Source organism: Acinetobacter entericus (assembly GCF_026168575.1).
Taxonomy (GTDB): Bacteria; Pseudomonadota; Gammaproteobacteria; order Pseudomonadales; family Moraxellaceae; genus Acinetobacter; species Acinetobacter bouvetii.
Window position 1 is genome coordinate 55948 of record NZ_JAPEQW010000002.1, and the last position, 57671, is coordinate 113618.

Genomic DNA, 57671 nt, shown 5'->3' on the forward strand with positions numbered 1-57671 from the left:
TAGGCCTAAGCCACTTGCTGATGCGACATTGAAGCGAATAGCCCGCGGCTTGAAAAAGTATGTTTTGGAGTGTGAAAAGCCTTATTTTGTTAACCAAACAACACCATTCATCAGCAGGGATTTTGGCACTTCCACCGGTCATGAAATTACAGATCCGCTTGCAACTACAACTTCAACATTTGGCGGGCATAGCTCGTTAGTTTGCCCAATACTGGCGCCGTATTTGACGGAGTTTGCAAATGCATCACAGCAGCGCAATTGGTCCATTGAACAACCATTATCAACGATCTGTGCGCAAGTAAAAGGCGGGCATCACGGATTAGTAGTGCCAATGCTGATTCATGCAGGACATGGAGAAGGAACTCCTGATAAACCACGCTGGAGCAGCGGCTGTGACAACATCAATGACCCGCTGGGAACAATCACGACAGCCGGCGGACGAAGCCTAGTTTCAGCAGTGCTGAGTAAAGAAAATTTAGATGGTGCATTACGGGTTGCTTCGTTCCTGATTAATTTTTATGGAAACGGCGATGCTCGTGATATTACTGCGCCGCTCGATACTGTCACAACAAAGGACCGGCTTGCATTGGTCACAGTTTGGATCAAGGGAGAGCCGTGGGTCATTGTTGATATTTGCATGCGTATGCTTCACCCAAAAGAGCTTTATAAAGCGCAAGGTTTTCCTGAGGGATATGTCATTTCACATGGGCATGATGGAACCCCTTTATCCAAAAAGGACCAGGTGCATATGGTTGGTAATTCAGTATCTCCGATGCCGATGGCTGCTATTGCCGAGGCGAATAATCCATTTGCAGATGAAAAGATCCAGAAATACAGAGGTGCTGTATGAGCCAATTAACATCAAATAGCTTTCAAGTGCCGAATGCGTTTGTAGACCAAGTGTTGTGTCAAATTAGTGATGTAGGTGCAAAATTATATTTAATTATCTGCAGAAAGACCCGCGGCTGGTTCAAAGAAGAAGATTCTATTTCTTTGAGTCAATTTCAAAAGCTTTCAGGAAAGAGCCGTCCAACGATTGTTAAAGCGCTTGATGAACTCATCCAAGTTGGTTTGGTCATTGAGTGTAAATCTACAATTCATGGCAACTCATTTAAGTTGAATGATGAGTGCGTTGTCGGCTGGATGGTGTCATTCCCTAGTAAAAAATCTTTACTAGGTAAAAAAGCAGGTGCAGCTAGTAAAAAATCTTTACCACTGCTAGTAAAGAATTTTAACTACACTAGTAAAGAATCTTTACCGCTACTAGTAAAAATTCTTTACACACAAAAGACACTATCAAAAGACACTATACAAAATAAAAAAATAAATAAAAAAAGTAAGAGTGTTCCTGAACAACCTAAGGCTGAAAAACCGAAAGCGGAAAAGCAAAATTCTTACGATGCTAAATCGATTGAATTACCTGTGAGCGTAAATCGTGACCTCTGGATTCAGTTTGTTGATATGCGCAACGGAAGTAAAAAACCGCTGACTGAAAACGCCGTGAAACTAATTCTTAAAAAATTGGAAAGCTACGGCGCTCAAGCAAACGAATCGCTGGAATATTCAATCATCGGAAATTACCAAGGCGTTTTCCCACCTAAGCAGCCTGTTCAACAACAGCAATACCAAGGCGAATACAAGCAGTCTGCTGAACCGAGTTACTTTGCACAAGCTTTCGATCAATGCAGCAAATCAAATGTAATCGATGTGACGCCTGAGAGCGCCGTAGCGGAGGGATTGATACATGCATGAAATCTTGCACCAGAATGACCTTAGAGATCTGATTACAGCGCTAAGAACTAAATATGCGGGTCAGTTCAATAAGAACTTTGAAGGAAAAAATGCCGTACCGATGGCGACAGTTGAAGCTGAAGCGGCCAAAAATTTAATTGGGGTTACCCCAGCGCAATTTAGACGCGGTTTAGCTTTGCTGTACACAAGCATCAATCGTTTCATGCCGAGTTTTGCTGAATTCCGTGAAATGTGTATCGGCGAAGATTGGTGGAATCCTGAAAAGGCTTGGGTAAAGGCGTGTGAATACACAAAATTGACTAAGCCAAAGCCTATTCAACTTGAAGATGGCACCAAGCAATACAGAGATATTACGACACTTGCAAAATTTGCGCTGGATCAAGTCAAGTCAACGATACAAGACGGTGAGATGTATCGTGCCAAAGATGAATTTATTCGGTTATATCAAGCCTATGTTGCAGAAGCGCAGATCAAAGGCCGAAAGCAGGATTGGTATCAGGAATCCCCAGCATTAGAAACCAAAGCGGACTCAAGAATCCATACACCGGTCAGCAATAGCATTGCACAAAAGCAGCTGGAAAATTTAAAAGCAAAGCTGAATGTGCGCAATCGCGCCGTGGTTAAACCGCAAAAGCTGGAGTCTAAAAAACAGCCTAAGCAGCTGGAAAATTTTTGGCCTGATCCTTTCGAGAACCCCAAGGAATATTTGAAAGCTTGTGACCATGACGGCGTGAAGGTGCCAGGTGTGATCCGCAGACAGATGGGGGATGAAGCGTGAAAATGAATCATCCTTTAATCAGGTACCACGGCGGCAAATTCCGCTTAGCGCATTGGATTATTTCTCAAATGCCAAACCACACTTGCTACACAGAAGTATTTGGCGGCGCTGCTGGCGTTTTACTGCAGAAACCACGAGCTTACTCAGAAGTCTATAACGACCTTGATGGTGAAATTGTCAATTTGTTTGAGGTGCTTCGGGATTCTAGCTCGAGAGGTGAATTAATTGAGCAATTGGTATTAACCCCATACAGCCGCGCTGATTTCGAAAAAGCATGGGAACCGGCAGAAAACAAAATTGAACGGGCGCGCCGCGTATGTGTACGAGCACAGATGGGCTTTGGATCCGCTGGTGCAACCAAAGGGATTACTGGCTTTCGCATTGATACTAAGCGGCAATATGGTACGGCTCAATCGTTATGGTCCACATATCCTGAACATTTGGGAATGATTGGCCAGCGTTTAAGTGGTGTGCTTATTGAGAACCGTCCAGCAACTCAAGTTCTTAAAGATCATGATGCAACGACTACATTGCACTATGTAGATCCGCCGTATGTGATGGATACACGATATGACGGTGCTAAATCAGGCCGTATTTATAGGCATGAAATGGATGATGTAGATCATCAAGATTTGCTTAAGACCTTACTCGATTTAAAAGGCATGGTGATGCTTTCGGGTTATCCGTGTGAATTATATGACGACATGTTGAAAGGCTGGAAGAGAGTGGAAACCAATGCTCGAATTTCATCTGGTCGTGGTACAGATACAAGAACTGAATGCCTTTGGATGAATCCAGCTGCCGCTCAACCTGATTTGTTCGGCGGTGCAGCATGAAAAACAAATTAATTGTAAACACTGCTCAAGCGAGAAAGATTAAAGACAACGCCGTATGTGAAATTGCTGTGAACATGCGCCTTAAAAAAGGGTATAGCCGAAAGTTTTTGGCTGAGAAGAAATTTCAAGACGAAACGTTTTGGGTGGCTGAACCGCTTTGCAGCATTAAAAGTGGTCCTGAGCGATATTGTAAGCATTTTGCCTGTGAACCAGTGCCTGAGGGCTGGCAGCGATACACACTTAATAGATCGGGGAATAACGTGCGCTATGGTGAGCACCGGCATTTAGTCAAATGTACCAGCATACGTGTATCAGATTATTTGGCGGGGCAAATGTTTACCGTGTTTATCACTTTGGAGCGGTTGTGATGAGTGAATTTGATAAAGACGCTTACTTAGAGCATATAAGACTTCATCGCAATGAGTCATTGATCGATATGGCGCGCTGGGGATGGAAATCAAGACAGGATGAGGTTGATGAAATAAAAAAGCGGGTTGATGAAGCATTGCGAATGCTTAGAGATTGGGATGATCAAACTTATCGTGATGATGCTGAGCAATTGATTGGTGAATTGGGTGATGTCCTAAGAGGTGAGCATGAATCTAAATAAGAAGCAACGTGCAGATCTTAAAATGAAATTTGGTGGCCATTGTGCTTATTGCGGTTGCCAATTGGGAGATAAGTGGCATGCCGATCATATTGAGGCGGTAAAGCGCGACATTATTCATGTGGGTGGTGGGAAGTTGATCTCAGGTGAAATGACACGGCCACATTTGGACACCATTGAAAATATGAATCCAGCATGTGTGCCTTGCAATTCTAATAAATCTTCAATGTCGCTTAAAGCATGGCGGAGCCTTTTAGTTCACTATCGAGACGTTCAATTACTGCGAGATAGCACCCATGCGCGGCATCTGCATCGATTTGGCTTAATTGAAATTAAGCCAGACCCAGTGGTGTTTTTCTTCGAAACGTGGCGAGGTGAGGAATGAAACCTAATGACAGTGTAGAAGTAGATTTCATCTCTGAATCACGTACTGAATTTTCAGGTAATCGTTTCACTGGTATGGGCGTTATTGATCGCTGTGAAGATGGCTATGTGTACGGGCGTTTAGACAATGGGCTGCCGTTTATGTGCAATGAAAATGATGTTTCAGTCATGGAGCATGCGCCATGTTTTGAAACATGGATTAAAGCTCAGGAGGATGATTTCAAAATCTTGCTGAACCAACACGGCAAAAGGGTATTTATCAAACGGAATGGTGAATATGAAATCCTATCTGTACGTTTAGCGCACAAAGTATGGCGTATGAATCAAAATGAAGGTGCGATTACGCCACAGCCCATTATGCTAGATATATCAAGTGAGCACTGAGATATAGATGGAATATAGCGCTGCAGAATTGCGCCGTATGGGTTTGGGCCATCTTGCTGCTGAAATGGATAGCAGCAGCAAGCGAACGTCCAAATACAACAACACCAAAACAGAAGAAGATGGAATCAAATTTGATTCTCAGAAAGAATACCGGCGCTATAAAGCGCTCAAGGTTCTTGAACGCGCAGGCCAGATCAGTGACTTAAAGCACCACGTTGCATTTGAGCTGGCGCCGCAAGTGAAATACAGCACAGCAAAAAAAGCAAAGCCGGCATTGCGCTATGAAGCTGATTTTACATACATGGAAAACGGCAAACTGATTGTAGAAGATGTAAAGTCAAAAGACGTCACTGCGAAAGACAAGGTTTATATCATTAAAAAGCACCTGATGATGTGGGTGCATGGCATAGAAATACGGGAGAGTTAAAAGCATGAATGAAAAAGATTTAGAGGAAAAAAGCTCAACTCAAATTATTCTTGAAGCTGTGCATGATCTGCATGACCAGGAACAAGTAGTCACCCGTGAGACTTTGGCTGCCATCCTTCCACAGCTCACCATCGGCAAGATTGATGACCGTCTAAGCTATTTAATCGATACAAATCAAATTAGCCGTGTGCAGCGCGGTGTTTACGTTCCAGTGTTTAAGCACCCGCCAAGTCGTGAGATGTGTAAATACATCCTCAATGACGGCACAGTAAAGATTGAGATAGGTACACAGGTTATTACGCTCACACCTAAAGAGGCCCGCAGTCTTGGGAACTTAATGGTCGCTGAAGCAATGCAATTCTCTAATATTGAAATGGGCCACAACATGGCGCTGATTCAGCAAGAAGTGATTGGGGAGGTGCGTAATATCAAGCGCGAGGTGAAGAAACTAGCACAGATCGAGAAGCAGGGGAATTTGAGTTTATGAGTGCACAAATATTGAAATACGAATTAACGGATGCGTGGGAACAGCAAGTTGAGCTTTATGAAGGCGCTCAAATACTTGATCTGGAATATAAGCAAGACAAAGTGTATTTGTGGGCCGCTGTGGAAGCCAATAAGCCCAAGTGTTCATTCACAATACGCACTGTTGAAACTGGCGGTAGCATAGATTTAATTAAGCATATTCATATAAAAACGCTTCATCTTATTTCTCCTTGGGGGCAGCCATTGGTTTTGCATTATTTCAGGGCTATATAATGGTGGTTGTCATGATTATTTTGGGAAGTAAATTAATGGAAAAATAAATTCGAATGAATCCTCATTTGAAATCCTTTAAGAAAATAAATATTAAGACGGAATTGACTTAAGTTTAGTAAATCACGTGCGCTATTGGATTTTAGATCTACAATTTCAATATGTGTAATAGTGCAATTATTTTTAATTTTAAATTCTTTTATGTACTGATTAATGGGTATATGAATTGATCGTGTGTAATTCATCATACGAAGCATATGAGTTGCTGCCAAAGTTGAGTTACGACCTTTTTCCCCCTTCATCTTTTGTTCTGTCATAACGGTGACTTGTCCAAAAGTTGCAGGCATGTACACTGATCCATCATCTAACGTAACGCCAAATGAATAACCTTTTTTTCGCAAATTCAAGATTTCATCTTCATTAGAAATTTGTGGTGAAACGTCTTTTAGTAAAGACACTTTCTGGTTAAATATTAAATTCGGTTTTTCATTGTGTAAAACCTCTAGAACACTTTTATTAGTCCAAGTATTCGCAAAACCTTTGCCATGCATTTTAGTTTCTATAAAAAACACTTCTTTACTTGTGACGAATGCTAATGCAACTGGCCCTGTACGTTTAATGAAACCATCATTATCAATTACATCACCTAGGTGAAAATGAAAACAACCATAGTCATCAAAAAATCTATCGGAAAAAAGAGGGTTTAAAGTAAATTTACTTAGATATGGATTTAAGTCATCACCTTTAAGAATTTTGCTTTTAAGAATTTGGAAGCCTTGTTTAAATTCATTAGGGACATTGAATTGGCTGGATTCAGTTACTACCCTTGGTTGAATATCAATACGTTTACTCAGGTAATTGCTTAGTTGCATATAAGCAGGAGTAATATTGTCTGACTTAATATTTAGATCAGTTAGATGCTTGGAAGCTAAGGAGTTAATTGCTTTGCTGACAGCTTCGTAAGAAAGTTCTTTAATCATTTTTCTGTTTCATGAAGTATGCTTCAATGTATGTTACAGGTTTGGAATTTTTTGTAAATCGTGCCGTGGAACATTAAACCTAGTACGCACCGCGAACCCGTGTAGGGTTCGACTGAGCGCCGTATGCGCACCATCATCATGTCTGTAAGAAGGCATGGTGAATATGACAAACGTTAAAAAAGCGCCCGATTGGGAAAAAATAGAACTCGAATATAGAGCTGGTGTGAAGTCTATACGTCAAGTGGCGCTTGAGTTTGAAGTATCTGATGCAGCCATCCGCAAGCGTGCAAAGCGTGATGACTGGACACGTGACTTAAACGCGAAAATTCAAGCAAAAGCTGATGACTTGGTTCGCAAAGAGCAGGTTCGCAACGAAGTACGCGCTTCACCAGAATACAAAGCCACAGAAAAAGAAACCATTGATGCCAATGCCAATCTAGTTGCATCAATCCGCATATCACACCGCAAAGATATTGAACGATCACGGCGCATGGTCATGGACCTGTTTAGTGAATTGGAACATATGATCGGCGTTGATCAAGCTAATCTGCTGCAAGAACTGGGCGACATGATGTACAAGCCCAATGACAAAGGCATAGATAAGCTCAATGACTTGTACATGAAGATCATTCAACTGCCGAACCGCGTTAAATCAATTAAGGACTTATCCGATGCCCTTAAGACATTAATTGGCCTAGAGCGTGAAGCACATGGCTTAAATAAAGAAGAAGCGAAGTCAGAAGATGCATTGACTGCATTACTGAACAGTATCGCTCAAAGCAATGGCTCAGCCTTCAATCCCGTTGCAGACGACCTTGATTATCAACAAGAGGACGACGTACGCGAATGAAACGGCCAATGATACTGCTCAATAAATTTTCATTCACGTACACGCTCCAAAATTGCGCCGTAACAGTGCGAAAGGAGTGATGAAGTGATATATACCACCGATTTACGTCCATTACCGACAAACGCAAAGGAGCTGGCAAAGTGCTTAGCCGATCCTTTATGGCGTGTATTTTCAGGCTGCCTTTATAAAATCAAGATCAAAGGCGACGACTTTCGGGATGAATACGGCGTTCTGCAGGTTCCTGATACTTTTGAGCTACCTTTTATTCCCAATGATGCACAGAAACGCTTCATGGATAGGCTCTGGTACCGCAATATTATTCTTAAAGCCCGGCAGCTGGGCTTTACAACACTGATATGTGTTCTTTGGCTAGATCAGGCCTTATTTAATGCCAATCAAAACTGCGGCATCATCGCGCAGGATCTGCCAACTGTTTTTAATATCTTTAAAGACAAGATCAAGTTTGCTTATGACAACCTGCCTGATCAGATCCGTGAACGTTTTCCTTTAAAGACCTGCAATAAATCTGAAATGGAATTCGCGCATAACGGCTCATCTATCCGTGTGGCCACATCATTCCGTTCAGGCACCATGCATCGGCTGCTGATTTCTGAGTTCGGGAAGATATGCGCTACAGATCCGGTAAAAGATGATGAGGTTATTACTGGTTCTATTCCAACCGTACCCACCAACGGCGTACTGGTCATTGAATCAACAGCAGAAGGCCGCAACGGTTCATTCTATGACATGGTTCAGACTGCGCAGGAAAACTATTTAACGCGCAAAAAACTCACCAGTAAGGACTATCGATTCCATTTCTATGCGTGGTGGCAAGAGCCGAAATACCGCATGGATGCATCTACTGTTTATATCGATGAAAAAGACCATGAATATTTTGATGAAGTAGAGCAGACCGTCTATCAAAAAATGGGCGTCAAAATGCGCATCGATCCTGATCAGCGCGCATGGTATGTCGTCACACGTGATAACGATCTCAAAGGAGATCAAGCCAAAATATGGCAGGAATATCCGTCATTCCCTGATGAAGCATTCCAAGTGGCGAAAGATGGCAACTATTACGCCAAGGATATGATCAATCTGCGCAAACGCGGCGGTGTATGCGCCGTGGAAGTGCTGGATCTGCCGACATTTACTTGGTGGGATATTGGGAACAGCGATGGCTGCGCCGTATGGTTCCATCAAATCATGAACCAGCAGGACCGCTTTATTGAGTATTACGAAGCGCATGGCATGGACTTAAAGCACTATGCTGCAGAGATACGGCGCCGTGACTATCTGTATCACACGCATTTCCTGCCGCATGATGCTGCGCATAGGCGATTAGGCGATACCAACAAATCAGTATTAGAGCAGCTGGAAGAGTTATTGCCTGGTCATAACTTTGAAATTGTTCCCCGCATTACCCAGCTTATTACCGGCATTCAGTCTACACGCAAGCATTTAAAGAACGCATGGTTTGATAAAGACCGCTGCGCTTTAGGTATTCAGCGCATTGAAGGCTATCAAAAGAAATTCTCCAAAGCAGACAAACGCTTTATTGATCAACCAAACAAGGCTAATGGCTGCTCAGAAGGTGCAGATGCATTGCGGCAGTGGTCGCAGGCCAAAGATGCGGACATGATTGGCGATTTAGTCTTTACCGGTTCACGGCAGACTTATGATCAGTCTGTAGGTGTGTCGCAATCACAGCAAACTGCGCATCATAGCTACAAAGAAGCACCAGCCAGCGACTGGCGGTTATATTAATTTAGGGGCAGATAATGCAGACAGAACAACAGGGCGTCACAGATCCGCTGGCACTGACGCTTGATGAGCTCACAGAGATTTATCACGAAATTGAAGAACAGCCGCACTGGCGCAGTATTGCTGATAAAGAAATGGATTATGCAGACGGCAATCAGCTCGATTCTGAACTATTGCAAGCGATGCAAAGGCTGGGAATCCCGCCATCGGTTGAGGATGTGATAGGCCCGGCGCTACTGTCTGTGGAAGGCATGGAACTGAATATGCGCACAGATTGGCGCGTTACACCTAACGGCGAACCGGGTGGACAAGATGTAGCTGATGCATTGAACTACAAATTGAATCAGGCAGAGCGCTTGTCTAAAGCCGATGGAGCCTGCAGTGATGCATTCCGCCCTCAAATTGGCTGCGGTGTGGGGATTGTTGAGGTTAAGCGAGATTCTGATCCATTTAATTTCCCGCAACGCTGTGCAAAAGTACATCGCAATGAAGTGCATTGGGATATGAAAGCCAAGGAAAAGGATTTGACTGATGCGCGCTGGTTGCGCCGTACCCGCTGGATTCATCCGGACCAGCTTAAACAAGTCTTTGAACAGCATGTTGAGCTCATTGATACATGCGCACGATACGGCGGCAGCTGGATGAATAGCCCAGAGGCTTTAGATGGCGGTCACAGCACAGGACTGCAGAATGCATGGCTAGAAGGCCGAGCATGGACGTTTAGTGAAAACTTCTGGTACAACCCCACATCAAAAGAAGTGAATATAGTTGAGTTGTGGTACCGCCGCTGGGTGAAAGTCACTGTACTGAAATTTAAAGATGGCCGTGTCGTTGAATATGATGAAATGAACATGGCGCATAATATTGCGCTGGCCAATGGTTATGCTCAGGCAGTAAAAGCGACCGTAACCCGCATGCGCCGCAGCTATTGGCTTGGGCCGCATTGTCTATATGATGGGCCTACGCCGTATTCGCACCGTTATTTCCCTTATGTGTTCTTTTGGGGATTTAGAGAGGATAACACTGGGATTCCATACGGTTTTGTACGCCGAATGAAGTACAACCAAGATGCTATTAATTCAGGCATTTCTAAATTACGCTGGGGCATGGCATCTGTGCGTATTGAACGGACCAAAGGTGCAGTAGATATGCCTGATGACGTTTTACGGCGCCAAGTTGCACGCCCTGATGCAGATATTTTGCTGAATGCTAACCATATGGCTAAATCAGGTGCACGATTTGAAGTGAAGCGAGACTTTGAATTGTCTCAGCAGCATTTTCAGCTGATTAACGACAGCCGTGCTGCAGTAGAGCGAGTCAGCAATATCACCAGCGGTTTTCAAGGCAAGAACAGCAGTGCGACTTCAGGCAGGCAAGAACAGATTCAAGTTGAGCAGTCTAATCAAACTTTGATGAAGATCATGGAGAACTTCCGTGAAGCGCGCACACTGATGGGGGAAATGCTGCTGTCAATGCTGGTTGAAGACATGGGCAATGAAGAGCAGACCGTAATTATTGAAGGTGATGCAGTTACAGCAAACCGAACAGTGGTAATCAACCGCCCTGAAACAGATGAACGAGGTTATTCATATTTATCAAATGACCTGCAGCGTACCCGCTTAAAAGTGGTATTGGATGATGTACCAAGTACACCAGGCTTCCAGCAGCAGCAATTTCAGTCACTTTCTGAAGTGGTTAAATCATTGCCTCCGCATATTCAGAATGCTGTGCTGCCGTTCCTTATGGCACTTTCGGATGTTCCGTTTAAGAAAGAGTTTATCGAAGCCATTCGACAAGCTGCTAAAGCGCCGACTGAAGAAGAGATTGAGCAGCGTATTAAAGAAGCTGTTACTCAGGCTCTTAAAGATGCTGGAAATGAATGGAAAATCAAAGAGCTTGAGCTTAAAGCGCAGAAAACTGACAGTGATATTAAACTTGCTAATGCCAAAGCTGTACAGACGGGCGTCCAAGCAGCTTATTCGGCTATGCAGGGCGGTGTTCAAGTTGCACAGATGCCGCAGATTGCACCTATTGCAGATGACATCATGAAGGGTGCAGGCTATCAGCGGCCTGATCCGCTGGGCGATGATCCAAACTTCATGACAGCCGAGCAGCCTGCAGCGCGAGATATCCGTTCGCCGTATCTGGAAGGGCACGGCGCTCAGATCGGCAGTGAGGGCTTAGCTGAAATGCAGGTCCAGCCAAATACCAGTCCGATGAATCCGCCTGTGCCACAGCAGGGTGGTTCGTCTATGCAGGGGATTGAGACGGCTAGGGTGGGTGATAATATTTAATTGATTTTAAATAATTAAATATGATATTTATGGCTTTTAATTATAAGGTGGAAGTATTTTGAAAGATATTTGTAAGAAGCTTGGAGATCAAATTGAAGAAAATGAACGAGAAAAAGCTAGTCTGGATAATATACAGAGTGATCTAAAGGATGAATATGCTTTAAAAAAATCTCGCTATACATTCAAAATGTTCGGCAATCTAACTCATAAGGAGTTAGAGAATGTGATATCTGATTATGATCAGAAAATTATAGAGAGTGAAAAAAAAATTGAGGAACTGAAAAAAAAATTCAATGAATCAAGCTGCCCCTGTAAGGTTTAACCATTACTGGTACACGGTGCAAAAATAATGCCGGTGTAGAGGCTGCAAAGGCCTATCTTAAAGAACACGGCGTAGATTGCTATATTCACTATCAAATGGACTGAATTATGAAACTAAATAATCTATCTATGGGCATTACGTTAGTGAACAGCGAACCGGACAAACACTATCCTCCTGCAGTCTGCTGGCAGGATGTTGAAAAAAGCCTGGTCTGCCAGAAGTTCGCTGAATTTATGGATTCGTGGGATACCGAGACGCTGCAGATTGCTGGAAGAAAGACCGAAGCGGACACAGCCTGATTTACAGCATGAATGCAAATGACACGGCGTTTGCTTTCCGCCGTATCGGGAACAGCTTTCAATTGTTTTTTGATGGTCATATACAAGAGATTCAGCAGTCTACATTTGATTATTGGGCGGATGGGTGTGAAGCGCTAAAGATTTTTAAATAGTATTTTGTGTGGTTAAGCTATTTTTTATGTAATACAATGGCTTAACCAATTAATTGATATAGTAATAATTATGGAAATTACTAATTTTGACTCAAATGATCTTGCAGCATTTATAGTAAATCGTGAGCTTTATGCTGAAAAGGAGTACTTTTTTGAAAGTAAAGATATATTGAATATTATTTATATATCTCAAGTTCAAGATTTTTGCAAAATCTGTGATAATCAGAAACCATTCATTAATAAAAATTCAAAAACAGAAAATAATCGACATTATCAAGGTTGGCCTACTGTAACTATCATTGAATATGAACAGTCAAAATTCAAGTTCATTCAATTTCAATGTGTAACTTGTGAGGAAGAGACTAGGAACTATATGCTTTTACAAAGTATTAATGATAATAAAATATCTTTTTTAAAGTTTGGTGAGTTTCCTAGAAACGATTTAAAACAAAATAAGCAATTATCAAAATTTTATAAAAAAGATCAGGATCTGTATCGTAAAGCATCTACATGTTTGGCGCATGGATTTGGTGTTGGTGCTTTCGCATACATGAGGCGTATCGTTGAGAATAATATTCTTAATTTATTAGAATTAATTGCTGATGGTTATGATGCGGATGAATCAGTTATAACCGCATTAAATGAACTAAAAAAAGAATCACCTATGAGTGATAAAATTGAAATTGCAAATAATGCATTACCAAGCTCCTTAAAACCTTCTGGTATTAATCCGTTAAAAACAATTTATAAAGTTTTAAGTGAAGGCGTGCATAAATTATCAGATGAAGAGTGTCTAAATAAAGCGAAACAAATTGATCAATGCATGCTTTTTATCACCAGTGAGCTGGCAAATCACAAAAAAAATGTCGAAATGCTGAAAGGCAATCTTTCAAAATTAAATAGTTAAATAGATTGTATGCTTAAAGCCCACTAAATAGTGGGCTTTTTATTCATTTAAAAATATCTACATAGATAATTTGATCAGTATCAAGATCAGCTGTTAATAAATAAAGATTGTTATAAGGTATTTTAGTCTCAATGATATTCGTTATTTGGTTAGGCTCTGAATATTTTAGTTTTCGTCTTTCTTTGTTGAATAAAATGGTCGCTCTTGTTGCTTCAGCTTGGCTCCAATCACTTTTAAAAATAAACTTAACTATGGTTTTGTTTTTTAGTTCATAAATTATTGAGTGATGGAGAGAAAATCCATTTGTATTGCCTTTAATTATATTCCCGCCTGTGATTATTGTTGGTTCAACTTGCTCCTCCTTAGCAGATTTAATTAACTTCACAATTGTTTCTTCTGCAATTGCTTCACCAACTTTTGAAATAAAGCCTTCAGTAAGTTTATAAGCAACAAAAGATATACCCAACAATAAAACTGAAGCTTGCGGCCCCGCAGGTGGATAATTAATAACTGAAATAGCATCAACATTTCCAGTATCTTGTTTTATTTTATTTTGAAAGTCTTCACTTGCATTTTCATTTAATAAAATTATTAAGTTTGAGTCATCTATTGCATTCATTTTAATCATCAATTTAAAAAATAAGTCTTATCTAATCACAAATCTTAAAATTTTTCTCCCCCCCTGTAGGGTTCACACATTCCTGACTACCGCTTGCAAACTAAATGCAGTTGAGCAATCAGCAGCAAGCACGCTTGTAATCAAGCACTAACCTAAGCGGCCACGGCGATATGTGGCAGGAAAGGCATGGAACTTACAGACGAACAAAAACAGATCATTGAAGCGAATAACGGCGAAGTACCGCCTGATCTTGCAGCCGCTCTATTGAACGGTTACGGCGAAACTGGAACAGTAAGTCCAGAAAGCAGTGAGCCGAACACTGCACAAGTCAGCGAACAAGAACCAGCAGACGCGGGTACAGGTGAGCCAGCAGCTCAACCTGATGTACAAACAGCTGCAACCAATGATGCAGATACGGCGCAACAGCCGAATGATGCTGATTTAAATGCAGATAACGCCGTGGTTTTGGCGAAAGATGGAAAACACACTATTCCATTTGATCGTTTAACCGAAGCGCGTGAATCAGCACAGCAGTATAAGCAGCAGGCAGAACAGGCTCAGCAGCAAGCTGAATTAGCCAATCAAAAGTTAGCTGAATTTCAGCAGAAGATGGCAGAGCAGGCAAGCCAGCCGCAGACACAGCAGGCGCAGCAGAATCAAGCAATTGCTGAAGCTGCAGTTGCAGCCAGTGGTAACAGCGCAGAAGTAATGGCTCTATTAGGAGATTTTTCTGAAGAAGCTATTGCCGCAGGTGTTGATAAACTGGTTGATACTAGAGTCATAGCGCAGGTGCAAGCAGTATTAGCTCCGTATCTGCAGCAACAGCAAGCATCGCAGGAACAAACTGCTTATAACAGCCACATGAATGCGATTTTGAATGTGCATCCAGATGCGCCGTCAGTCGTTGAATCTGTGGAATTCAATAAGTGGCTTGATGAGCAGCCAAATGTCGTACGCAGCGCATATAACAATGTGCTGGATAACGGCTCTGCAACTGATGTGAATGAAGTGCTTTCACTGTACAAAACCCAAAGCAATGCATCTACAAATACTGCCGATACGGGTAAACCAGACCTGATTGAAGCAGCCAAGCAAGCTGTAACTAAAGCTCAAACACAAGTGCCGCATAGCGTAAGCGATTTTCCAGCAGGTTCACCTGCAGGCGTTTCGCGTGAAGACCGTCTGGCAGCAATGAATCCTCAGCAGTTAGCCAATGAAATGTCTGACTGGAAGACTGAAGAAATTGAAGCCTACATGAACCGCAATGCATAAAAACATTCGTGGAGAGTATATAAATGCCAAATAAAACCGTTGCCGCATACGGCGACAAAACCAATAACATTACCCAGGCAGTTGGCTTATTTGCTACGCATATGCAGCGTAATTCAACGCTGAATCTGCTGTCTGGGAAAATGCCAAAAGATGAAGCTGGCGCTGAGGCCACTCTGCGCAAGCAAACGACACAGCACATGCCGATTGTACGTGTGCAGGATTTAGAAAAGAAAAAAGGGGATGAAGTTACCTTTCATCTGCTGAACCCTGTAAAAGCCTTACCGATCATGGGCAGCGCTTATGCAGAAGGCCGTGGTGTGGGTTTATCGCTGAACGAAGACCGGCTGCGTGTTAATCAAGCGCGTTTCCCTGTAGATCTGGGTGATGCAATGACTGAAATCCGCAGTCCTGCAGATTTCCGCCGTCTAGGCCGTCCAGTGGCGCAAAGCTTGATGGATCGTTACTGTGATCAGTCAATGCTGGTGCATATGTGCGGCGCACGCGGCTATCAAGACAACATTGAATGGGTTGTCCCTGTTGCTGAGCACGCCAAATTCAAAGAAATCATGGTCAACCCAGTGAAAGCGCCAACGAAAAACCGTCATTTCTTTGCCGATGGTTCTGGTGTGACAGGGGTAACTGATAACGCTGGTGAAGCAGGCTTTGATACATCAGACATGTTTAGCATGGATGTTGTCGATTCAATGGGCAGCGTGCTGGATGAAATGGCTTTGCCGCCTCCGATTGTGAAATTTGAAGGGGATGAAGCTGCAGAAGATTCACCGCTGCGTGTATGGCTGGTGTCTCCATCTCAGTACAACTTCTTCAAATCACAACCAGGCTTCCGTCAGTTCCAAGGCGCTGCCATGGTTCGTGCAGGTCAAGCCAAACAGCACCCGATTTTCCGCGGTGATGTGGGTATATGGGGCAACTTTATTATCCGTAAGATGCCGCGGCCAATCCGCTTCTATGCTGGCGATAATATTAACTATTGCGCAGCCTATGATTCAGAAGCTGAGTCTCAAGTGAAAGTGCCTGCATCCTTCGGTGAAAAGTTTGCAGTTGACCGTTCGATCATTCTTGGCGGTCAGGCGCTTGCTGAAGCATTTGCCAAGAGCAAAAACTCAGGCATGCCGTTCTTTTGGTCTGAAAAAGAGATGGATCACGGCGATAAAGCTGAATTGCTGATTGGCGCTGTACGCGGTGTGTCAAAAATCCGCTTTGCTGTGGATACAGACCTTGGCACTGAGTTCACGGACTATGGCATTACAACGGTTGATACTGTGGTTCCTTGCCGCGGACGTGGCCTGTAATCGGAAAGCCTTCGGGCTTTCTTCTTTAATCCATTTGGAGATTAGCAATCATGGCTAACATTAAATTAAAAGGAAGCGGTTACGGTCAATTCGGCGGCTTTACACCGTATGGCAACGTGACTGTACTGGCCTTTGCGCTGGCAACGACTGCATTAGGCGCAGCAGCTGAATCCAATTCAACAGCTGCTGTTAAAAATGGTGATGTGATTGAACTGGGTATATTACCGACAGGCATGCGCCTTGAAGATGCTCAAGTCATTATCACAACAGCAATGACTGCGGCAACAACAGGCAAATTAGGCTTTGTTTATGAAGATGGCGTGGATGATGCAGCTGTTCCGCAAGATGCAGCGTACTTCATTAATGGCGGATCTTTAGCAACAGCTGCGCGGTTGCGCGCTTCAGGTACAAAACTTGTAGTGCTGCCGAAGCCTGCAAAATTGGTTCTAACCGTTGGTGGCGCGGACAACGCCAAAGCCTCTGACATTAAAGTCTTAGTCTATGGCGAATTGACTGGTCCGAAGTAACTGGCGAGAAAAGCAATAATAAACAGGTTAGAAAACTTGGGGTGATGGTTTCGGGAGATGATCATTGCCCCTTTTTTAATACAAGAGGATAAACGCATGAAAATCGCAACAATCGCAATGCTGTGCCACGCTGTAAACGCTGCCTATTGCCTGTCGCAAGGGGATGAGTCGCAACCATCATGGGAAGATGCCCCGCAGTGGCAAAAGGACAGCGCTATGCTGGGTGTTGAAATGCATCTGAATAACCCTGATGCCTCACCAGAACAGTCTCATGAATCATGGTATGCGCAAAAAGAAGCGGAAGGCTGGAAATACGGCGAAGTTAAAGATGCTGAAAAGAAAGAGCATCCTTGTTTTTTACCGTATGCAGAACTTCCTGATGCTCAAAAAGCCAAAGACTACCTGTTTAAAGCAGTTGTGCATTTGGTTAAGAATCTGCATGAGACTGATGAAATCACTGAGCTTTCAGCACAAATTGTGCAATTGCAAAGCCAAAAAGAGCAGCTGCAGGGCAATCTCAATAACTTTAAGCAGTCTTTGGCTGTGTCTCAAGGTACTCAGTCTGCTGCCGCTGGCGCCGTAACAGGTGTGCGTGTGAAGTATCAAGGCAATAAGGCTGAATACCAGGAGCGTTTATACAGCTCAAATTTAACCTTTACCTATGGTCAGGTGCGCTCTGTGCCTGCAGAGTTGGCTAAAAAACTGCTGAAGCATCCTGAATTTATCATTGATGAAGAGACAGGTGTGGCTGCGTCTGATGCCGCAGTCGATAATACGGCGCAGACATTGCGCCAATCCCAGAAAGAGAACAAAGAAGCAGATACGGATAAAGAGCGCGATTTAGATGCCATTGATCAGATCCGCCAAATGACAGATAAAGATTCACTGGTCCAATATGCCATGCTGAATTTCGGTCAAAAAATGGCGAAAAATCTGTCTGTAGAAAAGATGCAGGAAAAGGTCATTAATCTGATTGATACCATTGGAGTATCTAAAGAATGAAATTAAGTGAATTGCTGCGGCGTTTCCGCGTAGAAGCCAATGACAAGGTCCAGCCTTATTTCAATGAGGATGAGGACGTGATTGCATGGCTAAATGAAGCGGTTGAAGAAGCCTGCATCCGAGGACGTTTAATCCATGAGATGCAAAACCCTGATGTATGCCGTATTGCGGTGAGCCAAGGCAATTCACTATATTCACTGCATGAATCACTGTATGAAATATCGTTTTTAGCCTTTGATTACGGCGATGGGCGCTGCGCTCGCGGTGTGGAAATCGTGTCTCCTGAATATCTGGATCGCTGTTTTTATGATAACTGGAGAACAATGCAAGGCCAGCCTCAATATGCGATTCAAAATGACCGCAGCATTCAATTAGTGCCTGCGCCTGATGAAGATGGCTCCATTGTTCTGAATGGCTACCGGCTGCCGCTGACGGCAATGCAGAACGATGATGAGGCGCCAGGTGATTTGTTTAAAGGACACCATGTGCATTTGGTGCAGTGGGCTTTGCATATGGCGTTCAGTATTCCAGATACTGAGTTTTTTGACCCAAACCGCGCAGCAATTGCTGAGCAAAAATTCACTGATTATTTTGGTGAGCGTCCTGATGCTGACCTGCGCCGTATGACGCGAGAAGATATGCCTCAAACCGTGGTGCCGATCATGCCTTAACCCCTGTAGGGTTTCAGTTCTAGCATAGCCACTTCCCATAATTGGATTAGGTATTTAATTCAATTATGGGATTTTTTTTCATGGCGAATACGTTATATGACTCCGCGCGGCAGCGGTTTTTAGAAGGTCAGTTCAACTGGCTGACAGATGTGGTGAAATGTATTTTGGTCGATTCCGCTGCATACACAGTTCAAACCGGTGTACACCAATATCTCTCTGACATCGGTACTTCGGCTCGTGTCACAACACCAATGACATTGACATCCAAAACAACAGCTGGCGGTGCTGCAGATGCCAATGATGTAACGTTTTCTGCAGTGTCAGGTGCCTCAATTGAGGCAATTGTCTTATACGTTGACACGGGTACTGAGCAAACAAGTCCACTGCTTGCTTACATTGATACGGCGACAGGGCTGCCGATCACACCGAATGGCGGTGACATTATTGTGACTTGGGATAACGGCACGAACAAAATTTTCAAAGTGTAACTCATGGGCGGGGTGTTGCTTTGCATCCCTATCATGTTGTCGGAGTATAGAAGAGTGTCTACCCAAGATGAGAATAAACCAGCCACTCAAACAGTGGGTGTCGTTGGCGCTGCTACAGATGAATACGGTATAGACAGCAAACCTACAGGGATCTGCTGGCCAACATTGGTTCAAGTGCCTAAGTTTCAGATGTTTGCATCTGAATTATCACGCATGTCTTCAGGATCTGTCATGGAATGGATCACAGAATTTGTTTTTAATCAGGTCAAAGAAAAGGGTGAGCAGGCTTTTTTTGATGAATACGCGCAGTGGCATGATCGCAAAGGCTACTGGAACAATGAAACCGTGTATGGGGAGCTGATTGAATGATTAAGAACAGTATGTCTGCAAGCACAGGTCTTCTGAATACTTATGAACTGGCGCATGAGTGGGTTTTATCAACCCATCAGCGACTGATTGATGTGGGGTGCGTGCAAACTGAAGATATTGGGCAATATACCTTGGCACCTTCAGCTGGGACAATTCCATCAGCTACCACATTAGGTTACCGGATATATGAACTGAATGACACTCATAGTTCGGAGCAGCCTGTCTATTTTAAATTGGTATTCCGTGTTACACAGGGTACTGCTACGAATTCAATTTCGTTTGTTGGTGTATATATATTAACTGTGGGTTTTGGGACAGATGGTGGAGGCAATCTCACTGGCTTTACTGCACCTACAGCGCAGCAGCTAGTGATACCAAACACAGATGGAGGTGCGTTGCCTGTTAATGGTGTGCAAGCCCGAACACTTGCAGTAAAAGGTGATGATTTTATGTACCTTGGCGGGCTGCTTGGACTGTCATATCAAGCCTCTTACAACATTCATAATTCTGGTTTTTTTGGAATTCTACGCAATAAAAATAATCAAGGAACTGTTGATCCAGCAGTGATTACCATAATTTATCCAAATACAGGTGTTTCGTCTAATAATTCGCTGCCATTGAGATATCAAAAACTGTCGAAAACAGAAGGTGCATCCAACATTAATACCAACATGCATACTTTACCCCGTATCAACAATGCAGCTGGTGTGCTGTGTGCAGTAGAAGCAGATATTAGTGAGATGTCGATCTTAGAGACAACGGATACACTTTTAGCGCTTCGGACTGCACCTACGGATACGCCTTGGGGGATTTATGAACTGAGTTTGGATGGTGTGACGTCACGCAAATATTTGCATCTCTATACAGCACACAGTACAACAAACCCCACTTCAGCAAATATTCCTTTCAATGCTTGTGTTGACAGCAGAGAACCGACATTAGGGGCCTTAGGATTGCTTTGGGGGGAATAGATTAGGATGACTAATTTAGCGATACATAAAATCCGCAGATTTAGCGGACTGCAGCCTAAATACATCAAGCTGGCAGGGAATGGCTATCTGGGCGGTGATTACCCTGATGCGGTCACACGAATAAAAGGTGTACCGGCTAAAACTGAAATTATGATTTTTTTGCATCGCAAACGGGGAGAGGCGGGTGATGGAAAGCTGATTGCCAGAATTGACACTGAAGTTTCAGGATCATGGCGCGTAGGAAATCTGAATCCTGATCTCCGTTATGACGTGATTTGCCGTCAAGGGGAATATAAAGCTGAAATCATGTCGAATATTCAGCCTAAAGTTGAGTAAGCAATGAGTAATGATTCTGAGGAATACACCCCGCCTGCAGGTAATCTTATTCAATTCAATTTGACGGGTGACTATGTTCCGCCGGCAGGGAATAAATTAGCTTTTGATTTGGGAAAAGATGGGTCAATAGATCCGCCTGGCGACACCAGTTATATTTATCCCAATGGATATGACAGCTCAAGTTACGGACTGCCTGTATTCCGGCTCAGTTTCAAAAAATTATATCCGTCAGGCATTGCTTCAAGTCTCATTTTTGGCAAGCCTGATGTTTTCAATTCACTTCAATTCTTAAAGCCTTCAGGCAGTAGTTTTGCGGCATGGGGCAAGCCGGTATTAACAAATGTACGCCGTCCGCTCAGTCCGGCCGGAATCGCTGCAGGTTCATTTGGCGCGCCTAAAGTTTTTAATTCACGGCAATATATTAAATGTACCGGCTTTGACAGCTATGTATACGGCAAACCGTATTTAATCGGCGGCGTTAAATACTTAAAGCCTTCTTCAATTGCAGCGCCAGCAATCTCCAGTACCCATGATATACGTGATCCCCAATATACGCAGTATATTCGCCCCGCAGGCATGTCATCTAAATTGGCTTTTGGCAGCGCTGAGCTTTTTCCTAAACGGCTCAGTGCCAAAGGATTCAGTAGCGCCGTATTTGGTTCGCCTTGGGTTCAGCGCAGCCCAATGCCGAAAGGTTTTGACACCCAAATATTCGGTACAGCTTGGGTATCGCACCATACCCGCACGCTGCTGGCAAATTCGGTTGAAGCGCCTTTATTTGAAGCTTTTCCCACCGTCATTTTTAGAAATAGAAAGATATATGTAAATTCTGAAAATGATCCGATTTCTGTTTTTGGTGACGTTGGCATACGCAATACACGGCGTTATTTGACTGTTGAAGGCTTTGACGCCTTTGGAATGTCCAGCTGGCATTTAGTTGAAACAAACCGCAGGCTGATATTTACTAAATCAATAGGTCAGCTCAGCAGCTTCGGTCGGGCAGTTTTGGACAACCGGACTTTATCCATCCGGCCGCAGGGTCTGGACGCGCAGCGTTTTGGAGACAGTGCTAGAGCAGAATACCTGCATAGGCGGCTGAATCTGCATAGCTTTGATAGTGCCGCTTTGGGTAAGCCTGAAGTATCCAATGATGCAGCTGTAATAAAGCCTTCTGCTTTTGAGGGTGAATTCGGTCAGGCGTTTATCAGCAATTGGACCCGCAGGCTAAACACAGTAGGTCAAGTACTCGAACTGTTCGGCATGGCAACTGTTTGGCATAAAGTCAGAAAAGTTGAAATGGATGGATTTACCAGAACAGCATTTGGTGTACCTGAGCTGACGCATTATGTCCGCCGACTGCAGCTGAATGCCGGAGTCAGCCCAGCACCGGCAGGAACCCCGCGGATTTCATATTTACGCCAGTTCATATATCCAGCTTGGGAAGAAGAAGAGCTCAGTACGCGGCATATAGTTGGCCGAGAGCAATGCATTCAAGTACATGGCTTTGATGCAGTCCGGTTCGGCACCAGAATAATCCCTGAATCTGCAAGTATCTACGTCAGCGGGATGTCTGGCGCATTTGGCATGCCTGATTTTGATTTCATGAAGCGCTATATCAAAGTCAGATCATTTGGCAACATTGGGGATGCTGATTATCAGCGCTGGGGGCAGCTGAACAAACTGCATAACTCCCGCCAATACATCCAGCAGTACCAGATCATTGAAAGCGGACTAGAGCCAATTGCGCCATCGGCAGGCAGTAAAATCTCTAACCGGAATAGGGCCATTCAGGTTTATGGTTTTGATGCATATAAGCCGATGACGACCACTGAAGTCTATAATAATGCGCGGCTGATCCAGCCTGCTGGCATGACAGGGCCAATTTTTGGTGAAGGCAGCTTCATTGCGCATAGAATTAGAAGAGTTTTTCCAGATCCTATTGAAGCCCCGCTGGCAGGCAAATGGCATGTCATGTGGAATGCTGCACGGGTATTGGAGCCGAGTTCTATACCGCAGCCGGGCCTAGGTGATGCCAAATTTGAAAATACACGGCGTTATTTCCGTTGGATCGGCGGCATTGAAACTGCCGAGTACGGCGTTCCGATGGTGGATTTTGCTGTACGAACACTGAGTTTTAATTCGCGCTATACCATTGCACCACCGGTGCTGCCTTTGCCCGATGTGCAGCTGTTAACGCGATACATTGAGCCTATTGGACAAGAATATTTCAAGTATGGATTTCATGAGCTGAATATCCATTGGAATAAGATTGGGCCGAAATGGGTGCACCGCGATTATGTTGGCGAACCTATCGTTAAGAACCTAACTCCTGAGCTGCATTTCCGCGCGCCAGAGTTTTTGGAGATGGGTAAGCCAAAAATTGAATTGCTGCTGCGGTATGTCAATGCAGTAGACGGAATTAACAGCCAGTCCTTTGGCAAGCCGATCATCGCGGACCGAAAGCAGAAAATACAGGTTCAAGGGATTGGCATACCTGAGTTTTCTAAGCAGCATAAGCTTAAAAAAACAGTCGCGCCGCCGTATTCAACACAGCATATATGGCTCGATAAGGTCACTTCAGAAGAGACGGATGAAGCGAGCAGGCACTACGGTTTTGAATCGCTTCAATTTGGCATGCTCAAGGTCGCTGAACATGCCGTCCGTCCATCAGGGATCAATGCTTTACGCTTTGGCGAGTTGCGGATCCAATCCAATGGGATCAGGGTCAGTTACGGCATTTTTGGTGACATCAATGATGTTGGCCAGCCTATGGTGACCAACTCCATCCGTACAATCAGCCTTGATGGGGATGGAATAAATAGTCCGATAACAGCGGGTACTCCGCGATTCAGCCCGCATACAATTTATGCTGTCATTGAGGCACCGGCGCAGGCCATAGCCAACCATAATGCGGAAAATCTGCATCGGGTCGGTGAAATGTATAGCCGGGATGGACAAGGCAGCATGAGATTCGGCACACCAAAAGTCAGTACGAATGTTGTCAGAAATCAGTTCAGCCCTTATGGATTCAGTCTTATGCGGGTCGGGCAGCCTCAGATTGATTTAAAGCTTCAATATATTGAGTGTGTTGGTTTTCTTTCATACAGGGGCGGTTTTCATAAAGCGGGTGACGGCAAGCAAGATATTAAGTTCTATACAGGGTTCACTAATCTTGAACTAGGCAAGCCCACCGTAACAATGCCGCCTGAATTGCATAAAACCATCAAGCCTTCTGGCTTCAGCGCAATGCAGTTCGGTATCCAATCTATAGAAAATCTGCATCGGGAAGTAAAGCCGCAGGCAATTAATTCTTTAGCGATGGGGGCATCAAGAGGCGGTACAGTGTATATGCCGCAAAGCCTGCATATCGGTTTTCCCATGCCGACTACGCCAAGCGGATTTGATGCGGCCAGATACGGTAACGCATGGATTTCGCTGCGCGTCCGAGAAATAAATCCTGCTGGATTCAATAGCTTCTTGATGGAATATGATTTAACGCAATTCTCGCGCCGTATGAAAGTCACAAGAACTGAGCTGCCGCGGCCTGTGCAATTCATTACGCCTGTTGGGTTTGAGAGCAGCCGTATTTCCGCATTTAATATCAGACCTGGTGCGCATTATATCCGTCCGGATGGCAATGCTGATCAATACCGTAAAGGGGCATTTTAATGGGAACTAAAAACTTTCCTCCAATCATGGGGATGGATAACCGTAATAATGATGATGCGCTTGAAATTGGAGGTAAGCAGCCAGCATTGTTCGTCAGGGATGCATGCAATTTGGATATTTCAAATACTGGGAAAATCTCATTGCGCCAAGGCATGCTGAAACAGACCAGCTTGTCTTATGCGGATCTTTGGCAATCCGCCTTGCATGGTGACATATTTGCCCGTCTTGATTCGAGCTGGGTTTTGCTGGATCTGGCGAATATGATGCATACCGTTTTGCTGGCTGATGCCGGCAATGGCCCATACAGCCATCAGGTGATCAATAACAGAGTGGTTATGAGCTGCTCGGAAGGACTATTTTTCTATGATGGGCAAAAAGCGCAGCGTATGACGATTGATACACCTGCAGCGCCGTTGCTTCGCATGCAGAATGAAGCCGGCAGCATGGTATCTGGCAATTATGGATTTGCAGTGTCATGGATGATAGGTGACATGGAGTCCGCTGTATCTGCGGCAGCATTTGCGGAGGTTCAGCAAGGCAGTATTGAGCTGGTTTTCCCGTATTGCATGGATGAGCGGATTACTTCCGTTCGTCTGTATATGACCGAGCATTCAGGAAAAATTCTGAGGCAGGCCGGCGAGTATCCTATTTCTCAAAATTCGCTCACTTTAATGGCCTTGCCTGCTTTGGGAAGAGCCGCAACTTTCCGCCATCTGTCACCAATGCGGGCAGGCCGCTATCTGCGCCTTTGGCGTGGGCGCTTGCTGACAGCTCAGGTTAATATCTTATACTTTTCTGAGGCAATGGCATTTCATTTGACTGATGACCGCTACAGCTTCTTGCAGTTTCCGCAGCGTATTACTTTTGTAGAGCCTGTCGATGCGGGCATATGGGTCGGGCAATATGACCATGTTTTATTTTTGCGCGGCAATGCGGTTGAGGCTTTAGAACAGGAGCGTAAATCATCAGCTAAACCTGTTGCAGGCAGCAGCTGCATTATCCCTGCGGAAATGTCAGGGCCGGAGTTGTCTCAAGGCGGGGCTAATGCGGCAGTATGGCTGGCGGAAAATGGCCTGGTAATGGGTACGCCCTCAGGGCAGCTGGTTGAACTGCAGTCCAGTCGTATTGCGGGCATTTCTGCGGACAGCGCTACCTGTGTAGGGTTTGAGGGAAGAATCACTGCGCTTGTAAATTGATATCAATTTCAGGCAATTTCAGTGAATCTAAAAATATGAATCAGGCACAAATAAAGCGAGCGCTGGCAAAAGACTTTTCCGATGAAAACTTTGATATGACGGAAGACGGGATTTATTTTCCGAATCATGGGATTGTCGCAAGCGGCATCTACATTGACCGAACGAATGGGGGTGAATGGGAGCAGACAAGTAATCTGGTCACTAAGGAAGGGCGGATTGCCGCCCTGGATACTTATTTCGGTACCAAGGTTAAGCCTTCAGGGCTATATCTTGCTTTATTCAATGGCGCAGCCGCACCGGCAGCGAACTGGACTGCAGCGAATTTTGCAGCAACAGCTGGCGAAATTGTGTCACTAACCGAAGGATTCAATTCAGCAACCCGTCCAGCATATACACCAGCAGATGCGACCGATCAGGAATACATTGATAACTTCAGCAGTGTCGCCCGCATCACAATTGTGACCAGCAATGAACTTACAGTCACAGGGGCTGCTGTATTGACCAGTTCTGCCAGAGGTGGAACAACTGGTGTGCTGGTATCCGCGGCAAAATTTGCAGCGGCGCGCACGTTCCAGAATGGCGATATTTACGAACTCGGCTACCGCATTTCTTTTACTTCTTAAAATACTATGTACAGTCCTAAACCTTACGGACTGTTCATTGACGGTGAGCAGCCAACTGAAGCAGACAATAATTTTATTGCTTCTTTGGCTGTGCAAATCGTCAATATCAGTACAGTATCTGAACTTACCACCATCAAAATGGTGCGGACGCTGCCGGATGGCGGTTTTGTCACCGCATTAATCCATGATGATGTCTTTCGCATTTATGTAAATAAATCATCTATCTATTCAGACACTTATGTATTTGATGGTTATGCATCTGAGTTTATCCCCATGCTGTACAGCGGCCTGATTGAGAAGGCTATGGTGCTGGATGACGGTGAAGGCGTGCAGATCAAGCTGACAGAACAGTGCCGGCGCCGGCTTTCATCCTATGGCATAACAGATGCACCTGCGAAAACTGTAAGTCTGCAGCGGTTTAGAGTGGAATATGCGGAACAGTTTAAGTATTTTGAGCCCGAATTTAAGGGCATCTATTTTTTTTCCCAATATTTGAAATTGAAGCCCACATGGTATAGCGGCGCTATGCGTGAAGTGGTTCAGATTGTTTCAGCGTATGGAAAACAAGATTTAAAAGATCTGCCTGACAGCATTGAAGAGCAGGCCAAGATGATTATTCATGAGCCTGTATTAAGCCTTATTAAAGAGGAACTGAAAGGGATCAGGTTGCCTGGTTATAAAGGTTTTCCAGATCAGGAAGGCAAAATACAATATGATTACGGCAGCAGCGGCCAGTTCATTTCATTTGATTCAAAAAATAAGCCATGGCTGATTTGTGTTATCAGTAGTGGCGTTTATGCCATGCCGCTGCCAATCATTCCTGCCACAACGACTTTAGCATTCCGTGAGTTTATTGAAGAAGCCGGTGACAGTGAAATTATCGCTATTCTTGACCGTTTTGGCGGGATGCCGTCCGGTGAGAATTTCCCTCAAGGCAATTCATTTCATACATGGCAGCGTGCGGGCGCTATTATTCGGATCTGCGATTCAGCTGATTTTCACCAGCATTCAGCAATGTATTCAGCCTGTGGGTGGTCAGTTAACAGCTTAGGCAGGGAAGCATTCAATACCTGCTGGTCATATGATGATAATAATTTAATGCGCGTGTATGGCTACAAGCTGAAACTGTCTCTAGGGACAGCCAATAATCACGGTCTTTCGTCATCTGTAACCCTGACTGCAGATAAGGTTGGCGGCATAGAAAATCTGGAACTGATCAAAAAATACATTGTGAAGCTGACGGATGATATGCCAGTAGGAGAAGAAACGACATTAGCTGTCCATTATAAGCTTCGATATGTAGAGCCTGAGCAGATTCTTCAGCGCGCAGCAGGTGAATATGACAGCACTAGTGAAATGGAATATTGGGATAGCTTGGAAGTCAATCCCATCGCAAGCCATTCAGGAAGCATTTCTCAGGTTTCATCAGGCCCAGTGTATTGGGGGATGTCAGAATATCCTCAAACCATGGGTAGGCTGAAATTTCCCGAAAGATCAGGTCAAGGCTGTGAATCATTCATCATGGTATCACCGGATTATGATGGCCCAATGGTCAAGTGTGACACGGTCATGTTTGGCTGCTATGTCAATGATCAGCTGAAAACCGTTAAGTATTTTCTTGATGAAAGAACTTATTTCAAAGAAGAAGAATCAACCTTTGAAGACTTGATGATTATTGGGGAGTGGGAAAAAACCGTCACTACAGGGCAAACGGGAATAGCGGGTTATTTCTATACTTCTGATTTTGATGACCGAACCGAAATATCCGCAGCCACTTCATATACAAAAATTAGAGGCATGGATATGGGGTATGGCAATCCGCTGTACGTTACGCCGGCAATTTTATGGATGAACGGCAGTGTGAGCCGCAGCCGGTATTACAAGCATGAGACTACTCAAAAAACCGTGACTGGATTCAATATTGATGCAGCAGTATGCATTCCAGTGTTTGGGCGGGATAGTTTGCTGTATGCCTATTCTGAATCAGATGTTTCAACGTCAGAAAGTGAAGTGCACTCCATGCATGGCGTTGCAGATGCGACCTCATACAACTTATGGACCTATGATTCAATATTTCACTGGATGGGCAATGCCGGCAAAGGAAGCCCAGCACCAAAAAACGGGCTGCCTGTATATGTGGATTCACCAAGCCACAGCCCTGTAGATTCGAGCGGTTTTGCTGACAGCGGGGATTGGCTCGGCATTGGTGACGGTTATCTGAATATTACAGGGATTGCAGGAAAATATACGCAGCGTGGCGGGGATATGGCTGCAAACGGTGCATCTATCGGCGGAGAGCCGCCTTATATGGCGCCGTATAATACGTCTTCCAAAGAATTAGGAAAGCATGCGGGCCGGGTCAATATTAGCATCAGTGCCGCTGACGCAGCCGAGGTTCACAAAAAAGATCCTGATGCATGGTATTTCTCATTCTCTCCAGTCGAAAGCGGGGGAAGCTTTTCTTATTTTTACCGCGATTGCTGTGAGGTTGTATTCGGGGCATCAACGTATGCGAGCATATCTGAAAAGGCGGGCGAACGGCGCAAGTACTGGGGATATACAAACCTTGCTGATCATAAGTCTGCTCACAATTTCATTGGAGTGATTAATGAGTAGCACATACCGCGATGATTTGATGGATTCAGCCCGTCTAACTGAGCTCTTATTGTCTGTTGTCGGAACTCAAATCTCAGAATCTGTCCGTCTAGCAGATAGTTTGAGCTATAGCCTGCGTGTAGATTTCTTTGATCAGGCTGAACTGACTGATGAAATTTACAATGGATCTACAGGGTACCGGGTTTATGACAGCGCTCAAATGAATGACGCTGTTGCGGATCAACTGTATGCCGTAAATAATTTTGCCGATTTAGTTAAATTGGCTGATTCAGTCCGCAGCGTTCTATCCAGTTATGTCGAAGACTCAGCAGCGTTGCATGGCGAAATCAGCAGCGCCGCTTTAACCGCCTTTATTGCAGATGCCGCGGTAATGAAAGACGAACTGAGCGGGCAGCGGATTTCAGTGAATTTGATGCATGACACGTTAAGAATGCGTGACATGACTGCGCGTATAGCTTCAGATGCATGGACAGATGAAATGCTGCTGGAAGACTCGTTTCTACAGCGTTCAGTATCCGTTCAATCTGTCATTGATGCTGTTCAAATGACTGACAGCCTGTTGCTGGGGTCTACAGGCCGCGGTGATCTTTCTTCCTCTGCGGTAATGACGGATTCAGCAAAAGGGCAGCTCACGGCTATACAGCATGTTCACGAAATGTTTTTCGCAGAAGATTCAATTTTAAATGCAAATGAAGATAACTTTGCATGGACAGCAAACAGTGATACCTGGGCAATGAGCCGTTATGACGGTTTTGCTTATGATGGAATTTCAGTGCTGAATGGAAAACTCTATGGATGGAACAAGCATGGCGTTTTTGCTGCAGGAAAAGCAGCTGAAGCTATTAATGCCGTATTGACTACAGGCCGTCTTGATTTTGGTGAGCAGCTGGTGCATCCGCTGGCGGCATTTGTTGAATACAGCATGGATGGCGCAGATAAGTCATTCAATATATCAGTCACTACAACGCAGTCAGGAGCGCAGCAAACCTATAAATATTTACTTCCGGATGAGCGTTCAGAATTTATGACCAATGGCCGCATTGCTTTTGGCAGAGGATTACGCGGGAGGCAGTTCGCATTTGGCTGTTCTATATATGCAAAGGCAGCTGAGCTTCACTCACTTTCAATTGAGTTCACGTCAACGGCCAGGAGAACATAATGTCAGACTATATACAAAAAATTGCGCCGGACGGCGTGATGGGCGCCGCAATTGAAACTGTCATGGACCAAATGGATAAACTTGACAGTGTTGCGTTACGGTACAGAAATGAAATGTCTGATGTGCTGAGTAAAATCAGCGACGTAAAGTTTCAGCCTGTGGAATCCCCGCAGCTGTTCCGCATTCCTGATACACCGGTACCGGACATTAGCTTTGATGACCGGCCGCAATTCAGCAGCATGCCGCTGAAGTTTCCTGAACTGCCAGTATTTCATGATATTGATGCATTGCTGAATGATCTGAACTTAAGTGAAATTGAAATGCCTGCAGCGCCTGCAATGCCGGCCATTCAGCTGCCGGATATGCCAAGCATGGCAGCAGTGGAAATGCCGCAGAGGCCTGACATAGACGCTGATATTCAGCTGCCTGATGCGCCAGTACTGACTTTGCCGGAAATGGATCAGCTGATTCAGATATCAATTCCTGAATTTAGTTTTCCTGAACTGCCGGATTTCAATGGTGTGCCGCCGTCAATGGACTCAATTGCAGTTCCAAATGTCTTCATTAACTGGACAACTCCGAAGTATAGTTCTGAATTGTTGGATGGCCTGCAGGCTAAAATCCGGGCCGGGATGAATGACGGCGGCACCGGATTGCCCGATGCTGTACAGGATGCCTTATTCAATCGAAGCCGTACCCGTCAAAGCAATGAGACGGATAAGGCTGTTCAGGAAGTAATACACGATTGGTCTGCCAGAAACTTTAATATGCCCCAAGGGCAGCTGGCTAAACAGATTGCAGCCATTCGTGAAAACGGAAGACTGGATGCCGCTGATTTAAACCGCGATATTTTGATTGAAGCGTCAAAATGGGAAATTGAGAATATGCGGTTCATAGTTGAAAAAGGTATGGCTCTGGAACAGATGACCATGAACCTGTTTTCTGACTTTGTGAATCGGATGTTTGAAGTCGCAAAATTTAATGCGGAAAGTCAAATCAGTGTTTTTAATGCGCAGGTTGCACTGTTCAATTCGCAAAATGAAGCGTTTAAAACTTTAACAGATGTTTATAAAACGAAGATAGAAGGCGCGCTGGCTAAGCTGAATGCTTATAAAACCGCTGTAGATGCTCAAGTCGCTATCGGTCAAATTAATGAACAGTATGTGCAGGTATTTAAGGCAAAAATAGATTCAGTTTTATCCAGTGTAGAGCTTTACAAGGCAGCGATTCAGGGAGCATCAGCACGATCTGAATTAATTAAAACGCAATTCGATGCTTATAAAACAGAAGTTCAGGCTGTAAGTGAAAAGATTGCCGCGGAAAAAATTAAAGTTGAATCCTATGAAGCGCAAACCCGTGCTGAAACAGCAAAAGTAGGAATGTTTGAGGCAAATGCGCGTGCTTATGCAGCCACAATTCAAGGCTTGCAGGCGAAATCATCTGTCCGTTCTGATGGCATCCGTTTAAAAATGGAAGCAGCAAAGACATGGATTTCAAAATATGCTGCCGACATAGATGGCTATAAAGCCGGTATTCAAGCAAGCTTGAGTGAAGTGCAGCAGAACACATCTGCTTTTAGCGCTCAGGTGGAGGCTTGGCGCGCGGCTGCCGGCTTGGAAGTTTCTAATGCAGAAATGCAGTCTCGATTTGCAGATATGAATACTCAAACAAATATCGCCTATTCACAAATGCAAATCAGTGAGTTTCAGGCAAAAATTCAGCAGGCGACTCAGCAAGCGCAAATTGCTTTGGATTCAGTTAAATCTGTAGGCCAGTTCACTTCACAACTTGCTGCAGGAGCTATGTCTGCAGCTCATGTGTCAGCAAGTATCAGCGGTTCAGGATCTGCAAGCACTTCAACTTCCAGCTCAACCAGTGATAGTAAGAGCGAAAGTCATAACTACAACTATTAACGCGCTGTAGGGTTAGCCCTCATCTTATTTGATCCGTGAAAATAACGTATCAAATAGGATTAGGGCTTTTTTATGAGCTTCGGATTAAGAAATAAAGGCACAAAGGATGCAGGTGTCTATGATTCAGGCCGTATTAAAGGTGCTGGAACTGGTACATCTGATGATGTGAAAAAGGAGGTTCCCAGCGGCAGTTACATTATGCCTGCAGATTCAACAGCGCAAATTGGAGAACAGAGCCTGCAGCGGCTCGGCAAGCCCACTCCGGTTAATCTCAGTAACGGTGAATTCCAGCTCACGCCTGACCAGGTGCATCAGGTGGGTGTGCATGCACTTAACCAGATGAAAGAACAAACTCACACACCAGTGAATCAGCCGCAAGTGCAACAAAATGCACAGGGAGAACCTGAATTATTTTTTGCCAACGGCGGTTTGATTCAGAGTCCATATCCTAATGCTGATGACATACGCCGCGCGCAGCAGCAAAGGCTTGGGCCCAATATTCGGGATGTATCTGGCATTACACGCGATGTAAGCCGCCAGCTTCCTTCTACCAATGTTGCGGCACCAGAAACAGCAGCCGCTTCTTCTCAAGCTGCTAAACCAGGGTTTGGCGCTAGAATGGCCAGTGGAGCTAAAGGCCTCGGGGTTTTGCATGGTGTCGCTTCAATGTTTGGAGGCGCCACTCAAGGCTACAATACATCTACTGAAGACTATGCAACACGCATGGGGCTTGATCCTAATGTTGAGCGCAGCGGGGCTGCAAATCTAGGTATTCGTGCTGCAGGCGTAATGTCCGATGTGGGGAATGCCGCTTCATTCGGAATTTTAGGCAAGCGCTTTGGAGATAAGCAGGTTCAACAAGCGCAGGCCGACTATGAGGCACAGCAAGCGCGATTTGCTGACTGGAATAAGCAAAAAGCAGCAGGCACGCCCAATGCTGTTGCACAAACCGCTTCACAACCAACACAGGCCGTTAAGCCAGCCGCTGCGCCTATTGAGCAGCAAATGAATAATGCTGTTTGGGGCGATGAGAAATCATCTACAACTCCAAAGGTAAATCAGCCTCAGGCTGATCCTTACTCAATTCAGCAAAAAGGTAATGGCTTCAGCTATGCAAATCCTGCGGCTGCAGCTCAGGCGCGGCTGCAGGGTGTGCCGGAATTGCAAGGATCTGGAGTTGTGGGTGGAATTCGCCGTGCCAATGATCCTAGTGGAGTGGATAACCTAATGCGGAATACTGCTGAATTCGGGCCAACAGATCAGCAGGTTTCACAAGCTTTTAACGCTATGAATAGCACTCAAAATATTCAATATCCTAACCGGCCGCAACGCTCACAAGAACAAGATTTAGAACGTGAACAGGTTATGCGTGATATACGTGCACCTATTGATGGCGCTAGAGGAATGACGAGCAGCCAGCGGTCCCAGTTATTGGAAATGCAAACGGGTGATGATAATCGCGCTGTGCAGATGTACAACACTGATGCAAATAATGCGACTAGCCAATTCAATAATGCCGCGAATAATTCATCAAACATGGCGCAAACCATGGTTCGTGAACAAGGTGCCAATCAGCGCGCCGTATTGGGTGAAACTGGGCAGAATTACCGACAAGGCCAAGCGCTTAATCAGGATACAGCCAAGTACAATGCTGAATTTGGGTTGAAAAATAGACAGCAAAATTTGACTGAGCAAAAGGAAGGGTTTGGTATTCGCCAAGCTCAGCGGGTTGAAAAACTGCAGGAAATGTATGATAAAGCGGAAACAGAAGAGCAACGTCAGTCAATTCAGGCGCGGATAAACCGCTTAAGCGGCGCGAAAGAAAATAACGGCCGTGATCGATATATGACTGTTGGTGGCGGTCAAGAGTGGGACGAAATTGCAGGCACCATGGTTAATCGGCCGCAACAAATTTTTGACACTCAAACAAAGGAATATGTTGATTCAATACAGCAGCCTCAAACTAATCAGCCATCACAAAACCATATTGCTGCATTAAAAAATAACCCTCAGCAGGCGGCACAATTTGATGCAATATATGGGAAAGGAGCTTCTAGCAGATATCTATAGAAATAGTTTAGCCAATCAGCACTGATTGGCTTTTAACTCGATTTCTTTGATTAAGTGATCATCAACATCAAGGTAAACATACCTTTCAGACATATTATTTACCTGAAAATGAATATGTTTTTTAACTTGGTAGCAAAATGTTGACTTAAGAGCAGGTATCCCAGAGTTCATATTAGCTTCAACTTGAGTATTAAAATTCTCTTTTTTTATTGGTAACTTATAGATATAAGTTGAATTGTTTGGAATCTTTAGTGCTTGAACCATTTGCACACCATCACCGATATCAATAGGCGTGCTTTTATTGAGCTCACTTGAAACTTGCTTGTAAAAGGAATATGTTCTTGGCGAGTTTATGTATTTAAAATTTGAATCCAAAACTCCCTCCTGTTTTAACTGAATATCATAGTCACTTGCTACTGAATTAGTGCTATTTACCGCATTAGTGCGTGACTTATTCTCAGAAAAATAAGAAAAACATTTAAAGCTAAGCCCAGCTAGAGCAACTATCCCAATAAATAATAAACCATAGTGTTCTATTCTACTTTTAATTTCCATTATAAGAATTCCATTATATTGTGTGGCTGTAGGGTTCGACTGATTATACAAAGTAACTACATCATTTATGACATACCAATTGGAGTATGTCATGCCTGATTCTACAAATAAAAATCCATTTTCTAATCCCGATTATGGAAATGATTTAGTTAAAGAACGTACAGAAACGAATCCATTTTTAGACCCTGACTATGGGGTGGAAAAGGGTCGTGGAATTAAAGGGCATGTTAAAGACTTAGGGCTATCACTGGCATCAGGCGTCAATGCTGCAGTTGATAGCGCGATTGGTATTGGTGATATTTATACAGGTGGTCACTTAGGTAAGGTCATTGATAATACTGGTGTATACCAGGCTGGGGAAGGTTCTAAATACTGGTCTGATAAAAAATCAGCTCAAAGCAAAGCTATTGATCAGCAATTTAATGATGCTGAAGGGATTGTCGATAAAGCAAAAGTAGCAATCTCCAATCCATCCAAGATCGTTAATGCCGTTGCCGAATCTGTACCGGCCATGCTGGCGGGCGGTGCTTTAGGCCGCGGCGCAAGTGTTGCAAGCAAGGGGCTGGTTTCTCCCGTAGCTGCTGGTGCTGTTGGTGAAGGCTTGATTATGGCGGGTGGGCAGGCATCACAAATCCGGCAGGAAAACCATAATAATTTACTGAGTGATGATCAGACAGCAATATCTGCGGCCACAGGTGCTGCTGGCTCTTTATTTGGTTTTATAGGCGGAAAAATTGCACAGAAACTTGGAATTGCTGATGTTCATACTGCAATGGCTGGCGGTGCAGTAAACGCTGGATTAAAAGATGCTGCTCAAACTGCAGCGCAGCAAATAAAATTATCTGATATTCCTAAAAGCATGGTTATGGGTGCAATCTCTGAAGGCCTGCTTGAAGAATTGCCACAGTCTGTTTCAGAACAAGTCCTGCAAAATTTTGCATTAGGCAAAGAATGGAACGATGGATTAGATGATGCCATTGTTATGGGAACACTGGCAGGCATGGCGATGGGTGGTTCATTTTCCGGTGTTGGGAAGACGAAACAATATTTAGCCCAGCCATCGCAAAACAATGCGGATAGCGCAACAGCAGAATCCTTAAACCCTGATGTATCACCGAGTGGACCATTAGGCGGAGGCGGACCGGGTAATGCGGCTTTGGATCAAGAGACGCGATTTGGAAATGCCAGTGCAGATCAGAATACACGGACATTTACAGATAATGGCCAAAATATTCAGCAGGCAAACTTTCCATACACAGCAGGCCAAGAACCATCAAAAAATTTTCAGCCGGGTGAGCAAACAGAATCACAACGTATGGGCTTAGACCCAAAGGCAGGTCCTCTTTCAGCTGCTGCTGCCACTGCTGTAGATTCAGGGATTTCAGGGAATTTGACATCAGCGGCGAAACCGTTGCAAGAAACAACTGCTTTAGATGGGCTTAGTGATTTTGGCTATCAGCCTAATTTAGAATTTGAACAGCCTGCGGCGAATGAGTCTCAACCGGATGGATTTCAGCCAATAGAAAGCATAGATGCTGATTTTGGAGAAATTGATCATCCTTTGGCTGATTGGTCAAAAGCCGATGCAAATCAGCGTATTCAATGGGCTAAAGATGCTGGCCTAAATCCAATTCAGCAAAGGCATGCAGTTAATACGAATTGGCCTAAATTGTCCGAAGATCTGCGTGAAAAAATCACTGCTGCAATGCCAAGTTATGCTGTCGAACCAGCTTTTCCGGCTGATTCATCAGAAACTGCAGCATCAGTTGAACAAAAAAATCAGTTGCCATTTAAGCAGCGTATTCAAGATGCGCATGTTAATGATCCATCACAAAAGATGAAATTGATACAGGATGAAATTGCTACAGGTCGTCCACGCGCTGAGGTTTTAGCGGAGGTTAGCAAAGCTGTAAAAGAAATCAGTGATTTTCAAACAGCTATTGGCAAAATAGAAGCGAGTGAACCGAATAGTGGATCAGATGCTCCCCTCAGCAATGGGGGTAGTAATGTCACAAAGAGCTTTCATACTCAGCCTTTAGATCATGGCGCACTGAATGTTCCATTGTCTAAACGTGGAAATATCGATGCGCAATTAGATCAATATAAAAAAGAGCAAGCAGCTTTAGAAAATGAAAAGCGCGAAATTCTAAAAGGCAATCATGCGGATGCGCAATCGACAGTAAAGCCCATGTTTGAAGCCTTGTCTGCAGAACAAATCAAAATCTACGCAAATAAGGCTGGTATCAAACCAAGTGAAGCCAAAAAAGAATTAAAGAGTATGGCGCACTGGCAGCCCCAAAAGGCCCTTAAGGTATTTCAGGCGTTGCAGGAGCTTCAATCTAAACAAGATGAATCCAAAACTCTACCAGGCACACCAAGCTTTGTTCCTTTAAATACACAGGAGGTTCAAAAACTTGAACAGCAACTCGCAGATGCGAAAAGTGTGCCGCAAAAAGCGCGCCTGCGTAAACAGATTGTTGCATTGCAAAAAGATAATCCGATTGATCAGGCTGCGCATGAAGCAGCAACCAGCATTCAGAATGATTTGCCAGCACCAACTCAAGCGCAGATTGAAGCTGGAAACTACAAGAAAGGCCACATCAAAGTTCATGGCTTAGAAATTGCGGTAGAGAATCCACGAGGTTCAGAGCGCCGAGGTACTGATCCTGATGGTAAAGAATGGGCGCACAAAATGAGCGACCATTACGGCTACATTAAACGCACCACTGGCGCGGATAATGAACATATAGATACCTATGTTGGCCATAATCCTGAGTCGGAACATGTATTCATTGTTGATCAGATGGATCAGCAAACAGGCGGATTTGATGAACATAAAGTCATGCTTGGCTTTAACTCACAGGAAGAAGCAGTAAATGCATATCAATCCAATTTTGATAAAGGCTGGAAAGTTGGCCCTGTCCGCTCAATGACCAAAGATGAGTTTAAGGATTGGCTGGAAAATGGGAATACGCAAAAACCCGCAGGTGAAAGCCCTCAACAATCTAAAGTAAGTAATGAGGTTACTAAGTCAAACCCCTTGGAGAAGACAGATAGTTCATCTAAAACAGAAAGTCTTAAAATTAAGATCCAGTCTGATTCAGGTTTAACGCATAGTATCCCAGCAATACTGATGGATCAGGTACATAAGCTGGGTGATGTGGTGAATGACTTGGCAAGCATGAAGACTGATGGCGTAAAAACTGATGTGCTGTATGGCAAGCAATTGCTGGCCAAGATTGCCAAGCTGAACCCTGATGTACATGTGCATATCGTTTCTGATTTAGGCAGTATTAAAGATAATACGATTCGAGCAGGTTTGGTTGATGGTGGATATTATGTGCCAGCACAGAATACTAGCTATATTTACCCAAAATCCGATGCTTGGGAAAGCTCAGTACTGGAGTTGATTAATCATGAGTTGGTTCATACCGTAACTGAATATTCTCTGTCACACGGGGTAGTTTCAGATCAGCTACTAACTGAGCTACAACAAATTCGCGAACAGATTGATGCTTATCGCTGGGAGAATCCAGAAGGTTTATCAGAGAATGTGAAAAACCGTTTTGCTTATTTGATTGGAACAAATCCAGATCATGAAACGCTTGCAGTTGGTATAGCTGAATCAGAAGTGCGTCAGGCATTAAAATCTATTATTGGTGAAAGTGGATTATCACAGCTTGATGCTATATATAATGAAATTTCCTCAAATCAGGTAGAACAAAATGAGCAACGCGAGCAAGGCCAAAATACTGGAAATGGGAAAAGCACAAGCAATGGAAATCTATCAGAAGTTGAGTCTAGAGCAGCAGAAAGAAGTCGAGGACTTTCCCAAGAAACTGGAGCAAGTCAGCAGTATGACGGAAGTACACGAACTGACCAAACCGATTTATCTACTGGTGAAAAACAGCAAGGCTTAACGGATAAGTCTGGCGACAAAAAACGTTTTAGCCGCACAGAAAATTCTGCGGCATCATCTGCTGTGGCACAGGTGCGTGAAGCTCTAGTCAGCCGCTTTGGTGAAAAAACCATTGCTGATTTGGAAGCGCAAGGCGTTCTCAACATTGTTCAGGATCAGCGTGAAGGCATGACCGGCAATGTTGAAGGCTGGTATGAAAATGGCAAAGTGACATTGGTCGCATCTAATTTAGATGCTGACAGCGCCGTGGCTACATTTCTGCATGAATTGGGTGGGCATGGCGGTTTTCAGAACCTGATGAACAAGGATGCTTATGTAGATCTAATGCGCCAATTTGAGCGCATGGTTGAGCAAGGCAATCCTGCAGCACTGGAAGCCAAACGACTTGCAGAGCGTGAATTGCAGCGTGAAGTGCAGCTGGATGAGTACCTTCCATACATGATCACGCTGGCATCGCAAATGCAGACACGCAATGTTGCTCAAAAAGCGGCAATGAAGCGTTTCATGGATCGATTGATTTCTGCCGTTAAAGCATGGCTGTATGACAAAGGCATTCAGCTGAATCTGAATGAAAATGATGTGCTGGCCTTGGCTGAGCGCATGGTAGAAAAACAAAGTGGAATTTCTGCAGTACAACGTGTGAAGCAGCAGCTGCAAAATACTTCAACATGGATGAAGGCCCCCAATGGGCAGCCGACCAATTTAACTGAACAGCAGTGGCTGCAAGTGCGTACACCGGCATTTAAGCGCTGGTTTGGAGATTGGCAAAATAGCCCGGCACAAGCATCTCGAGCCATGGATAAAAATGGCGAGCCGAAAATTTACTATCATGGCACTGCAGCAGAATTTAATAAGTTTAACCGTGGCGGGGGATTACTGGGCCGCGGGGTATATCTTACTGACGATATCGCTACCGCTGAAATGTATGCTGATGTTAAATCAGCGGGTAAAACAAGTGGACGCATTATTCCATTGTTTGTAAACACCAAGCAGACGATGCAGGCAACGGAAAAAACCAGCCGTGACCAAATTGAGCGGGCGTCTGCATCGGGGCGGTTTGATGGCATCCGCCATTCCTTTAGTGACATGGATTTCTTGGTAGCGTTCAATCCAAATCAGGTGAAACATGCACTGAATAATGATGGCAGCTTTGATGATAAAAATGAGGATATTCGTTTCAGCCGTCAGTTTGATGCTGAACAGACATTAAACGCATTAAGCAATAGCATCAAAGCGCTAAGTATGAAAAGCGTGAAAGACCATGCTGGTTTTAAATTTACTGATCTTCTTGGCCTTGGATTGCAAGCGCTTGGCCGCCGCCAGTTAACAGAAATCTACAGCAAGCTTTTGCCACCATTGACTCAATATAACGATTTGGCTGCGCAAATGGATGCTGATAAAAACGATGCAGGTGCTAAGGCAGATGAACTTGTCAGAGCCTGGTCAAAAGTTAAGGATGAAAAGCCGCTGGCTGAACTCATGCACGAATCCACCTTAGCGCAAATAGACCCCTCTAAACCGCATGAATCTGGCGATAGCGTAACGAAGTATAAAAAACTGCATGCTCAATACAATGCCTTAAGCCCAGAAGCTCAAAAAGTTTATGCTGATACCCGTGATGAGTATAAAGATCAGCTGACGAATGTTAAACAGGCTATTAAAGACCGTATTGTCCGGGCCAGCATGAGCAATGAGAAAAAAGCAGAGCTAATGCAGCAGATGGATGACCAATTCTTTAAAGCATTAAAGGGGGTTTATTTCCCGTTGGCGCGATTCGGTAAGTATGTTGTGATTGTGCGCGACAAAAAAGGTGTAGTCGAAAGTGTCAGCCGTGCTGAAACTATGGCTGAAGCTCAAAAATCCCGTGCAGAACTGTTTGAAATATTCCCTGACAGCACAATTGATCAAGTCATATTAGATAAAGAATTCAATGCAAGCCGTGATGCTGTTGGACGCGGGTTTATGACCAATCTATTTAATGAGCTAGGCAATATGGGATTGGATGCAGCCAGACAGGTTGAGCTTCAGGATGTGCTAGGACAATTGTATTTGAACTCTATGCCTGATTTATCTTGGGCCAAACACGGCATTCACCGTAAAGGCACAGCAGGATTTAGCCAAGATGCGCGCCGTGCCTTTGCGCAGAATATGTTTCATGGTGCCAGTTATTTAGCAAAATTAAGATATTCAGATTTATTGTCTGAGCAGCTGGATGCGATGCAAAAGCATGCTTCCGTTTCCCGTAAAAATGACCCCGCATATGATCAGCCTAAGGCGCAGCGGGTAATTAATGAAATGAATTTACGTCATGAAAATCTGATGAATCCTAAATCAAACCCGCTTTCCAGTACCTTGACCAGTGTGGGCTTTATTTATTATTTAGGACTTTCACCTGCTGCAGCTATGGTCAATTTATCGCAAACAGCATTAGTTGCTTATCCGATTATGGGCGCCAAATGGGGATTTGATAAAGCTGGTAAGGAATTGTTGAAGGCGTCGAATGACTTTAGGAAAGGTGTTGATTTTCATAAGGTGAAATGGGAAGGCACGAAAACAGATCTTTATAAGGCCGTCAGTGCGGATATTTCTAAGTTATTAAATAAAGATGAGCAAAAAGCTTATAAAGATGCAGTAGACCGTGGTGTTATTGATGTAACTCAGGCGCATGATTTGGCAGGTATTGCTCAAGGTGAAGACTCAGGCGTGATGTGGAAAATGCGCCCGATTATGCGCGCAGCCAGCACCATGTTTCATAGTGCAGAGCGGTTCAACCGTGAGGTTACTTTTATTGCTGCATATCGGCTTGCACGTAATGCTGGCTCTTCACACGATCAGGCTTTCGATCAGGCGGTAGATGCCACATACAAAGGGCACTTTGATTACAGCAGCGGTAACCGCCCGCGTGTCATGCAAGGCAATGTTGCCAAAGTACTGTTGCTGTTTAAACAGTTTTGCCAAAACATGATTTACACGCTTTCACGTCAAGCATATCAGTCTATTAAAGCTGATTCTCAGGCCGAACGATTGGAGGCGAGAAAGGCATTGGCATCAGTCCTGGTTATGCATGCTGCATTCGCTGGGGTGCTCGGCTTGCCTGTAGTGGGTATGCTGTTATCTGCAGCCTCTTGGATGGGCGGTGATGATGATGACCCATGGGATGCTGAAATTGCATTAAGAAATTATTTGGCTGAGGCATTTAACCCAACCATTTCGAATTTGATTATGAAAGGTGCGCCGCGTGCATTAACTCCGATAGATATGTCTGGCCGTGTGGGTATTAACAATATGCTATTGCCGGACGTACAAGAGGGCCTTGAAGGAAAACGCTGGGCCGAATCCGCAATGGCAGCGGCGCTTGGCCCTGTTGCAGGTATTGGCACCAATGTTATTAAAGGCGCTCAAGAAATTTCAGAAGGCCACAATATGCGAGGTATCGAAACCATGCTGCCGGTCTTTTTGAAAAACTTTGCAAAAACTCAACGTTATGCTGATGAGGGTGTTCAGGATAAAACCGGCGTTTCGATTATGGATGAAGTCAGCTCTATGGACCTGCTTGTTCAAGGCATGGGATTTTCGCCAAGTGATATCCGAACGGCAAATGAAGGAAAATCTGCCATTTATCAGCTGGACCGCAAATTGAATGAGCGTAGAGGCAGTTTAATGACGTTATGGTCTAGGGCTAAAATGATGGATGATCAAGATGAAATGGATAGTTTGTGGGCTGAAATACAAGGCTTTAATGAAAAAAATCCATCCCGTAGGATTACACGGTTAAATTTAAATCAAAGCTATCGTAACCGTCAGCGCCGTATTGATCGATCTGAAGACGGAATATATTTGTCTAAAAATCACCAAGACGCGCGCGAGGCAGGAAGATTCGCTTTTGGGCAATAATTGGTGTTAGACTGCACGCCGTTTTCAACTCATTGGTCTGGGTGAAACGAGGGCGGATTGCATACTTTATATAGAATGCAATCTGCTTTTTTTTTGCCTACAGAAATCAAATTAGAAATTAAACATTATTTTGTTAGCACTCTGTAGGGTTCGCTGTATACCGCAGAAATAAAGAGACTGTTCATATGAACAGCTTTTTTTTGGAATGGCAAGTATGCAAGAAAATACGATCCCGTGGATTATCAAGATAATCCCTGCAATTGTCGGGGCGATTCTTGCCCTTGTGTTAAGCGGCGATATTGATAAAGACGGAAAAATTCAAATTTCAATGGGAGTGATTGGCAAGTTTGTCGCCAGTGTCACTGTAAGCTTGTACGGTGGATCAGCCTTTATTGAACACTTTGACCTGCTGAAAGCATCAACGATGTACCAAGGTTTTGTGATGCTGATGTTTGCGGTTTTTGGCCTTCTTGCGATTGGCATTTTATACCAATCGATTGCACTGCTAAAAGGCAAACCCTTACCAGAAGTCATTTCAGAAATTAAATCGGCATTTCTCTCTATTTGGGGGAATGGCAAGGGCGGGGAATGATTCATGAGCAAAAAACTGACCGATGCGCAGATAGGCGATCAAGCGAAAGCACTGGGTGTAGAAGCAGCTGCTTTAAAGGCGGTTCATGAAGTGGAGTGCCGGGGATCAGGATTTAATTCTGATGATACTCCTGTCATTCTCTTTGAGCGCCATGTAATGCGTCAGCGCCTGATTGCGAATGGCCAAGCAAAAACAGTTGATGTGATGATGGCCAAATGCCCGGATCTATGCAGCAAAAGTACAGGGGGTTATGGCTTATATTCTGCTCAGCATAGCCGTTTAAATGCCGCAGCGCAGTATCATCGGGCATCTGCTTTAGAGTCGGCAAGCTGGGGCATTGGGCAGGTCATGGGCTATCATTGGAAGGCATTAGGATATGCATCACTTCAGGCATTTATTAATGCAATGTATAAAGATGAAGCCTCGCAGCTTGATGCTATGTGTCGATACATTGAAGTGAATGGCCTGATCAACGCTTTAAAGAACAAAGACTGGAAGGTATTTGCACGCAGTTATAACGGTGTTGCATATGCCAAGAATAGCTACGATATAAAGCTGGCCAATGCTTATAAGAAGTGGGTAGCCAAGTGAGGCTGGCTGCTTTATTGCTGTGCATCCTACTCTCAGGCTGCACAGCGCATTCGATTTCTACAAAAGTTCATGTCACTGTATGCGTGCAGTGTGTGAATTGAAAAGCCTTCTATACGGGCGTACTTTTTAATATTTGCTGTATTTTAATTCTATCAAGTTGTTGTTCATTTTGGATTGAACTTAGTAGTGACGAAATCCAAATGATAGTAATAAAGCATCTTTCTGCAGTGAAATTGTCTATATTTGACCCGTGTAAAACATCGTTTCTTTCATTATGGAATTTTTTATTATGACTTGAGTCAAACTTATAATTTTCTAATCTTAGAAAATTATTATTTATACTTTTGGATAAATCAATTTTTTTACTTAAACCTGTAATGACTTGGTTGTCCTTTTTATAAACTGTTTTACCATTTTTATTAAATTTAACTATAATATTTTTAAAGATTAAATAGTCCGTAATTATGCCTTCAAGTATTGAGTGAAGCAGGCATGAGCAGCCTGCAAAATAATTTAGATCATATAATTTTAGAGCTTCTTCTAAGCAAACTTTCCTTTTTTTAAACATGGTATCTATTTCTATTTCGTCGAAATATTTTAATAAGCCATTTTGAAAATTTTCTTGGTTTACAAGTTTTAAAATTGTTAAGTCTCTAACTTCAAAATTATCAAGAGCCAGTTTAAAAATTTGGCGATATGGGATAATCTCTAATGCTTCTGATAGGTTTTCATTTTCTTCCATTTCTGAAAGCATTTTATCTATTTGTGGGGCAGTTTTTTCATGATGTTGTATAGCCACAGATATATTTTGTAATGTTTGTTGAAACTTGGGGTTTTTCGCTATTTTGTGGGCATTCCTAGCTATATCTGTAAAGGGTTGAAGTATTTTATTGAAGTTTTGCATGATAGTTTCAGAATCGTATTTATTCATTATTACCTCTAAATTTATCCAAAAAAGTATTTTCTAAAAAACGGAATAAAATCATTATTAATAATTAAATAATGATTTTAATTAGGAACCTTTAGGCCTTTGATGCAGTAATCATGAATTTGATCATGAAGGTTTATCGTTTCTTGTAACCAGTCTTCATAAGTAGTAAGTTTTCTGACTCCATTAATTTCAGCAGTAAGCGCATCTTTCTTAAAAACACTTAAAACTTCTTGAATCTCAATTTTAAGGCTATCTTGTCTTGAGTCTGTGTAGGGCCTAAAAATATCATAGTATTTTAAAGGAGGTTTTCCAGTTATTTTTTGATTTTCTTCTATGATGACTTCATAATATATCCTATATTTCTCCAAGAATAATATTCTAAAGAAGTGTGAGAAACAATAACAATGCTTATCAAACTTATTATAAAGATCAATTAGTGTGTAATCATTTTTTAAATGGCTATATATTTTTATGTTAGGGAATAAATTTAGAGTTGATATAACTAAATCGATTCTATTTCTTTCAAGATAATCGGTTTTAACTATAAAAGATGTTTCAATATTTTTCAAGTTAATAGAATCAGATCTTGCTTTTAATAACTCAATATAAAGTGGTTTAAGATCCATAAGAATATTGCTAAGTAAAGTATTTTCTAATTCATAGTTTTTTTCATCGCGCCAATCATTGAATAAGTTTGCTGCAATATATGCGGCAATAAGAGTTGTTATTCCTCCAAAAAAACCTGAAGCTGTTGCAAGTGAATCTTTAAGCAAAAGTAACGTTTTAGATTCAGCATTAGAGTAGAACCAAAAAATACATGCAAATAGAAAAATGCATGCAAATATTGTTACTTGAATAATTGAGGAAATTAAACGGGTAAATCTCATATTATATAAAAATAAAAAACTTATACCAATAAATCTATTATTATACAACTTGCCCGTACTACTAAAATTTTGTTCTATCTATTTATCATTAACATCCCATCCCAGCTAAAGTAATCCCTCGTCAAGCTCCCTCGACTCATAGACCAGCCACGGTTGGGTATTTTACAAGGGCCGATCGCAAGCTTACTATCTCCAAATTTCACTTTAACGCTTTCCAACGCACATTGTAGCTTTTCTTTTTTCTCAATCGATTCTGTATCAGTCAGTAGATCTGGGATATATAAAGCTTTATTCTCAATGCATGTCAAAATCACACCACACTTTTTAAACTCAATACCCTCTTGAAATAGTTCGCCCATTTTTTTCATCACAGCTTTATTCATGACTGCAGCAGAGTCGGTAGGGTCAGCGAAGCCAATGCTGATCGATTTCTTATAAAAGGGCTTATTCTTGTCGAATGGATTAGATTCAGCAAAAGCAATCACGCAACCACAGAGGCTATTGTCTTCGCGCAGCCGCTTGACTGCTGACTGCAGATAATCACTCATTGCCTCAGACAAAGATTCTTTATCCGTTACACGTTGCCCGAATGACCTTGATGAGATAATTTGTTTTTTTGCGGGTGGGGCATGCTCAATCTCAATACATGAGATGCCTTGCAGTTCAGCCACTGTCTTTGACATTACTATGCTGAACAGCTTCTGCATATTGCGCGGCTCAGTGCGTGCAAGATCATAAACGGTCTTGATACCCATACTGTGCAGTTTCTTGCTGTGCTGCCGGCCAACTCCCCAGACCTCACTCACATCGATTAGGCTTTTAAAGTAGTCTTTATGCTTTGGATCCATTGAGACCAAATTACACACCCCGCCGAATCGCTTGCCTTTCTTTGCCATGTGATTGGCAATCTTAGCCTCAGTTTTACTGCGGCCAATGCCGACGCAAACCGGCAGCCCAATCCATTTCGCAATTCGCTGCCGCATGTCCTGAGCATATTCGGTCAAGTCAAATAGATGCTCATAAGCAGTTAGATCCAAAAAACATTCATCGATCGAATAAATTTCTTGCTCGCCGGGGCCGACATATTCAGCAAGAATCGAGTGAAAGCGCTTCGACATTTCAGCATACAGCTTATAATTGCTCGAAAGGACTTGGACATTATGCTGTTCAACAATATCTTTGATCTTGAATAGGGGAATACCCATTTTGATCCCAATATCTTTGGCTTCCTGCGAACGTGCGACTGCGCATCCATCATTGTTGCTGAGTACAATCACCGGTTTATTGTTCAATTTTGGCTGAAACAAGCGCTCGCAGCTGACGTAGCAATTATTGACGTCAATCAGTGCATAGATCTTTTGTTCATGCTTCATCTGAAACTCTTAATGACGCGCGTAACCACGCCCCAAATAACCATCTCTTGGCCATCTTCCAAATGAATGTCCTGAAAGTCAGGATTTTCAGTTTTAAGCCAGCGGTTATCACCATCAATCATTAGACGCTTAACAGTAAAATCGTTATCTACAAGCGCGATTACTATATCCCTATGTTTTGCTTCTAGGCTGCGATCAACAATCAATTCATCATTGATGTCTAAGCCAATATTGATCATGGAAAGGGAATTAACGCGCACCATAAAAGTTGCATTTATGTTATGAATAAGGTGTTCATTCAGATCCAGCTTTTTATCGATATAATCTTGAGCTGGAGAGGGAAATCCTGCCTGAACACGCTCAATTGCAAGTGGGATTTCAACATGTGTTGTCGGGTCAATTTGGCGTATATCAGAAACTTCAATTTCCTTTTTTGTTTTCTTCAGATATTCTTTGATTTCTACAATGCGAGACTCGGGAACGCGCAACACTTTAGTTGCTTCGCCATACTCATGTTTCCGCCCAGCTCCATCGCGTTTACCGCCATGTTTCGGCTCTTCCATTTCTTAATCTCGATTGTGTAACATAATCAAGATTCTAAAGACTGCTCAAAATAAATTCAAATTTAAAAACTGTGGATAATCAAAGCAGAGTTTGCTGCGGTGTTTTTTCTGACGGACGGTTCTTTGGAAATGCAACAAACTCATCTGGCACATCAAAGAAAAATTCATGCGCTTCTTCAAAATTCGTGTTGAGCCAATCTTCACGATATTCTTCCGGTATCACGATGATGCTTCGCTTCTCATCATTGGGTGCATGAAACTGTTTCATAAAAGGATGTGTATCTGCATTGATCGTCAGCATGCTCATTGATCGAATCTGCTCATCATTAATCACCGCGCTTTCATAGATGGCAGCAACGGTAAAAGGCATGCCGTCTTCGCGTGCTATGCCATACCAGTGGGGTTTCCCATTGATATACTTTGGCTCGTATATAGTTTCAACGGGAATCAGAGCAAACTGGTTTCTGTGCCAAGCATTCTTAAAGCTCGGCTTTTCTGCTACGGTTTCAGTGCGCGCATTGTATGTATGACGGCCATATTTGAGTTCTTTGGCCCATTTCGGGATCATCCCAAATTTAGCGCAGCGCCATTCAATATTGCCCTTATTGCTAAAGACTAAAGGGGAGTTGTAGGTAGGAAATATTTCATCAGGAAATTCGAGTTGAGTTGGCTCAGGTAGATTTAAGAGAAAGGCCCGGTCTCGCTTTATCGCTTCAAAGTTTGAGCACATAGACTTCATCCTGATTTTTAATTATCATCCCTGCACAAATAATAACCCAAAAGAATAAAAATGACTTTAAACCAAATCAAGAAACCATCAACAACATTCAAGATCATCAGCACTGTACTTGCTGCTTTAGGCATCGCGTTGTTCATTTATTTTCAGTATCAAATGAGGCCCGAAGTACTTGGAGGCTTTAAAGAAGGAACTGAGCAGTACAATGGCTATCGATATGCGCGTGACAATCAACTCAAATCTGCAGATAAATGTGACGATGAAAAAAATGATCCACAGATGAAAGTGAATGCAAAATTTTTGGAAGGGTGTGAGGCATTTTTTAAACAAAAAAATACGCTATAGAAGTAATGCCATCGTAATTCCCAAATTACAAATAGTAACAAGGTTGAATGCAGTGCAATGTTTTAAAACCCTCAATTGAGGGTTTTCTTCTCTATAAGATTTGAAATTTCAACATCAAAATATTTAGATATATCGAACCATTTTTCTATTTCTTTTTCCCACTTAAATATTCGATCTGATTCTATTTTTAAAACATCTAAACCTTTAATACTAAAATGAGTTGTATCAGATGGTAATTGTTGCCAATCAACGGTAGCACTCTCTTTAAACCAATTTTCCCAGGCATTTTGTATATAGGGAACAACAAAACATTGCTGAATATCATTCCACGCAAATATGTTTTGTATATTAGAGTTTTCTTTATACATATCTTTAATGCTTTTAGTTGGCCTGAAAGATTTCATAAAGCTTTCCAGCAGGACCTTATTAAAATCAAATTCCGTTTTAATAATATCTGGTGTTTGGCACTGAGAATAAACTTCTTCGGCATCGGCAATATCTGCAGCTGATACATATCTTTGACTAAGTGCGAAACGTGAATAGTTTTCGTCATATTGCTGACGTGCAAATTGTATTGCTTCTGAGTAGTCTAAACGAGTACCACGCTTTCTTAAATTGACATACCGCTTTAGGCTGTTCCACGAAGAATGCAATGTAATTGTTTGCAGTTGTGGAATAGTAAAGCCATCTTCTGCATAGCGTGTTGCTGCCTCATGGCGTAAATCATGAAATCTTAGATCTTCTATACCGTTTAAACGACATGCCCTACGGAAATAATCAGATACAGTCTGCACATTAACGGGCAATAAGAGCTCATCGCTATATCCTAGTTCTAGCATTTGTTTGCGTGTAGATGGTTCCAGCAATTCATTGATAATGAGAAGGGCATTAGGCTCCAAATGTGCATATTTATGATTGCCTTTTGAGCCATCTGGGTTTTTCACATCACGGATTTTCCATTGATTATTTTTCCGATCAAAATCCTCTAAGCGCATTTCACATAGTTCGCCTTCTCGACGACCGGTATATATTGCAAGCCACATGACCAGGTGCATAGGAATAGCATTGCGGACACGCTTCCAGCCTTTATAAAAATGATTTGTTAGAACATGCAGTTCTTCCGATGTAATTAGGCGATCACGTTCTTTTGACTTTGTAACAATCCTAGCTTTTTTAAGACCTATGATAGAGTTGGATAGTTCATTTTTGGCATTAACAACGTCTTCACCCCATACAAGCTCAGCATGATTAAGTACGGATGAGATATGAGATAAATCCTTCAAAGCTGTGGCGGGCGCAACACCATCAATCATTTCAAGCGGATTACCTTTTCTGCGCTCAATCGCAAATGATGAAAAATCTTGGCGTGATAAAGTGAAAACATCTTTTTGCGCTATATCATAGTTGCAGATATTTTTTAACGCTGCGGTTTTTGTTGTAGCAAACTCATCGCCAATTTCACCCAAATATTGAGTAATGAATTGCTCTAAAGTTTTTGACACAACTGCAGCTTCTGGATTTAGAATAGCGGGATTAAGAAGGATTTCAGCTTCAAATCGTTTAATCCATTCTTTGGCTAACGATTCTTTCGCAAAAGTCCTTGTCTTAATAAACGGTGGTAAACCTTTACGAGTAATTCGTATTTGAGCTCTATAGCGAGTTTTGCCATCCGCCGTAGTTCGTTCTGCAATTGTTCCCATATTTACGCCATAGTTTTTTATTTACGCCATAATGGTGATTATGGCGCAAATTAGGCGTAAAGAATAGTTGAGAATGATTGAAAATGATGTAAAACCTTTAAGAATATGGGAAAGTAAAAATTGAGTAAAAACAACGTTATTGCAGAATTGTTTGATAAATCAAAGCATTCCCCTATTTTTGTCGCGCCGATGGCGGGCGTCACTGACCGCCCATTCAGAACATTGTGCAAATACTTTGGCGCAGGCCATGCAGTCAGTGAAATGATGACCGCAGATAAAACGCTGCGTATGAGCAAAAAGAGTTTATACCGCGCGAATTTTGATGGCGAAATTGCGCCAATTTCTGCACAAATTGCAGGTTCAGATCCGCAAGAGCTCGCTGAAGCAGCGCGCTATCAAGTTGCTAATGGTGCGCAGATTGTCGACATTAATATGGGCTGCCCTGCAAAAAAAGTCTGCAATAAGCTGGCAGGTTCTGCTTTGCTACAGGATGAGGATTTGGTTGCGCGTATCTTGGATACGGTTGTGGCAGCTGTAGATATTCCGGTCACGCTGAAAACACGTTTGGGCTATTTAAATGGTCATGAAAATATTATGCGCGTTGCAAAGCGCGCAGAAGAAGCGGGTATCGCCGCCTTGGCCTTGCATGGCCGGACCCGTGAAGATATGTATTTAAATACTGCCCGCTATTCGCTGATTAAAGGCGTGAAAAGCATGTTGAACATTCCAGTGATTGCTAATGGCGATATTGACAGTCCTGAAAAAGCTAAATATGTGCTGGATTATACAGGTGTGGATGCCGTGATGATTGGCCGCGCTGCGCAGGGGCGTCCGTGGATTTTTCGTGAAATTGCCCATTATCTGGAAACAGGCGAATACTTGACTGCACCCAATATTGAAGAAGTCAAAACTGTATTGCTTGGCCATTTAAGCGAGCTGTATGAGTTTTATGGTGAATATTCAGGCTGCCGGATTTCGCGCAAGCATATTGCCTGGTATACCAAAGGCCTGCGCTCCAGCAATGAATTCCGTCAAAATATGTACAAGGTTGAATCTACAGCTGATCAATACAAAGTTGTCGAAGAATATTTTGACCATCTTTTAGTGCATGGCGCAATTATGAGTGATGTGCAAACAGAGGCTGTAAATTTATTGGATCATTAATTTTTGAACAGCATCTATTTATATGCTTAAAGAGGTTTAAAAAAATATTGGCATGTATTGCGTCATTTATTTTATGTTTTGAGGCGGGGCTTCAATTTTCGCCAATGCATCAGTTTGACTTTGTGAGGCGGGATCAGTTTTGATTTTTTCTGGGCTCAGCTGCACAGATGAATTGCTGGCGGCAGTATGGTCTGCCTTGATATGCATCGCTGTATCCACTGAAAAACCGATTAAAACCAATGCAAGCAGAGCGATAGCCATAGGGTTGAGCTTTTATTTAAAAATAATGTATCTAAATTTACATAATTATAACAAAAATTAATATCCCTATTTTTAGGTATTTTTTAATAATTTTAAAAATTGTAACTAAGGCGGGTAAGGCTTGCAATTCCTCTTGCTGTTCCTGCATAAAATAAATCGACAGTTTTCAATTTTTGATGAAAAAAATGCTGAAAACAGAACTGGCTATTTTCAGCGGAATAGTTGTCGAAAAACAAGCCGCCGCTCAGGCAAAATTCATTTCCAGAACCAGCTGGTTAATCAGATCTGCCGCTTCTAATTCGCGGATCTGCGCTACATTGCTGCCTGCCCAAAATGCGCCAAAGCCATGATCGCCTTGCTGTGATGCAGCAGCATGCAGCTGTTTGCCGATATCATAGGTATAAGGATAAGCTGGAACTGACGGTCTGTCGGGCGTATCAATATCCATGTGCCAATGATTGATTAATCCCCGCGCAGGGCGTCCTGAAATACTGGCTGTGATTTGGGTGATTGGCTGGTCAAACAGCGCTTTGCGATAGGCGCCATTGGCGTTGGAGCTTTTGCATTGAACAAATGCAGTGCCAAGCTGTACGGCATCTGCGCCCAAATTAAGCAAACTCTTTGCCTGCTGGCCTGACATAATTCCGCCTGCTGCCACGATTGGCAGCTGACAATGCTGTTTAAATAATTGAACTAAATCAGCAGTTCTGACACTGCTGTCAAAGCTTTCATTGAATATACCGCGGTGTCCGCCGGCTTCTATGCCTTGCGCAATAATGATATCGATGCCTGCAGCTTGAATTGCTAGAGCTTCCGCTAAATTTGTTGCGGAAACCATGGTCAGAATGCCCGCAGACTTTAAAGCTAGAATTTGATGTGCATGCGGTATGCCAAAATGGAAACTGACAGCTTGAGGGCGTGTTTCCAAAATCAGCTGTAAAAAGTCATCATTATCTAAAAAGCTTGGGTAGATACAATTGAGCTGTGCTGGCGGCATTGCGCCATATGTATTGAATTGGGGTTTAAGGTAGTCAATCCATTGCTGAGCCTTATGCGGATCTAAAACTGCAGGCTGATGGCAGAAAAAATTAACTTGAAAAGGCTGATCTGTCAGTTCTTGTGTTTTTAAAATTTGATCCCGTGCAGAGGACACTGTGCAGGCGCCTAAGCCTAAAGCGCCTAAAGCGCCTTGATTGGAAACTTCTGCAGCCAGTTCAGGTGTTGAAACGCCCGCCATTGGCGCCAAAAAAATTGGATGTTTAATGCCCAAATGTTTTAATAAGCTCATGCACTTATCTCCTTGTATATCTTCACTTTGCCCAAGGAGAGCGCATTAAGCAAATTATATTCGCTATTTTTTGGGAGAATAATATAGGGCAGCTTGCTGACAGCAGCTGTATGGTAAGCGCCAAATTTAAGGGCAGGGTATTGGCCATATTGAAAATGGCCGCTGCGCTACTTGCTGAATATGGAGTTTCCCTTTCCAAATATGCGATTTCAGGCATAATGGCGCACAAGATTGAAATTACGTTTAGGGTAGTCATGAAGCGAATTGCCGTTGCTGCAGTGTTTTTCAGTGCGTTATTTACGGCGTGTACCAATCAAGAACCGCAACAGTTTAAGGCGGTTAATGAAGCAGCATATGCAGCCAAAGATGCGCAAGATTTACAGCAGAAAATCAATCAGCTGAATAAGCAGTTTTCTGAAGATTTTAAGCGCTTTAAACGGACAGAAAGTTTGGCTTTTTCAGACCAATCAGCTTTAGATGTGAATAATTTAAAAACACTGAATTTACATACAGTCAGCTCGACTTCGTTAAAACCCAGCAAAGAAGCTTACTGTAAAATGATGAACGCTTATTTCAATGAGCTGTACCGTTTAGGGCATTTTAATTTGAATAAGCTTGATGGGGTGAAGATGAACAATGCGCCTGCATCTAACCTGAAAAGCAAATTTGCCAATGCGGATGCTTTCTACACCTTTGTTTTAGAAGAGCATACGACATATAAGCAAGCGCAGCTGGGGATGGATTTTGGCTGCAACTTACGCGGGGCTTTAACCCCCTAAGCCATCGCAGAAATATACATCTAGCTTGGAACAATGGGGCACTGGCTGGCTGCTTATTATGGTTTGCCTACGGCACTGTGGAAACATTGAATAAAGAACCTATCCAGCTGGCAAACAGCATCGCAGCGATTCCCCATGCAGTAACCCGGATAGCGCCTTTGAGCAGAGGTGTCCCTGCAGCATAACTGGAAAGTGCGCCAAGGCATGCAAGGGATAATATGCCTACAATCATCACACTGACAGATATATATTGATCTGGGCTAAGCAATATGGAAAGCATTGGAAATAGTGCGCCAACGGAGAATGCCAGTGCGGATGAACCTGCTGCCTGCAAAGGATTGGCGGAGGTGTTTTCATGAATGCCGATTTCATCACGGGCATGTGCTTCTAATGCATCTTTTTCTGTTAATTGCAGTGCAACCTCATGTGCCAGTTCCGGAGTCAATCCGCGGAGAATATAGATTTGGGTAAGCTCCTTTAATTCATGGTGCGGATTTTTTTCTAGTTCTTTGGCTTCCATGTGAAGGTCAGCTTCTTCAATATCAACTTGAGACTTGACTGAAATATATTCGCCAGCCGCCATTGAGCTTGCGCCAGAGATTAATCCTGCAACACACGTGATGAGTAAGGTATGTGATGATGCGCCGCTGGCAGCTATGCCCATAATAAGGCTGGTGACTGAAATAATGCCGTCGTTTGCACCCAATACTGCTGCGCGGAGCCAGCCAGTGCGATGAATATAATGTTTTTCACTATGATGTGATAATGGCATGAAGCGTACTCGCGGCGTTCATTTATTGTATAAAGAACATAATTAAGTTGAGGATGCAAGCTTACAACTCTGATTTGATGAAAAAAAAGCCTTCATAAAGAAGGCTTTTTTATGAAGCTGATTTAGTGCTGTGCTTTTTCTTTCACGTCAGCAGCACCTTTTTCAACAGCAGCGGCAGCATCTGCTGTTGCTTCTTTAGTGACTTCTTTTACATCGTGAGCAGCGGCCTCAGTTTTAGCAGCCGCTTCATCAGCTGCTGCATCAATTTTAGCTGCAGCGTGATCAGCAGCGGCTGTAGTTTCAGATGCGGCATGATCTGCTGCATTTTTAATGTCATGAGTTGCTTGGCTGGCTGCATTTTCTAAATGCTCACCAGTAGTCGCGCCAGTTTCAGGCGCTTTTTCTTTGTTACAGCCTACAAGCGCAACAGTAGCGGTCAAGCCTAAAGCAACAAGTAATTTATTCATTGTGTTATTCCTCTTTTTGTTATGCCCGTAGCATGGGCTGAAAATATATTAGCCGAAAGAACAATCAAGATCTGAACGAAAATTGTTGATTAAGTGTAATTTTTAATTTTTTAGTGTTGACCTCTTTCTTTATCCTGAGAATCTCAATGGCCTTAAAACTTCAATCCTTACTGTCAATAAAATTGATGCATAGACATTTTTCATGCAGTTATTCAGTAAAGCTTTTACCGCGATGGCTGCATCTGCCGAATGCTGCCATCATTTATCCCGTTGCTGCGTTAGGCAATTGCAACTCTCAAGGATGCTATCAACACTTTGTAAAGTCAGATTCACTGTGCATTCAGTTTATTTGACAGCATGGGGGTACTGAAAGTAGGGAGAGGCTGCCATGACGATATGCAATTCTTCATCAGAACAATGCATGATAAATTCACAGTCATTTTGTTTTAGATTTTGGTTTTTTTAGGGAATTTGAGTCAAATTTTGAACGCACAGATAAATTGAGGCGATAAAAAAGCCTGCATAAAAGCAGGCTTTCTTTAGGGACAGCAAGAAAAATTAAAGGCCAGCAGATGCTTTAAGCGCTTCAACTTTGTCTGTTTTTTCCCATGTAAACGCAGTGTCTGAACCTTCACGGCCGAAGTGGCCATATGCCGCAGTTTGCTTATACATTGGCTGAATGAGGTCAAGCATGCGGGTAATGCCATATGGACGAAGGTCAAAATGCTCACGAACCAATTGAACAATCAATTCATCTGACACTTTGCCAGTGTTGAATGTGTTGATTGAAATAGATGTCGGTTCAGCAACGCCAATCGCATAAGACACTTGAATTTCACATTTGTCAGCAAGACCGGCAGCCACAATGTTTTTGGCTACATAACGGCCAGCGTATGCAGCAGAGCGGTCAACTTTCGATGGATCTTTACCCGAGAAAGCGCCGCCGCCATGGCGCGCCATGCCGCCGTAAGTATCGACAATAATTTTACGGCCCGTTAAACCGCAGTCGCCTACAGGACCGCCAATCACAAACAGACCCGTTGGGTTGATGTGGAATTTAGTGCCTGCATGAAACATTTCAGCTGGAATGATTTTTTTGACGATTTCTTCAATCACCGCTTCTTTAAGGTTGGATTGAGAAATTTCAGGATCGTGCTGAGTTGAAAGCACAACAGCATCTAAGCGTACAGGCTTGCCATTTTCATAGGCAAAAGTCACTTGGCTTTTCGCATCTGGACGTAACCAAGGCAGTGTGCCATTGCGGCGCAATTCTGCTTGCTTTTCCATTAAGCGGTGAGCATATGAAATCGGGGCAGGCATTAAAACATCAGTTTCGCGGCTTGCATAACCGAACATTAAACCTTGGTCGCCCGCACCTTGATCTTCAGGTTTTTGACGGTCTACACCCTGTGCAATTTCAGGAGACTGCTTGCCGATCATGTTGATCACGGCGCAAGTTGAACCATCAAAACCCAAGTCAGTGTGATGATAGCCAATGCCATTTACGGTATGGCGAACGATTGCTTCAAAGTCAACGTTGGCAGTTGTTGTGATTTCACCAGCAAGTACTACAGCACCTGTTTTTACAAGCGTTTCACAAGCAACCCGTGCATAAGGGTCTTCTTTTAAGATTGCATCCAGAATAGCATCACTGATTTGGTCAGCCATTTTATCTGGATGGCCTTCGCTTACAGATTCCGAGGTAAATACAGCGTACTCGCGCATAAGTCCTATCACAGTTAAATTTAAAAGACGCGATATGTTACATCGAGTTGCTTTAAAGGACTAGCGCAAGACGATCAAAATGGGTGAATTTATTTCAATTTATTGACTTTTTATTTGATATGAGCATCTAAAAAATTGATAAACACTTTGAAATGAGCAATTCGCTGTAGTGCTGGAGCTGCTTGAAAAATCTCGCGTTTTGGCTGTATTTGCCAAAAAAAATGCTGAGTTATATTTTATAATTAGTTGAAATATAATAGTTTTAATTTTATTTCCCTTTGGGTTTTATTGATCCGTAAATTGGGGGGATTTAGTGTGGATCAGATATCGCTCACCTTTTATGGTAAAAAATGAATTTTATTCATTTATGCTTTAAATTATTGTTATTTCATTAAAATTTTTAGCCGTATGGCATAACTTTAAAGAGCTAATATCCGTGGCTAAGTTATTTTAAGCTACTGTTTCAGCAGATATTTTTAAATATCCTGCATAAAAAGAAAAAAATTGAGTTCTGCTGCTGATTGTGGCGGAAAGCTGTTCAACAACTGAACGAAGAGGGTTTTTGATTACGATTTATTCGTGAAAAATTCGACCTTAGTCTTTACCCTGTACGCTTTTTTTAAGACAATATACCGCAGTTTTGAATTGTTATTCATTTTATTCTTTTAAACGATTTATTTGGACGCTGACCTATGACGACCCCACTTAATGAACGCCGGATTGCAAACGCAATTCGTGTATTGGCAATGGATGCTGTGCAAAAGGCTAATTCAGGCCATCCAGGCGCGCCAATGGGGATGGCAGATATCGCTGATGTCGTTTG

The 57671-nt window shown here is 43.2% G+C and carries 54 protein-coding genes (2 of these 54 only partly in view); 40 read left to right on the top strand and 14 right to left on the bottom strand.

The window, feature by feature from the left end; all coding sequences use genetic code 11:
* The 11 genes in view from OKC24_RS01815 to OKC24_RS01865 are tightly spaced (at most 7 nt apart) and all read left to right on the top strand, a layout consistent with a single transcriptional unit that may run on beyond the window.
* Nucleotides 1-850, top strand: partial view of a DNA cytosine methyltransferase gene (locus OKC24_RS01815; RefSeq protein WP_265464635.1) — the 3' portion only. Its footprint begins 833 nt before the window's first position; 850 of the gene's 1683 nt are visible here — the last part of the coding sequence; its start codon lies off the left edge, out of view; it ends in the stop codon at nucleotides 848-850.
* Entirely contained in the window at nucleotides 847-1752 is a 906-nt protein-coding gene (locus tag OKC24_RS01820) for a phage replication initiator YdaU family protein (protein WP_265464636.1), read from the top strand. Before OKC24_RS01815 ends, OKC24_RS01820 begins: the two co-directional genes overlap by 4 nt.
* Nucleotides 1745-2530: a hypothetical protein gene (locus OKC24_RS01825; protein ID WP_265464638.1), complete on the top strand. Its 786-nt coding sequence runs from the start codon at nucleotides 1745-1747 to the stop codon at nucleotides 2528-2530. The genes OKC24_RS01820 and OKC24_RS01825 overlap by 8 nt, the downstream gene beginning before the upstream one ends.
* A gap of 2 nt (nucleotides 2531-2532) precedes the next feature.
* Nucleotides 2533-3366, top strand: a complete 834-nt coding sequence (locus tag OKC24_RS01830) for a DNA adenine methylase (RefSeq protein ID WP_265464640.1) — start codon at nucleotides 2533-2535, stop codon at nucleotides 3364-3366.
* Nucleotides 3363-3734, top strand: a complete 372-nt coding sequence (locus OKC24_RS01835) for a hypothetical protein (RefSeq protein WP_265464641.1) — start codon at nucleotides 3363-3365, stop codon at nucleotides 3732-3734. The genes OKC24_RS01830 and OKC24_RS01835 overlap by 4 nt, the downstream gene beginning before the upstream one ends.
* The gene (locus OKC24_RS01840) at nucleotides 3734-3976 is read left to right on the top strand and encodes a hypothetical protein (protein ID WP_265464642.1); all 243 of its coding nucleotides are present in this window, start codon (nucleotides 3734-3736) and stop codon (nucleotides 3974-3976) included. The genes OKC24_RS01835 and OKC24_RS01840 overlap by 1 nt, the downstream gene beginning before the upstream one ends.
* Complete coding sequence (locus OKC24_RS01845) at nucleotides 3963-4358, top strand: HNH endonuclease (RefSeq protein ID WP_265464643.1); 396 nt, start codon at nucleotides 3963-3965, stop codon at nucleotides 4356-4358. Before OKC24_RS01840 ends, OKC24_RS01845 begins: the two co-directional genes overlap by 14 nt.
* Nucleotides 4355-4741, top strand: coding sequence for a hypothetical protein (locus OKC24_RS01850; protein ID WP_265464645.1), 387 nt, complete (start codon nucleotides 4355-4357; stop codon nucleotides 4739-4741). The genes OKC24_RS01845 and OKC24_RS01850 overlap by 4 nt, the downstream gene beginning before the upstream one ends.
* Nucleotides 4742-4748: 7 nt before the next feature.
* A complete protein-coding gene (locus OKC24_RS01855; RefSeq protein WP_265464646.1) occupies nucleotides 4749-5168 on the top strand; it encodes a DUF1064 domain-containing protein in 420 nt (139 codons plus the stop codon).
* 4 nt (nucleotides 5169-5172) lie between these two features.
* Entirely contained in the window at nucleotides 5173-5655 is a 483-nt protein-coding gene (locus tag OKC24_RS01860; RefSeq protein WP_265464647.1) for a hypothetical protein, read from the top strand.
* Nucleotides 5652-5927 (top strand): DUF7352 domain-containing protein, encoded by a 276-nt coding sequence (locus OKC24_RS01865; protein WP_265464649.1) that lies wholly within the window; start codon nucleotides 5652-5654, stop codon nucleotides 5925-5927. Before OKC24_RS01860 ends, OKC24_RS01865 begins: the two co-directional genes overlap by 4 nt.
* 32 nt (nucleotides 5928-5959) lie before the next feature.
* Here the strand turns inward: OKC24_RS01865 and OKC24_RS01870 are convergent, their stop codons facing one another.
* Nucleotides 5960-6904 carry a hypothetical protein gene (locus tag OKC24_RS01870; protein ID WP_265464650.1) on the bottom strand — a complete coding sequence of 315 codons (945 nt, stop codon included), beginning with the start codon at nucleotides 6902-6904 and terminating at the stop codon, nucleotides 5960-5962.
* A 163-nt stretch (nucleotides 6905-7067) separates the two neighbouring features.
* Here OKC24_RS01870 and OKC24_RS01875 point away from each other — a divergent pair, with 163 nt between their 5' ends.
* From OKC24_RS01875 to OKC24_RS01900, 6 genes are all read left to right on the top strand, one after another.
* Nucleotides 7068-7754: a hypothetical protein gene (locus OKC24_RS01875; RefSeq protein WP_265464651.1), complete on the top strand. Its 687-nt coding sequence runs from the start codon at nucleotides 7068-7070 to the stop codon at nucleotides 7752-7754.
* Nucleotides 7755-7838: 84 nt separating this feature from the next.
* Nucleotides 7839-9521, top strand: coding sequence for a terminase large subunit (locus tag OKC24_RS01880; protein WP_265464652.1), 1683 nt, complete (start codon nucleotides 7839-7841; stop codon nucleotides 9519-9521).
* A gap of 14 nt (nucleotides 9522-9535) precedes the next feature.
* A complete protein-coding gene (locus OKC24_RS01885; RefSeq protein ID WP_265464653.1) occupies nucleotides 9536-11812 on the top strand; it encodes a portal protein in 2277 nt (758 codons plus the stop codon).
* Between the two features lie 58 nt (nucleotides 11813-11870).
* A complete protein-coding gene (locus OKC24_RS01890; protein WP_265464655.1) occupies nucleotides 11871-12134 on the top strand; it encodes a hypothetical protein in 264 nt (87 codons plus the stop codon).
* Between the two features lie 107 nt (nucleotides 12135-12241).
* On the top strand, nucleotides 12242-12433 hold the full coding sequence (locus OKC24_RS01895; RefSeq protein WP_265464656.1) for a hypothetical protein: 192 nt from the start codon (nucleotides 12242-12244) through the stop codon (nucleotides 12431-12433).
* 222 nt (nucleotides 12434-12655) lie between these two features.
* The gene (locus tag OKC24_RS01900) at nucleotides 12656-13492 is read left to right on the top strand and encodes a hypothetical protein (RefSeq protein WP_265464657.1); all 837 of its coding nucleotides are present in this window, start codon (nucleotides 12656-12658) and stop codon (nucleotides 13490-13492) included.
* Nucleotides 13493-13535: 43 nt separating this feature from the next.
* On the opposite strand, the gene OKC24_RS01905 is transcribed toward OKC24_RS01900, so the two are convergent.
* Nucleotides 13536-14111 (bottom strand): hypothetical protein, encoded by a 576-nt coding sequence (locus OKC24_RS01905; RefSeq protein ID WP_265464658.1) that lies wholly within the window; start codon nucleotides 14109-14111, stop codon nucleotides 13536-13538.
* Nucleotides 14112-14297: 186 nt separating this feature from the next.
* On the opposite strand from OKC24_RS01905, the gene OKC24_RS01910 reads away from it, so the two are divergent.
* The 16 genes from OKC24_RS01910 to OKC24_RS01985 all read left to right on the top strand — a co-directional run bounded on the left by OKC24_RS01910 (nucleotide 14298) and on the right by OKC24_RS01985 (nucleotide 34306).
* Nucleotides 14298-15383, top strand: a complete 1086-nt coding sequence (locus OKC24_RS01910) for a hypothetical protein (protein ID WP_265464659.1) — start codon at nucleotides 14298-14300, stop codon at nucleotides 15381-15383.
* A 23-nt stretch (nucleotides 15384-15406) separates the two neighbouring features.
* Nucleotides 15407-16696 carry a phage capsid family protein gene (locus tag OKC24_RS01915; RefSeq protein WP_265464660.1) on the top strand — a complete coding sequence of 430 codons (1290 nt, stop codon included), beginning with the start codon at nucleotides 15407-15409 and terminating at the stop codon, nucleotides 16694-16696.
* Nucleotides 16697-16746: 50 nt separating this feature from the next.
* Nucleotides 16747-17223: a hypothetical protein gene (locus OKC24_RS01920; protein ID WP_265464662.1), complete on the top strand. Its 477-nt coding sequence runs from the start codon at nucleotides 16747-16749 to the stop codon at nucleotides 17221-17223.
* 96 nt (nucleotides 17224-17319) lie between these two features.
* Nucleotides 17320-18225, top strand: coding sequence for a RyR domain-containing protein (locus OKC24_RS01925; RefSeq protein ID WP_265464663.1), 906 nt, complete (start codon nucleotides 17320-17322; stop codon nucleotides 18223-18225).
* Nucleotides 18222-18896, top strand: coding sequence for a phage adaptor protein (locus OKC24_RS01930; RefSeq protein ID WP_265464665.1), 675 nt, complete (start codon nucleotides 18222-18224; stop codon nucleotides 18894-18896). The genes OKC24_RS01925 and OKC24_RS01930 overlap by 4 nt, the downstream gene beginning before the upstream one ends.
* Before the next feature lie 80 nt (nucleotides 18897-18976).
* Nucleotides 18977-19384, top strand: a complete 408-nt coding sequence (locus tag OKC24_RS01935) for a hypothetical protein (RefSeq protein ID WP_265464667.1) — start codon at nucleotides 18977-18979, stop codon at nucleotides 19382-19384.
* Nucleotides 19385-19438: 54 nt separating this feature from the next.
* On the top strand, nucleotides 19439-19753 hold the full coding sequence (locus OKC24_RS01940) for a hypothetical protein (RefSeq protein ID WP_265464668.1): 315 nt from the start codon (nucleotides 19439-19441) through the stop codon (nucleotides 19751-19753).
* Nucleotides 19750-20724, top strand: a complete 975-nt coding sequence (locus tag OKC24_RS01945) for a hypothetical protein (protein ID WP_265464670.1) — start codon at nucleotides 19750-19752, stop codon at nucleotides 20722-20724. Before OKC24_RS01940 ends, OKC24_RS01945 begins: the two co-directional genes overlap by 4 nt.
* 6 nt (nucleotides 20725-20730) lie before the next feature.
* Nucleotides 20731-21060, top strand: a complete 330-nt coding sequence (locus OKC24_RS01950; protein WP_265464671.1) for a hypothetical protein — start codon at nucleotides 20731-20733, stop codon at nucleotides 21058-21060.
* 3 nt (nucleotides 21061-21063) lie between these two features.
* Nucleotides 21064-24729 carry a hypothetical protein gene (locus OKC24_RS01955; RefSeq protein ID WP_265464672.1) on the top strand — a complete coding sequence of 1222 codons (3666 nt, stop codon included), beginning with the start codon at nucleotides 21064-21066 and terminating at the stop codon, nucleotides 24727-24729.
* Nucleotides 24729-25925, top strand: a complete 1197-nt coding sequence (locus OKC24_RS01960) for a hypothetical protein (RefSeq protein WP_265464673.1) — start codon at nucleotides 24729-24731, stop codon at nucleotides 25923-25925. Before OKC24_RS01955 ends, OKC24_RS01960 begins: the two co-directional genes overlap by 1 nt.
* A 35-nt stretch (nucleotides 25926-25960) precedes the next feature.
* Entirely contained in the window at nucleotides 25961-26548 is a 588-nt protein-coding gene (locus tag OKC24_RS01965; protein WP_265464674.1) for a hypothetical protein, read from the top strand.
* A 6-nt stretch (nucleotides 26549-26554) separates the two neighbouring features.
* A complete protein-coding gene (locus OKC24_RS01970) occupies nucleotides 26555-29164 on the top strand; it encodes a hypothetical protein (RefSeq protein ID WP_265464675.1) in 2610 nt (869 codons plus the stop codon).
* Nucleotides 29157-30323, top strand: a complete 1167-nt coding sequence (locus OKC24_RS01975) for a hypothetical protein (RefSeq protein WP_265464676.1) — start codon at nucleotides 29157-29159, stop codon at nucleotides 30321-30323. The genes OKC24_RS01970 and OKC24_RS01975 overlap by 8 nt, the downstream gene beginning before the upstream one ends.
* The gene (locus OKC24_RS01980) at nucleotides 30323-32236 is read left to right on the top strand and encodes a hypothetical protein (protein ID WP_265464678.1); all 1914 of its coding nucleotides are present in this window, start codon (nucleotides 30323-30325) and stop codon (nucleotides 32234-32236) included. Before OKC24_RS01975 ends, OKC24_RS01980 begins: the two co-directional genes overlap by 1 nt.
* A 72-nt stretch (nucleotides 32237-32308) precedes the next feature.
* Nucleotides 32309-34306 (top strand): hypothetical protein, encoded by a 1998-nt coding sequence (locus OKC24_RS01985; RefSeq protein ID WP_265464680.1) that lies wholly within the window; start codon nucleotides 32309-32311, stop codon nucleotides 34304-34306.
* 15 nt (nucleotides 34307-34321) lie between these two features.
* Here the strand turns inward: OKC24_RS01985 and OKC24_RS01990 are convergent, their stop codons facing one another.
* Nucleotides 34322-34861: a hypothetical protein gene (locus tag OKC24_RS01990; RefSeq protein WP_265464681.1), complete on the bottom strand. Its 540-nt coding sequence runs from the start codon at nucleotides 34859-34861 to the stop codon at nucleotides 34322-34324.
* Between the two features lie 91 nt (nucleotides 34862-34952).
* Here OKC24_RS01990 and OKC24_RS01995 point away from each other — a divergent pair, with 91 nt between their 5' ends.
* The 3 genes from OKC24_RS01995 (at nucleotide 34953) to OKC24_RS02005 (ending at nucleotide 43857) form a co-directional block, all read left to right on the top strand.
* A complete protein-coding gene (locus OKC24_RS01995; protein WP_265464682.1) occupies nucleotides 34953-42674 on the top strand; it encodes a PLxRFG domain-containing protein in 7722 nt (2573 codons plus the stop codon).
* Nucleotides 42675-42888: 214 nt separating this feature from the next.
* On the top strand, nucleotides 42889-43266 hold the full coding sequence (locus tag OKC24_RS02000; protein ID WP_265464684.1) for a hypothetical protein: 378 nt from the start codon (nucleotides 42889-42891) through the stop codon (nucleotides 43264-43266).
* Nucleotides 43267-43269: 3 nt separating this feature from the next.
* The gene (locus OKC24_RS02005) at nucleotides 43270-43857 is read left to right on the top strand and encodes an N-acetylmuramidase family protein (protein WP_265464686.1); all 588 of its coding nucleotides are present in this window, start codon (nucleotides 43270-43272) and stop codon (nucleotides 43855-43857) included.
* Between the two features lie 109 nt (nucleotides 43858-43966).
* Here the strand turns inward: OKC24_RS02005 and OKC24_RS02010 are convergent, their stop codons facing one another.
* From OKC24_RS02010 to OKC24_RS02030, 5 genes are all read right to left on the bottom strand, one after another.
* Nucleotides 43967-44788 (bottom strand): hypothetical protein, encoded by an 822-nt coding sequence (locus tag OKC24_RS02010; protein WP_265464687.1) that lies wholly within the window; start codon nucleotides 44786-44788, stop codon nucleotides 43967-43969.
* Between the two features lie 77 nt (nucleotides 44789-44865).
* Nucleotides 44866-45561, bottom strand: coding sequence for a hypothetical protein (locus OKC24_RS02015; protein WP_265464688.1), 696 nt, complete (start codon nucleotides 45559-45561; stop codon nucleotides 44866-44868).
* Nucleotides 45562-45749: 188 nt separating this feature from the next.
* Entirely contained in the window at nucleotides 45750-47048 is a 1299-nt protein-coding gene (locus tag OKC24_RS02020) for a Y-family DNA polymerase (RefSeq protein ID WP_265464689.1), read from the bottom strand.
* On the bottom strand, nucleotides 47045-47611 hold the full coding sequence (locus tag OKC24_RS02025; protein ID WP_265464691.1) for a LexA family protein: 567 nt from the start codon (nucleotides 47609-47611) through the stop codon (nucleotides 47045-47047). Before OKC24_RS02025 ends, OKC24_RS02020 begins: the two co-directional genes overlap by 4 nt.
* A 79-nt stretch (nucleotides 47612-47690) precedes the next feature.
* The gene (locus tag OKC24_RS02030) at nucleotides 47691-48341 is read right to left on the bottom strand and encodes an SOS response-associated peptidase family protein (protein ID WP_265464692.1); all 651 of its coding nucleotides are present in this window, start codon (nucleotides 48339-48341) and stop codon (nucleotides 47691-47693) included.
* 60 nt (nucleotides 48342-48401) lie between these two features.
* Here OKC24_RS02030 and OKC24_RS02035 point away from each other — a divergent pair, with 60 nt between their 5' ends.
* Entirely contained in the window at nucleotides 48402-48692 is a 291-nt protein-coding gene (locus tag OKC24_RS02035; RefSeq protein WP_265464694.1) for a hypothetical protein, read from the top strand.
* Between the two features lie 71 nt (nucleotides 48693-48763).
* On the opposite strand, the gene OKC24_RS02040 is transcribed toward OKC24_RS02035, so the two are convergent.
* Nucleotides 48764-50392 carry a tyrosine-type recombinase/integrase gene (locus OKC24_RS02040; RefSeq protein ID WP_265464696.1) on the bottom strand — a complete coding sequence of 543 codons (1629 nt, stop codon included), beginning with the start codon at nucleotides 50390-50392 and terminating at the stop codon, nucleotides 48764-48766.
* 147 nt (nucleotides 50393-50539) lie between these two features.
* On the opposite strand from OKC24_RS02040, the gene dusB reads away from it, so the two are divergent.
* Nucleotides 50540-51556 (top strand): tRNA dihydrouridine synthase DusB, encoded by a 1017-nt coding sequence (gene dusB, locus OKC24_RS02045; RefSeq protein WP_265464739.1) that lies wholly within the window; start codon nucleotides 50540-50542, stop codon nucleotides 51554-51556.
* A 66-nt stretch (nucleotides 51557-51622) separates the two neighbouring features.
* Here dusB and OKC24_RS02050 read toward each other — a convergent pair whose 3' ends face one another.
* Together OKC24_RS02050 and OKC24_RS02055 are read right to left on the bottom strand one after the other, a co-directional pair.
* Complete coding sequence (locus tag OKC24_RS02050; protein WP_130144607.1) at nucleotides 51623-51817, bottom strand: hypothetical protein; 195 nt, start codon at nucleotides 51815-51817, stop codon at nucleotides 51623-51625.
* A 244-nt stretch (nucleotides 51818-52061) separates the two neighbouring features.
* Nucleotides 52062-53105, bottom strand: a complete 1044-nt coding sequence (locus OKC24_RS02055) for an NAD(P)H-dependent flavin oxidoreductase (RefSeq protein ID WP_265464697.1) — start codon at nucleotides 53103-53105, stop codon at nucleotides 52062-52064.
* Between the two features lie 254 nt (nucleotides 53106-53359).
* Here OKC24_RS02055 and OKC24_RS02060 point away from each other — a divergent pair, with 254 nt between their 5' ends.
* Nucleotides 53360-53884 carry a hypothetical protein gene (locus OKC24_RS02060; RefSeq protein ID WP_130144611.1) on the top strand — a complete coding sequence of 175 codons (525 nt, stop codon included), beginning with the start codon at nucleotides 53360-53362 and terminating at the stop codon, nucleotides 53882-53884.
* Between the two features lie 67 nt (nucleotides 53885-53951).
* Here OKC24_RS02060 and OKC24_RS02065 read toward each other — a convergent pair whose 3' ends face one another.
* From OKC24_RS02065 to metK, 3 genes are all read right to left on the bottom strand, one after another.
* On the bottom strand, nucleotides 53952-54656 hold the full coding sequence (locus OKC24_RS02065; RefSeq protein ID WP_130144613.1) for a VIT1/CCC1 transporter family protein: 705 nt from the start codon (nucleotides 54654-54656) through the stop codon (nucleotides 53952-53954).
* Between the two features lie 122 nt (nucleotides 54657-54778).
* The gene (locus OKC24_RS02070) at nucleotides 54779-55123 is read right to left on the bottom strand and encodes a hypothetical protein (RefSeq protein WP_130144614.1); all 345 of its coding nucleotides are present in this window, start codon (nucleotides 55121-55123) and stop codon (nucleotides 54779-54781) included.
* A 558-nt stretch (nucleotides 55124-55681) separates the two neighbouring features.
* Nucleotides 55682-56848 (bottom strand): methionine adenosyltransferase, encoded by a 1167-nt coding sequence (metK, locus tag OKC24_RS02075; RefSeq protein WP_005010491.1) that lies wholly within the window; start codon nucleotides 56846-56848, stop codon nucleotides 55682-55684.
* Between the two features lie 692 nt (nucleotides 56849-57540).
* On the opposite strand from metK, the gene tkt reads away from it, so the two are divergent.
* A protein-coding gene (gene tkt, locus OKC24_RS02080) for a transketolase (protein ID WP_131275893.1) crosses the window boundary here: on the top strand, nucleotides 57541-57671 show its 5' portion. It continues 1858 nt past the right edge of the window; 131 of the gene's 1989 nt are visible here — the first part of the coding sequence; its start codon is at nucleotides 57541-57543; the stop codon falls past the right edge of the window.

Coding starts and splice junctions, on each gene's coding strand:
- OKC24_RS01820 (WP_265464636.1), top strand. CDS start 847: ATGAGCCAATTAACATCAAATAGCTTTCAAGTGCCGAATGCGTTTGTA.
- OKC24_RS01825 (WP_265464638.1), top strand. CDS start 1,745: ATGCATGAAATCTTGCACCAGAATGACCTTAGAGATCTGATTACAGCG.
- OKC24_RS01830 (WP_265464640.1), top strand. CDS start 2,533: ATGAATCATCCTTTAATCAGGTACCACGGCGGCAAATTCCGCTTAGCG.
- OKC24_RS01835 (WP_265464641.1), top strand. CDS start 3,363: ATGAAAAACAAATTAATTGTAAACACTGCTCAAGCGAGAAAGATTAAA.
- OKC24_RS01840 (WP_265464642.1), top strand. CDS start 3,734: ATGAGTGAATTTGATAAAGACGCTTACTTAGAGCATATAAGACTTCAT.
- OKC24_RS01845 (WP_265464643.1), top strand. CDS start 3,963: ATGAATCTAAATAAGAAGCAACGTGCAGATCTTAAAATGAAATTTGGT.
- OKC24_RS01850 (WP_265464645.1), top strand. CDS start 4,355: ATGAAACCTAATGACAGTGTAGAAGTAGATTTCATCTCTGAATCACGT.
- OKC24_RS01855 (WP_265464646.1), top strand. CDS start 4,749: ATGGAATATAGCGCTGCAGAATTGCGCCGTATGGGTTTGGGCCATCTT.
- OKC24_RS01860 (WP_265464647.1), top strand. CDS start 5,173: ATGAATGAAAAAGATTTAGAGGAAAAAAGCTCAACTCAAATTATTCTT.
- OKC24_RS01865 (WP_265464649.1), top strand. CDS start 5,652: ATGAGTGCACAAATATTGAAATACGAATTAACGGATGCGTGGGAACAG.
- OKC24_RS01870 (WP_265464650.1), bottom strand. CDS start 6,904: ATGATTAAAGAACTTTCTTACGAAGCTGTCAGCAAAGCAATTAACTCC.
- OKC24_RS01875 (WP_265464651.1), top strand. CDS start 7,068: ATGACAAACGTTAAAAAAGCGCCCGATTGGGAAAAAATAGAACTCGAA.
- OKC24_RS01885 (WP_265464653.1), top strand. CDS start 9,536: ATGCAGACAGAACAACAGGGCGTCACAGATCCGCTGGCACTGACGCTT.
- OKC24_RS01895 (WP_265464656.1), top strand. CDS start 12,242: ATGAAACTAAATAATCTATCTATGGGCATTACGTTAGTGAACAGCGAA.
- OKC24_RS01900 (WP_265464657.1), top strand. CDS start 12,656: ATGGAAATTACTAATTTTGACTCAAATGATCTTGCAGCATTTATAGTA.
- OKC24_RS01905 (WP_265464658.1), bottom strand. CDS start 14,111: ATGAATGCAATAGATGACTCAAACTTAATAATTTTATTAAATGAAAAT.
- OKC24_RS01910 (WP_265464659.1), top strand. CDS start 14,298: ATGGAACTTACAGACGAACAAAAACAGATCATTGAAGCGAATAACGGC.
- OKC24_RS01915 (WP_265464660.1), top strand. CDS start 15,407: ATGCCAAATAAAACCGTTGCCGCATACGGCGACAAAACCAATAACATT.
- OKC24_RS01920 (WP_265464662.1), top strand. CDS start 16,747: ATGGCTAACATTAAATTAAAAGGAAGCGGTTACGGTCAATTCGGCGGC.
- OKC24_RS01925 (WP_265464663.1), top strand. CDS start 17,320: ATGAAAATCGCAACAATCGCAATGCTGTGCCACGCTGTAAACGCTGCC.
- OKC24_RS01930 (WP_265464665.1), top strand. CDS start 18,222: ATGAAATTAAGTGAATTGCTGCGGCGTTTCCGCGTAGAAGCCAATGAC.
- OKC24_RS01935 (WP_265464667.1), top strand. CDS start 18,977: ATGGCGAATACGTTATATGACTCCGCGCGGCAGCGGTTTTTAGAAGGT.
- OKC24_RS01945 (WP_265464670.1), top strand. CDS start 19,750: ATGATTAAGAACAGTATGTCTGCAAGCACAGGTCTTCTGAATACTTAT.
- OKC24_RS01950 (WP_265464671.1), top strand. CDS start 20,731: ATGACTAATTTAGCGATACATAAAATCCGCAGATTTAGCGGACTGCAG.
- OKC24_RS01955 (WP_265464672.1), top strand. CDS start 21,064: ATGAGTAATGATTCTGAGGAATACACCCCGCCTGCAGGTAATCTTATT.
- OKC24_RS01960 (WP_265464673.1), top strand. CDS start 24,729: ATGGGAACTAAAAACTTTCCTCCAATCATGGGGATGGATAACCGTAAT.
- OKC24_RS01965 (WP_265464674.1), top strand. CDS start 25,961: ATGAATCAGGCACAAATAAAGCGAGCGCTGGCAAAAGACTTTTCCGAT.
- OKC24_RS01970 (WP_265464675.1), top strand. CDS start 26,555: ATGTACAGTCCTAAACCTTACGGACTGTTCATTGACGGTGAGCAGCCA.
- OKC24_RS01975 (WP_265464676.1), top strand. CDS start 29,157: ATGAGTAGCACATACCGCGATGATTTGATGGATTCAGCCCGTCTAACT.
- OKC24_RS01980 (WP_265464678.1), top strand. CDS start 30,323: ATGTCAGACTATATACAAAAAATTGCGCCGGACGGCGTGATGGGCGCC.
- OKC24_RS01985 (WP_265464680.1), top strand. CDS start 32,309: ATGAGCTTCGGATTAAGAAATAAAGGCACAAAGGATGCAGGTGTCTAT.
- OKC24_RS01990 (WP_265464681.1), bottom strand. CDS start 34,861: ATGGAAATTAAAAGTAGAATAGAACACTATGGTTTATTATTTATTGGG.
- OKC24_RS01995 (WP_265464682.1), top strand. CDS start 34,953: ATGCCTGATTCTACAAATAAAAATCCATTTTCTAATCCCGATTATGGA.
- OKC24_RS02000 (WP_265464684.1), top strand. CDS start 42,889: ATGCAAGAAAATACGATCCCGTGGATTATCAAGATAATCCCTGCAATT.
- OKC24_RS02005 (WP_265464686.1), top strand. CDS start 43,270: ATGAGCAAAAAACTGACCGATGCGCAGATAGGCGATCAAGCGAAAGCA.
- OKC24_RS02010 (WP_265464687.1), bottom strand. CDS start 44,788: ATGAATAAATACGATTCTGAAACTATCATGCAAAACTTCAATAAAATA.
- OKC24_RS02020 (WP_265464689.1), bottom strand. CDS start 47,048: ATGAAGCATGAACAAAAGATCTATGCACTGATTGACGTCAATAATTGC.
- OKC24_RS02025 (WP_265464691.1), bottom strand. CDS start 47,611: ATGGAAGAGCCGAAACATGGCGGTAAACGCGATGGAGCTGGGCGGAAA.
- OKC24_RS02030 (WP_265464692.1), bottom strand. CDS start 48,341: ATGTGCTCAAACTTTGAAGCGATAAAGCGAGACCGGGCCTTTCTCTTA.
- OKC24_RS02035 (WP_265464694.1), top strand. CDS start 48,402: ATGACTTTAAACCAAATCAAGAAACCATCAACAACATTCAAGATCATC.
- OKC24_RS02040 (WP_265464696.1), bottom strand. CDS start 50,392: ATGGGAACAATTGCAGAACGAACTACGGCGGATGGCAAAACTCGCTAT.
- OKC24_RS02050 (WP_130144607.1), bottom strand. CDS start 51,817: ATGGCTATCGCTCTGCTTGCATTGGTTTTAATCGGTTTTTCAGTGGAT.
- OKC24_RS02055 (WP_265464697.1), bottom strand. CDS start 53,105: ATGAGCTTATTAAAACATTTGGGCATTAAACATCCAATTTTTTTGGCG.
- OKC24_RS02060 (WP_130144611.1), top strand. CDS start 53,360: ATGAAGCGAATTGCCGTTGCTGCAGTGTTTTTCAGTGCGTTATTTACG.
- OKC24_RS02065 (WP_130144613.1), bottom strand. CDS start 54,656: ATGCCATTATCACATCATAGTGAAAAACATTATATTCATCGCACTGGC.
- OKC24_RS02070 (WP_130144614.1), bottom strand. CDS start 55,123: ATGAATAAATTACTTGTTGCTTTAGGCTTGACCGCTACTGTTGCGCTT.
- metK (WP_005010491.1), bottom strand. CDS start 56,848: ATGCGCGAGTACGCTGTATTTACCTCGGAATCTGTAAGCGAAGGCCAT.